Consider the following 45,846-nt stretch of genomic DNA (forward strand, 5'->3'; position numbering starts at 1 on the left):
GAAACCGGGCGCGGGGACGAGCACGAGCCGGTCGCGGGGTGGAAGGGCGCGAGCGAAATCCGCGTAACCGGTGGCCAGTTCGGCGAGCCGGGCGCCGGGCAGCAACCTGCGGCGATCCGGCTGCATCGGAATATCGGCGACGAGCAGCGCGGGCAGCGACAGTTCCTCGTCGGACCTGGTCGGCGCCCGCAGCACGTCGGGGGCGGCCGCCACCGGCCTGCCGTCGCGCACCGGCAGCAGCCAGCGGGCGCGCGGGGTGCGGTACTGCCACCAGGTTCGCTGCTCGCTGCCGGGGCCGTCGACATAGACCTCGTGCATGCCGTCGCCCATGTCCTCGGCACTGCTGACTAGTTCGTCCGCGCCGATGCGGATGCGGTGCAGGGCGGGCAGTTCCAAGAGCAGATCGACGGCGTCGGCGCGCATCGCGGCCAGCAGCGCGTCGGCGTCGACGTCCGCGCGCAGCCGCAGCACGACCTCGGTGTCGAGACCCGCCGCCGGTCGCGCCTCGGTCGGCCAGGCCAACCGCAGCACCGGAGGGGCGAATTCACCCGTGTCCACGGCGGGCGTTCGAATCTCGTTGTGACGCAGAGCTTCGCGGGTCTCCGCACGGGAGAACCGCAGCGATCCGGAGGCCGAACGGAATTCGATGTCATCACTCACCGCGAGCACGGCGGTGAAACCGACGCCGAACCGGCCGACCGTCCCGTCGTCGGATTTCCCCGACGCGCGCAGAGCGGTGAGCGCGTGCACACCGGAGATATCCAGCGGCGCACCGGTATTGCCGATGTGCAGGGCACGGCCGTCGAGGCGGACGACGACGGCACCGGCCACGCCCGCCTTGCGCGCGGCGTCGGCGGCGTTCTGCGCCAACTCGGTCAGCAACCGGTCGCGGTAACCCGCGCGCACCAGGTCGTTCTCGGTGGCGGCGTCCTCCCGCAATCGCGTCGGGGAATCGCGCCATGCGGCGAGCACGGCCGCTCGCAGCGCCGAAGTGCCGAACGGATCGGCGGCCTGGCTCAGCTGCGCGGCGATGACTGGATCTCCGGCTGTGCCTCGGCCTCTGGCACGTCACCGATGCCCGAATCACTGTCCGACTCGGCGACCGGCGCGTCCCCGGTGCTGGGCTCCGGGCCGCGGGGTGCGTCGGCGGACGAAGCGCCGGGCTCGACATTCGACTCGGGCGAATCAGATCCGGTCGTGCTCGCTGGCGCGGATTCGGCTTCCGCGGCGGCCGACTCGCCGGGAACCGACGACCTTTCCGCGGAACCCGGCTGCCGGTCCTCGCTCACCGGGAGAACAGCGTCCTCCGCGCTCGACGCGGCGGTATGCGACTCGGCGGGCTGGGACGCCGACTCGCTCGATCCCGCCGCGGACTCCGTAGCCACTGTCCCGGCCTCGGCCGGATTCGACGGCGTTCCGGGCTCCGCGGCACTCTCGGTGGAGACGCCGGAGTTCTGTGCATCGACCGGTGCGGGCCGCATGGCCTCCACAACGTCCGAACCACCCGCACCAGCAGCGGGGCTGCCTGCCGTATCGCCGGTGCCGAGAGTTGAACCGGTGCCGATTTCGGCCTCGGTCACCTCGGGATCGGTAGTCACCGTGCTGTCGGCGGGCTGGGCGCTCGGGGGCTCGGGGGCAGTGCTTCCCTCCGCTACAGCGGTGTTCTGCTCCGCCGCGTCACCTTCGACAGGCACAAGCCCTTCCGCGACGCCGGGCTCGGCAACGGCGGGGTCCTCGGTCGCGTCCTGCGCGAGAGCAGCGTCTCGGGCGACGACCGCATTCTCGGCGACCGCACCCGAATCACCAACCGCAACACCCTCGGCGGCCGCAGCAGCCTTCGCGACCCCTGCGTCCTCGACAGCCGCGGAACTCGCAGCGACAGGAGCGGTCTCGATTCCCGCGGACTCCTCGGAGACATCCACGTTCTCGACGTCCGCAGCGTCCCCGGCCGGCGCTTCGCCGTCGGCGACTTCCGCGCCCCCGACCACCGCAGCGTCCTCGGCAATCCCCGAGTCCACGCGGGTCTCGGTCGTCTTCGTCGCGTTCTCTGCCTGCCCGGTGACCACACCGCGGCGACCGCCGCCCGCGGACGAGTCCTGCCGGGCGCCGCGAGGTTGCTCTGTTCCGAGCGAGATCAGCTCGATGGCCGCGTCGTCGTACGCCTCGTAGAGCGGGGACCCGCCGCCGGTGGGCATCTCGGTATCCGAATGCGCGCCGCAGCCGTAGGCGACATGGACAACCTGCCCGTCCGCGCCCATGACGTTGCCGCAGACACCGAACGCGGCGCGCAGCGCGCCCGCCAGTGGCAGATAGAAGCCGCAGCTCCCGCAGGTGGCGGACGCGGCCTTGGCCATCTCCGAGTCGGGACCGTGCTCGGCGTACCAGCGCTCGGCGGCCAGTTCGCGCCCTTCCCTGCTCAGCACCTTGGTGCGGCCGAGACCGACCTCGTAGGCCACTTCGTCGACCACCGGATCGCCGGTCGCGACATAGCCGGGCACCAGGCGCGGATCGCCGGCGGGCGGGGCGAGCAGGTCGCCCGGCGCGAGATCCCCCGGACGAACTCGCTGCTCCCAGGGCACGAACTCGGGCGCGACCAAGGCCTCGGGCCCGGGTAGCAGCGCGGACTCGCTGACCGTCGCATGCCCCGCGCCGGGCGGGGCGGCCACCACGACCGCCCACTGCCACCCGCGATAGCCGGGCAGCGTGGCCTCGAAACGGTGGGTCGCCGCGCTCTCGTCCTCGGTGATCACGCCGAGGTGCGCTCCGACAGCCGACGGTTCCAACTCCAGGAGCGCACGGCGGGCCAGGTCTACGGCATCGGCCAGAATCGGCCGCACGCCGGACTCCGAAACAGAAACTGCGCTCACGGCCTACATTTTGCCGTATGAAGCGCAATCGGCGTGCGTTGGCCATCGGTGTGCTGGTCGGTCTGCTGGTCGCGGGTGGATGCGGCCCCGCCGACGAGGCGGCATCCAGGATGAAAATCGAGGTGCTCGGCACCCGGCCACACGATCCGAAAGCGTTCACCCAAGGTCTCGAGGTCGACGGCGACGTCCTCTACGAGGGCACCGGCCTGGCGGGCGCGTCGAGCGTGCGGGCCTCCCGGCTGACGACCGGCGCGGAACTGGCCAGGACCGAGTTGCCCGCCCCCTACTTCGGCGAGGGCATCACCCTCACCGGCACCACACTCTGGCAGCTCACCTGGCATGACGGCGTGGCCATCGCCCGGGACCCGGCCACGCTCGCCGAGCGTGGCCGGGTGCGCTACGACGGCGAAGGCTGGGGCCTGTGCGACCGGCGTGGACGGCTGGTCATGAGCGACGGCACCGACCGGCTCACCTTCCGTGATCCGGTCACCTTCGCCCCGACCGGCTCGGTTGAACTGACCAGCCACAACGGCGCGCGCCTCAACGAGCTCGAGTGCGCGGCGGACGGGTCGGTCTATGCCAACGACTGGCCCACCGACACGATCCTGCGCATCGACCCGGACTCCGGCGCGGTGCTCGGGACCGCCGACGCCACCGGTCTCCTTCCCGCGACCGACCGGACTCGGGCCGACGCCCTCAACGGCATCGCCCAACTGCCCGGCACCGATCGGTTCCTGATCACGGGCAAGAACTGGCCGACCATGTTCGAGGTCCGCTTCACACCCGCCTGAGCGCGTTCCCGCGTCCGCGACGATGATCACTTTCCGCCGCCACCTCGGAGCGCGCGTGAACGCTCAGCACGGGAGTGCGCCAGAATTGGAGTCGTGACTACTCCCCGCGAACCTTCCGGTCCCGACCGTGATCGGTGGGAAGGCGAGGAGTCCCCGCCGTTCGATCGGCATCCCGGTTTCGACCGGTACCCGCCACCCAACCCACCGCGACGGCGCGGGCCACTGCCGCCGCTGCGACGCGGACGCGCCTCCGAGCGGCACGACCAGCAGATTCCACCGCCGAGTCCGCGCCGGGAAGCGCCACGTCCTCCGGAACCGCCGCGTACCAAACCCCTCCCGCTCGGAAGTGACCCCGAGCAAGCGGCCGCCGCCGACCATGAGCGCCGCCGCGTCTTCCCGCACCGGCCGCACACCGAACCGCCGGGCCGGGCCGAACCCGACTATCCCGAGACCGCCGTCCAGGATCAGGTCGAGCCGCCCGAAAGCCCGGCTCCGTCCGGGACGCGACGACTGCCGCGCAAACTCACGGTCACCCGGGTGGCCGCCATGCGCGGCAGAGAACTCACCGAGAAGGGCATCGCGACCTTTCAGCGCGCGGCCAAGGCCGACGGCGCGGATAAGTCGGGCCTCACGGCGCTCACCTACGCGACCATGGCCAACTTCGCCCTCGACGCCGCCATCGCGGTGGCGCTGGCCAACACCTTGTTCTTCGCCAGCGCCACCGCGGAGAGCAAGACGAACGTCGCGCTGTACCTGCTGATCACGATCGCGCCGTTCGCGGTGATCGCCCCGCTCATCGGCCCGATGCTCGATCGGCTCCAGCGCGGTCGCCGCCTGGCGCTGGCGACGTCGTTCGCGGTGCGCACGGTGGTCGCGGTGGTGCTGATCTTCCAGTTCGACAGCTGGGCGCTGTATCCGCTCGCGTTGTGCATGATGATCGGCAGCAAATCGTTCTCCGTGCTCAAGAGCGCGGTGACGCCCCGGGTGTTACCGCCGGACATCGATCTGGTCCGCACCAACTCCCGTCTCACGGTGTTCGGGCTGGTCGGCGGCACCATGGGCGCCGGAGCGCTGGCCGGGCTGGCCGCGGCGATCGCGGGCTCGAACGGCGCCTTGGTCTTCGCCGCGCTGATCGCCTGCGCGGGAACGTATCTGAGCCTGCGCATCCCCTCCTGGGTCGAAGTGACCGAGGGCGAGGTGCCCGCGACGTTGAGCTATCACGGCGCCGACGCGCACACCGAGGTGCTCTCCTCCGGCAAGGAGTCGCCGGTCCCGCCGCGCAAACGCAGGCAGCCGCTCGGTCGCTCCGTGGTGACCGGGCTGTGGGGCAACGGCGCCATCCGCGTGCTGACCGGGTTCCTCACCTTCTACGTCGCGTTCGTCGCCAAGGCAACCGAGCACCGGCCGGTGCAGCAAGCCCTCATGCTCGGCGCGGTCGGCGCGGCCGCGGCCATCGGCAATTTCACGGGCAATGCCACGGGCGCCCGTCTCAAACTCGGCAGACCCGCGCTGATCGTGGTCGGCTGCACGGCGGCGTGCGCGCTGGTGGCGCTGTTCGCGACGTTCACGAACAATCTGCTCGGCGCGGCGGCCGCCGCCTTGGTCGCGTCCGCGACGAGCGCGCTGGCCAAGGTGTCGCTGGACGCCTCCATCCAGGACGATCTGCCGCCGGAGTCGATCGCCTCGGGTTTCGGGCGGTCGGAGACCGTACTGCAGCTGAGCTGGGTCATCGGCGGCGCGGCCGGGGTGCTGCTGCCGACGGAGTACTGGAAGGGCTTCGCGGTGGTCACCGCGGTACTCGTGCTCGGCTTGGTGCAGACTTTTCTCAGCTTCCGCGGCCACTCGTTGTTACCCGGCCTCGGCGGCAACCGTCCCCAGCACGCGGAGCAAGAGGTGCCTGCCTCCCGGCCGCACGGGTACCCGGCGAGCGCACCTCGCGCGCAGGGTCCCGCACCGCGCGGCGGCGACACCACACGCAGTCAACGAGGGCAAGGAGACCCGATCTGGTGAGCAAGGTCAACGCACGCACGATCGCCGCGCTGGTCGCGGCCGCCCTGCTCGTGCTCACCGTCGCCTTCGCGGGCGTTCTGGCGGTGCTGATCCGCGACGCCGACGAACCCGACGTCACCCTCACCGCCTACGCGCACGGCAAGACGGTCACCGTGCGGCCGTTCAGCTACTGCGCGGTGACCATGCAGGACTGCCGCATCCTGCCCGAGGACAACGTGCCCGGTACGGTGTTCACGGCGCTGAACTGCGCCCCCGATACGCCGGACTGCCACCGCGGCCGCACCGCCGAGCTGGAAGTACCCGCCGGTTACCCCTTGCAGCTGTCGCTCCCGAAGAAGGTCGCCGACGCGCCCTGGCTCGCACAGCTGGTCTACCTCTTGCCGAACGGCGAGAAGGTCGACCAGGTGATCAGCCGGAACGACTATCCCGACCGCGCCATGGCCCTGACCATCGACTCCCAACCGGAGCCCGATCTGCGCCTCATCGGCGTCGAGTTCCAGCTGCCGATCCTCGCCCGTGACGAAACGGGCCGGGAGTTCTACGTGCCGCACGCCACTTGGTCCATCAACACGGCGTAGCGGCGACTCCGGGCGCCGGTCTCGATGATCGTCCGCCGCAAACCCGGTAGGCCGCCGCGGACGACGTCGAAGGCTTGCCCATGAGCGCCGGTGCGCGCCGAGCGTGCGACGGCACCGACGCGCTCCGAGGAGTCGGACCCGACTGACGACCTGCTGCCGGTACGCCGCGTATCCGGGAGTCGCTGCGCCGCACCGACGAATCGACGGCCGAGGTCGACGCGTTGAACCGCCGTGGCGGCGCGGCCGAATCGGCCGAGCAGATGAACGTCTCGTCGCCCGGGAACGGCGCGGTAGGTGTCGTCCAGCGCCCGCGTAACTCGCCGCGGGCCGAAAACTACCGGTCCAGCTCGCGAGCCACCGCGCGAACGACTTCCGAGATGCGTTGGGCAGTCTTGCGATCCGGGTACTTGCCCTTGCGCAGATCCGGCTGCACCTTCGCCTCGAGCAAGGTGATCATGTCCTCGACCATGCCGTGCAACTCGTCCGGCGTGTGATTGCGCGCGGCAGGCTCCTTGCGCGAGTTGCGTTCCTGGCCCTGCCGGACCGACGGCGGCGTCTCGAGCAGCTTGAGACTCAGCGCCTGAGGCCCGCGACGGCCTGCGGCCATGCCGAATTCGACACGCTGGCCGGGCTTGAGGCCCTCGACACCTTGGGGCAGCGCGGACGAGCGGACGTAGACGTCCTCACCCTCGTCCTGGGAAAGGAAGCCGAAGCCCTTTTCGACGTCGTACCACTTCACCCTGCCGGTCGGCACTGCGCTCACCCGTTCGTCATCGAGAACTCGGACCCCAACGGCCCGAGCACATTTGTCCACCGGGCCGATCCGCGACCGGCCCTTTCCTGTGCGAAAAGAACGCGCCCAGCACGATTGCAGGACGCGATTGCCATCGAGTCTACCCCGGTGCGAATAACGCAAGCACATCAGTTTTACCGTCGAGCCGTGACGAACTCTTCCGCTCCGACCCCGACTGGCGGCGCCCCTCGACGGCGCGGCGATTGGTTGCTGCAACTCGCGCTCACCCTGTTCGCGCTGGGATTGCTGGCGATCGTCGTCATCTTCGCGATCCCCTTGCTGACCGATGGCGAGCCAGGGCTGTGGCTCTATTTCGGGGCACTGCTCGCGCCGCTGGGCTTCGTGCTCGCGCTCGTCTTCGCGCTGCGCTCCGGGCGCAGGTCCCGGTAGAACCGGAGAACACGCCTCCGATCCGACACAAAACCGGTTACCCGACGCGATCGTTACCCACTCGAGGCTGTGATCCTCGTCACATTACGAGTAGGTCACGGGGCTGTGGCGACGCGCGCCGCAGGGGACCGCGACTTCTCTAGCTGCGCGAAGGCGCCTTACCCATCCGATACCGCGTCGAGACCCGTTGGTACACGCCGGTTACCAAATAGTGATTTTTCCCGCCGTTCGTCGTACCGTCTTATCCAGCCGGGACACCCGGCGACCACCGGCCCGCCGCACCGAGCCTCGCCCCGCGGGTACCGGAACCCCCGACGGAAACGTAGGGGCGAGGGCGGAACGGACGACCTCTCAGTCCGAACCAGAACCGAAGATGTCGCAGGTGCGTCGAGAGGAAGACGAACCCGATATGAGTGGACGCCATCGCAAGCCAAGCTCGACCGGTCGCACGGTAGCCAAGGTTGCCGTCACCGGTGCCATCATCGGCACCGCTGGTGTGGCTCTCGCAGGCAACGCCAGCGCGGCACCCGACTCCGACTGGGATCAACTCGCGCAGTGCGAGGCCGGCGGCAACTGGGGCATCAACACGGGCAACGGTTTCCAGGGCGGGCTGCAGTTCTCGCCCAGCACTTGGCGCGCCCACGGCGGCCAGGAGTACGCCGCCTCGGCAAACCAGGCCAGCCGCGAACAGCAGATCGCGGTCGCCGAAAAGGTCCTCGCCTCGCAGGGCTGGGGCGCTTGGCCCTCCTGCTCCTCCAAGCTCGGCCTGAGCAGCGCGCCCAGCCAGCGCTCCGCGCCCGCCCCCGCCGAGACCCCGCGCTGGAACCCCGCGCCGCAGGCCGCCCAGGCCGCGCCGGCGGACAGCTCGCAGCAGATCTTCTCGGCCGTCGACCGCGCCCTCGAGGTGGTGCAGAGCCAGGGCGTCCAGGTGCCCAAGGAAGCTCTGGACTTCTTCAACGCCGCCAAGTCCAGCGGAGCCACCCTCGACCCCGCGATCGTCAACTTCTACGAGGCGAACAAGGGCCTGTTGCCCTCCTGATCGCCACCCGTCGTGGAGAAGGGCCCCGCATCATCAACGATGCGGGGCCCTTCTTCGTAGCCGAGAACGTTCCGGTCGCGCGCTCAGCGGTTGATCACCGTGTTCGGGTGCATGTAGGGCAACTGCTCAGCGGGTACCGGGAACTCGGTGTCCTCGCCGTAGGGCGAGAGGCCACCGGAGCGGGCCGCAGAGAGCTCGGTGACCGCGTGGTCACCGTCGGCTACCTTCGGCCAGCCGTTGTCGACGTAGGATTTCTTCGATTTGTTCACCACGGACCCATTTTGGCACGAGCCGCTCCGCGCGGATGCGCCGCGGCCCGCACGCCGCGGCCCGCACCGCCTGACCTCGGCGGGCGACCGCCCAGCATCGTAGGCTGGATCGGATGACCGTGACCGACTCCCTTGCCGGATGGCTCGGTGCCCGCAGTGATGCCCAGCTCGTGACGCTGCTGCAGCTTCGGCCCGACCTGGCCGTGCCGCTGCCCTCCTCCATGGCCGTACTCGCCGCCCGCACCGAACAGCGGGCGTCGGTGTTACGCGCCACGGAGGACTTGAACACGCTGGAATTCGCCCTCGTGGAAACCCTTGCGGTGCACGGGGCGACGCATCCCGACCGCGGCCCGCTCCACCGCGCCGAACTGCATGTGCAATTGTGCGAACGGGTACCGGCCGCCGCGATCGACAACGCGCTGGAGCGGCTGACCACTCGCGCGCTGATCTGGCTCGACGCCGAGCAGGGACTTCATCTGATCCCGGCGGCCGCCGAGGCGTTGCCGTGGCCGATCGGCACCGCGACCGAGATCCCCGACGCTCTCACCGAACCCGAGGTGGTCGCGGCGCTCCCCGAACTCGCGCCCGCCGAACGTGCCCTGCTGGACAAGCTGGCCGCGACGGGGCCGCGCGGCCGCACCAAGGACGCCGCGCCGGGCACTCCGGCCGACCGGCCGATCCAGCGGCTGCTGGCGCGCAGGCTGCTGCACTGGGTCGATGACGAGACCGTGGAGCTTCCGGTCACGGTCGGCCAGGTGTTGCGCCGGGAACCGGTCACCCACCCGCATGCGCTGACACCGCCGCACCCGCAGACCGCCAAACTCACACCCGCCGACGTGAACGCGGTCGCGGCGGGCGAGGTCGGCGAGCTGCTGCGGCACTGCGCCGCCGTGCTCGAGGTGCTCGGCCAGGTCCCCGCTCCTGCCTTGCGCGCGGGCGGCCTGGGCGTCCGGGAGCTGCGCCGCATCGCCAAGCAGGCCGGTGTCGACGAGCAACGGGCAGGTTTGCTGGTCGAACTGCTGGCGGCCGCGAAACTGATCGAGAAAGGTTTGCCGGACCCTCCACCCGACTTCGATACGACCGACGACTTCTGGGCGCCGACGCCGCTCGTGGACGCCTGGCTGGAATCGCCGCCCGCGCGGCGCTGGGCCGCGCTCGGACTAACCTGGCTCGATCTGGATCGGATGCCGTGGATGATCGGCATGCGCGATGCCAACGACAAGCCGCTGGCGGCGCTGTCGCTGGAGCTGCGCACCCCGAACGCGCCGCGCGATCGGCGCGCCATTCTCGGCCTCCTCGCGGAATACCCGTCCGGTACGGCGCTGGGCCCGGCGGACATCGGCCGGGTGCTGGCCTGGCAGCAGCCACGCAGGCGCAGGAACTTCCGGCCGGAGGTGGTCGACCAATCCCTGGCCGAGGCGGCGGCGCTCGGGTTCGTCGGCCGCGGCGCGCTCGGCTCAGCGGCGCGGGCGCTGCTGCACGCGGCGCCGACCAGCGTGGCCGACGCCGAGGCGGAGATGGAGGCGGCGCTGCCGGAGCCGGTGGATCACTTCTTGGTGCAGGCGGATCTGACGGTGATCGCGCCCGGCCCGTTGACGGCCGACCTCCAGCGGCGCGTCGCTCTCGTCGCCGACGTCGAATCCGCGGGCGCCGCAACGGTGTACCGGATCGGCGAGTTCTCGGTGCGTCGAGCTCTGGACGCCGGCTCGACGGCGGCCGAACTGCACGCGCTGTTCGCCGCGCATTCCCGCACGCCGATCCCGCAGGCGCTGACCTATCTGATCGATGACGTGGCCCGGCGCCACGGTCAGTTGCGGGCGGGCATGGCGCAGTCGTTCATCCGCAGCGACGACCCGGCGCTGCTGGCCCAGGTGCTCTCCGCACCGGTGGCGCGCACGCTCGCACTGCGATCCATCGCGCCGACCGTCGCCATCGCCCAGGCGCCGCTGGGCGAACTGCTCGAGCAGCTGCGCGCGGCCGGTTTCGCTCCCGCGGGTGAGGACTCGGCCGGTGCGATCGTCGACCTGCGCCCGCGTGGCGCGCGGATCTCGGTGCGGCCGGCCGCGCGGCAGCCGTATCGGCCGACACCGCCCAGCACCGAGCAGCTCGAATCGCTCGTCACCGAACTGCGCGCGGGCGAACGCGCCGCCAGCGCCCGCGCGAGTCACGCGGTGCGCCCGGACGGCACGCGGACCAACACCGCCGCCACCCTCGCCCTGCTCCAGCTGGCGGCGCGGGTGCGGCGGTCGGTGAACATCGGCTACGTCGACGCCCAAGGGGTCGCCACGCAGCGGGTGGTGGAACCGTTGAAGGTGGGCAACGGGCAACTGGACGCGCTGGACCCGGTCACCGGCGCGGTCCGGCACTTCACACTGCACCGGATCGCGTCGGTCGCCCTGCTGGAATGATCGGCTCTAGGGCTTGCCCGTGCAGAAGGTGACCTTGGGGTCGGATTCGATGAGCCGGAAGCTGTCGGCGTCGTCGCCACACAGCAATTCGTCCGCCTTGCCGTCGATCCGCTTCAGCACCTTGAAGGTGGCGTCCGAGGACGCGCAGTCGACGTGCTTGTATCCGGTCGTGCTGCTCTCGCTGTAGCAGCTACCTTCCTTGAAGTTCGGCGCCAGGCACAGGAACGCGGTGGTGCCGCCGCCCAGGGTCTCCTCGTAGGAGGTGTAGTCGGCGGCGCAGTCGGTCTTCTTGTCGTAGGACTGCGCCACTTTGTACACGGCCTTGTCCGACGAGCAGTCGACCGGTTCGGTCTTGGAATCGACGGCCGAGCTCTCGATGACATTGATGCAGTCGCCGACTCCGGCCTTGGCGGTGTCCGACTTGCTCGCGTCACCGATCAACGAACAGCCGGTCACCGTGACCACCACGGCGGCCACCGCGACGAGGGCGAGCACGACCCGTGCCAGCAGCCTCGCTCCTGGAAACTTCACCTGAAAACCTCTCTGACCGAACACGTTCACGGGCTCGTGAACGCGGTGAGAATACCCGCACGACCAGAGCGGCCGCATCAGCTCACCGGGTGACCTCGAGCAGCGCGCTAGTAGCTGTGCGTGCCGTAGAGCCCCATGAGCGCATAACCGAGGATGCTGGGGAGCAGACGGCCGAGCAGCAGGAACGCAGAGTAATTCACTAGCAACGCCTTTCGCGTGTTCGATACAACTGGACCCTTGTCCGGTATGCGGAGTGTGTCGTCGCCCGAGACCGGGTCGTTACGCTTGGGCAGTATGACGGTCGAGGACGTCGCACGCGACCTCTACGGGCTGACGCCCGGAGAGTTCGTCGCGGCGCGCACGGACCGGGCGGCCGCGGCCAAGCAGGCGGGCGACAAGCGGCTCGCGGCCGCCATCGGCAAGCTGCGTAAACCCACCCTGACCGCGTGGGCGGCGAACCTGCTGTCCCGCTCGGCGGCCGACGACGTGGCCGCCCTGCTGCGTCTCGCCGCGGCCTTGGCCGCCGCTCAGCGAAAGCTCTCGGCCGACCAATTGCGTGACCTGACCGTGCAGCGCCGGCAACTGGTCAACGCGCTCGCCGAGAAGGCGGCCGCACTCGCCGCCGGACAAGGGCATCCGGTCGGTGACGATGTCGTCCGTGCGGTAGGCCGGACGTTGACCGCTGCGCTCGCGGACCCCGAGGTGGCCGATCGGCTGCGCACGGGAACGCTCGTCACGGCCGCGAGCTACGAGGGCTTCGGGCCGAGCGGACCCGATCTGGTCGCGGTCCCCGAACCGGCCACGCGACCCCGACGAGCGGCATCGCGGCAGAAGCAGGACGACAGCGCACATCGCGAACTGGCGGACGCCCAGGACGCGCTCGACACCGCCCGCGCCGCGGAGGAATCGGCACGCTCGGCCTTCGACGACGCGACCGGCGAACTGTCCGCGGCCGAGGAACGCGTCGCCGCGTTGCGCGACGAGCTCGAGCGCGCCGAACAGCAGCGGCAGTTCCGCAAGTCGGCCGAGCGGACGGCCGGAGACGAACTCCGTGCTGCGCGACGGCAGCTGGAGCGGGCCGAACGCAGGGTCGCGAAGGCCACGCAACGCGTGCGGGACGACTGACGAGTCAGCTGAGCAGGGCGCCCGGGAACAAATACTCCTGCGGTGGCGGCGCGGTCGTGTTCAGCCACGCGTGGAAGAAGCCGGTCAGGTCCGTGATCGATCGGGACTGTACGAAAGCGCGGAACTCCGGCATCGAGGCATTGCCGTAGGCGTGCGCGGCGAGGAAGTCCCGAATGGCCGGGAAGAACACCTCGTCGCCGATCTGCTTGCGCAGCGCGTGCAGGAACAGCGGGCCGCGGTAGTAGACGGAGGTGAACTCCTTCCCGGCGCCGGGGTTCTCCAGCGGGATGTTCCAGAACCTCTGGTTGTCGTGATACTTCCGGATGGTCTCGCGGTAGTCGTCGTCGACGTTCTTGCCCTCCACCCGCTCCGGCCACAGGTAGTCGGCGGTATAGCTGGCGAAGCATTCGTTCAGGCAGATGTCCGACCACTGACGCACCGACACCCAGTCGCCCCACCACTGGTGTGCGATCTCGTGCACGACGGTCTGCAGATCGGTCTTCGGCGCGTAGAGCGGGCGGGTCTGGGTCTCCAGCGAGAAGGTGATGTCGGCGTCCAGGTAGATGCCTCCCGCCGCCTCGAACGGATAGGGCCCGTAGAGCTTCTCGGAGAAGTCGAGGATCTCCGGCAGGCGCTGCTCGAGTTCACGGTGGCGATCCTTCGTGTTCGGCGCGAACGCGCTGACCAGCGGAGTGCCGTCGGCCCTGCGCTGCTCCAGGTAGTCGAACTTGTCGATCGCGACGGTGGTCAGGTAGCCGAGCACCGGCTTGGCGTTGACCCAGCGAACCGTCCGCTTGTCGCCGTGCACCGCGTTCTCGGTCCGCACACCGTTGGAGACCACCTCCCACTCGGCGGGAACGGTGGCGTTCAGGGTGAACGTGGCCTTGTCCAGCGGGGTGTCGTTGAGCGGATACCAGCTGGTGGCCGAATGCGGCTGCCCCGCGACGAACGCGCCGCCGCTGGGCGCGAAGGTCCACCCTTCGCCTTCGGTGTTCACCGCGGGGCCCGCGTAGTCGACGGTGACGGTGAACGGCAGGCCGGGCAGCAGCGGGAGCAGCGGCGTCACGGTCAACTCGTGCTCGCCATTGCGGTCGAAGCCGGCGGGCTGCCCGTTCACCGACACCATGCGCACCTCCGGCCCCGCGAAATCGAGGTTGAACACGCGCAGGGCCTGCGTGGCGTGCGCGGTGATCGTGGCGGTGCCGGTCAATGCGCGACTCGGTGGGTCGTAATCGATGCCGACGTCGTAGTGATGGGCGTCGTAGCCGCCGTTGCCGTCGAGCGGATAGTACGGATCCCCCAGGCCGGGCGCGCCGACCAGCGGGTCCGGGGGCGGGTCCGCGTGCGCGCGCAGCCAAGGCGCCGCCACGAATACGCACGCTACCGCGACGCACATCCGGCCGGACAACCTCATACGAACGACCACCCCTCTCCACCCCGCCTCTTGCCGGTACCGGCGCACCGACTTCGCTGGATGGTAACGGCTTCAGTCGCCACTTCCGGTCAGCGCCACCGACGCGCCGACACCGAAGATCATCACACCGCCCGCGCCTCCGACCGCCTCCAGCCTGCGCGGCGACCTGGCGAACCAGGACCTCGCCGAGGCGGCCAGCAGCGCCCAGGCACTGTCGGAGACCAGCGCGATGGCCAGGAAGACGGTGCCGAGCAACAGGAACTGCCATGACAGCGAACCCGCCGCCGGATCGGCGAAGTGCGGCAGCACGGCGGAGAAGAAGACGATCGCCTTGGGATTCGTGAGCCCGACGATCGCGCTCTGGCGCAACACGCGCGCATGGGAAGCCGGTTCGATCGTGGCGCCCAGCGCCACGCGCAGCGCCGAGCGCTGCCGAATCGCCTGGACTCCCAGATACATCAGATACAGCGCGCCCGCGAACTTGACCACGGTGAGCGCCAGCGCCGACGCCGTGAGCAAGGTGCCCAGCCCGATAGCGACCAGGACCAGGGCGACGTAGACGCCCACGGCGTGCCCGAGCACCGAGAGCAACGCCGCGCGCCGCCCGAGCGTGAGCGCGCGACCGATGGTGAACAGCACACCGGGCCCGGGCACGACGATGATGACGAAAGCGGCGGCGACGAATGCCAGCAGATCGGACGCTGGAACCATCTTTCGAGTGTAGGCGCCCGCGCACCGGCGAAAGTGGACGTTGTCGCAGCCGGATCAGGAGCCGAGTTCGCCCGGCAGGTGGTGCGGGTCGAGCAGCAGGCGTTTCGCCGCGGAGCGCCGCACCTTCTCGGCGAGCGCGAGATTGTCGGTGAGCAACCGCCACTCGGCCTCGCTGATCGCGGCGCGGGCGCGGGCGATGACGGCATCGTCGGTGGTGCCCCAGGCGATCGGCATGGCGCTCACCGACTGCCAGCGCTCACCCACCTGCCGCGGCGCCCGATCGGTACGCACCGCGACCGACGGCACACGCTCCCCCGCCTTGGCCTCATGGCCCGGGAGGGCATGGACTTTACGGGTCACCAACGCGAAACGCGGCTCACTCGTCTCCGGCGTGGACACGTCGACCAAGGCGAGCAGCACCACACCGGAGGGGCGAGCCTCGGAAATCACCGCGGGGATCAACTCACCGTCGGCGTACAGCTTGTCGATGCTGGAATGCCACGGCGTCCACAGGGCGACCCACAGCGCCGTCACCGCGCCGAGCGCGAAGGCGATCGCGAGCAGATACGCCCAGGGGTGATTCAGCCAGATCAGGAACGCCGTCCCGGTCGCCGCGACGACCGCGGCGGCGATCGCCAGGAAACGCAGGCGGCGGAGGTCGGCGAAGACTTCGTTGACCGCATGGGCATGCCTGCGGTCCACCGCGAATTCGAAGCGTCGCACGCCCTTATTCCTAGCACAGTTTGCGGAGGCAATGCCTCCGCTTATCCGATGGCGGGGCCGAGCAAGTCGTCGGCATCCGTGATGCGGTAGGCATACCCCTGTTCGGCGAGAAAACGCTGCCGATGTGCGGCGTATTCGGCGTCGAGGGTGTCGCGTGCCACGACCGAATAGAAATGCGCCTGGCCTCCGTCGTGTTTCGGGCGCAGCAGCCGGCCGAGACGCTGCGCCTCCTCCTGTCGCGAACCGAAGGTACCCGAAACCTGCACGGCCACGGATGCTTCCGGCAAATCGATGGAGAAGTTCGCCACTTTGCTCACCACGAGCACCGGAATCTCGCCGCGCCGGAACGCGTCGAAGAGCTCCTCACGCTCCTTGGTCTTCGTCGAACCCTGGATCACCGGGGCGTCGAGCGCGGCGCCGAGTTCGTCCAATTGATCCAGATAGGCGCCGATGACCAGGGTCGGCGCGTCCTGATGCCGGGCCAGAATCGATTCGACCACAGAGATTTTGGTGTGCGCGGTGGAGCACAGCTTGTACCGCTCCTCCGGCTCGGCGGTCGCGTAGGACATCCGCTCGGCATCGGTGAGCGTGACCCTGACCTCGACGCAGTCGGCGGGGGCGATCCAGCCTTGGGCCTCGATGTCCTTCCACGGCGCGTCGTAACGCTTCGGGCCGATCAGCGAGAACACGTCGCCCTCCCGGCCGTCCTCGCGCACCAGCGTCGCGGTCAGGCCCAAGCGGCGGCGGGACTGGAGATCGGCGGTCATTCGGAAGACCGGCGCGGGCAGTAGGTGTACCTCGTCGTAGATGACCAGGCCCCAATCGCGACTGTCGAACAGTTCCAGGTGCTTGTACTCGCCTTTGGTGCGGCGCGTGATCACCTGATAGGTGGCGATGGTGACCGGGCGGATCTCCTTGCGTTCACCGGAGTACTCGCCGATCTCCTCCTCGGTGAGCGAGGTGCGCGCGAGCAGTTCGCGCCGCCACTGCCTGCCCGCCACCGTATTGGTCACCAGGATCAGCGTGGTCGCCTGAGCCTTCGCCATCGCCGCGGCGCCCACCATCGTCTTGCCCGCGCCGCAGGGCAGCACCACCACCCCGGAGCCGCCCGCCCAGAACGAGTCGGTGGCCATCTGCTGGTAGTCGCGCAGATGCCAGCCGTCGGTCGCGTAGTCGAGTTCGATCGGGTGCGCCTCGCCGTCGACGTAGCCCGCGAGGTCCTCGGCGGGCCAGCCGATCTTCAGCAGCATCTGCTTGATGCGGCCGCGCTCCGACGGGTGCACCACCACGGTGTCGTCGTCGATGCGCGCGCCGAGCATCGGCGCGATCTTCTTGTGCCGGAGTACCTCCTCCAGCACCGCGCGATCCAGGCTGACCAGCGTCAACCCGTGCGCGGGATGCTTGACCAGCTGCAACCTGCCGTAGCGGGCCATGGTGTCCACCACGTCCACCAGCAACGGCTGCGGCACCGCGTACCGGGAGAAACTGACCAGCGCGTCCACCACCTGCTCGGCATCGTGCCCGGCCGCCCGCGCGTTCCACAGTGCCAGCGGCGTCACCCGATAGGTGTGCACATGCTCCGGCGCCCGTTCCAACTCGGCGAACGGCGCGATCGCCTGCCGTGCCGCATCGGCCGACTCGTGGTCTACCTCCAGCAGCAGCGTTTTGTCACTCTGCACGATCAGCGGACCGTCGTTCACAGTCCCTCCTCAGCTAGATTCCCCGCCATTCTCCCCGACCCCTCCGACAACCTCGCAGGTTACCGGCCCTTCCCGCGAGACGCGGTGTGGCAGCGACCGGGTGTAACGCCGGAGGGGCGCGATGTCTTCCCGTGCACCGCCCGGGCGGCTCACCCGGCAGCGAGCGCGCGTTCGGCGAGCGCGCCGATCACCGGCGCGAGCGTAGTGGCGTAACCGCTGGTGAGGTGATTGTCGTCACGGTAGACGAGAGTGTTGCCGACGATGACGGGACAGCGCGCCGCGGTGCAGAACAGCGAGGTCAGGTCGGCGTACCGGCCACCGCCCGCGGTGACGGCGGCGTGCTCGGCCGCGATGCCCGCGTCGTCGACCGCGACCCGCCGGGTAGGGGCGCATGCCGTGGCGTCATCGATGTGCTCGGCGACGCACGCGGGCACAGTGGCATGCGGATCGGGAACTCCACCCAGGACGAGGACGGCCGATCCGGTGGCTCGCAGCTGGCTGACCAGGCGGTTCAGGCTGTCGATCCACGCCTGGTCGTAGGACACGAAGCCGAAGTCGCCACCGTAGCGCCGGGACATGCTCACCACGATCAGCCGCGGGCGCTCGTCCCGCAGCCGGGCCATGATCTGCCCGCGCCACTGCTCGCACTCGGTGTACACGCGGCCCAGATAGGGGCTGGTGATCGGCAGGTCGAGCAGCGGGCAGGTGACCTTGGCCATGGTTTCCAGCCGCCAGTGGCGCGCGACGGCGATCCGCTCGAACGCCGGATGCCACATCGCCGCGTGGGAATCGCCGACCAGGGCCACGGTGGCGGCCGCGTCCGTCGCACCGGACGCGCATTCGCCCTGGCCCACGTCGTGCCAGGACCGGAAGCAACCATTGTCGAACACCTCCGCCCGGTCGCCGCGCGCGCTCGCCAGGGAGGGAGTGAGGTTGGACGGAACATCACGCATGTCGGCCGAGGCGGCGACCGCCGACTGGGTCTGTGCCGTCAACTGCCCGACCGCCTCCATATATGGGTCGGTGGCAGTGGCCGGCGGGACCGGCGTGGTCAGTGTGAGACTCCGCGCCGCCATGCCACGGCCGACCGGGGTAGGCACGATCGTGAGCAACGCCAGCGCTACACAGATGGCCATCGCGGTGCTCGCGCCGCCGCACGCGAGACTGAGCGTGGCCGAGCGCTTCAACCGGTCGGCGAAGCGCACCGGATCCTCGATCAGCCGCTGAGTGAGTATGGCGAGTCCACCGGCCATGGCGACCGCGCCCAGTGCGCCGACCAGCCCGAGCGGGCGGCCGAGCACCTGCGGCGCGAGCACCAGCACCGGCCAGTGCCAGAGGTACCAGGAGTAGGACACTTTGCCGATCGCCCGCAGCTGCGGCACGGCCAGGACTCGGCCCACACCGAATCGTTCTTCGGCGCAGCCGGATACGAGCACCAGGACTGCGCCCAGCACGGGCAGCAGCGCCGCGATCCCGGGATACGGCGCCTTCTCGGTCAGCTGAACGCAAGCCGCCACGATCAACCCCAGACCGGCCCATCCCACAGTCACGGCCGCCCATCGCGGCAACCGGGACCACACGACGACCGACAGCGCCACCATGCCGCCCGCGGCCAGTTCCCACGCTCGTGCGGGCAGTGCGAAGAACGCCCACGGTGGCAGCGTCCGAGTCCAGGTCAGCGAGACCGCGAAAGAGAGCGCGGCGACCACCCCCAGGACGATCACGTACGGCAGCGGCGCGGCCGGGCCGTTTCGCCCACGCCGGACGAGCCAGGCCGTCGCGATCACCAGCGCGGGCCACACCAGGTAGAACTGCTCCTCCACGCCGAGTGACCAGAAATGCTGGAACGGCGAGGGCGGCGCGTCGCCCGCCAGGTAATCGGTGCCGTGCGCGGCCAATCGATAGTTCCCGGCATACAGCGCGCTCGCGATCCCGTCACCGAGAGCTTCGCGAGCCTGCAACGGCGGCAACAGCACGGCCGCGGCGATGGCCGTGGCGACGAGCACGAGACCCGCGGCGGGCAGCAGCCTGCGCGCACGCGCACCGTAGAACCGGACCAACTCGACCGTGCCCGTCTCGGCCGCTTCCCGGCAGAGCATTCCGGTGATGAGAAATCCGGAAATGACGAAAAAGACGTCTACCCCGACGAATCCACCGCCGATCCCCGGCACACCCGCATGAAACAACACGACGGCCAGCACCGCGACCGCACGCATTCCCTCGATATCGACCCGAAATCCCACTCTCGGCAACGCGCCTTCGAACCGGTCCACCCGCCGATTTCCCAACCCGCTGACCGTGGCCGCCATGGGCAGCATTGTCATCGGTTATCCCGACCGTGTCCCGCCGACTCGCCGCCGACATACGCCCTGGTCAGGAACTTCGAAGAACTGAGGTGGGAGCGGGCCGCCGAGTTCTCGCCGCAAACCGACGAGCCGGCAACCTATGCCGTCACGCCCGTCTCGTTTCATACTCACAGTCTCGCGGCAAGCAAGATCTCCAATCCGGAAGGCCCGAGCGAATATCGCCGTATCGGCATCGGGCGTCGATAATCTCGCCTACTGAAACGAACGGGCATCTAGAACTTTCGGAACCGACTGGCCGAGCCCCATCAGCCATCGCGAAATCCGTTGTAGTCGGCGGAATTACACACCAGTTCGAACACAGGGCGCCGACGGCGTATCAGAGCGGAACCGGCACCGGGGGCAGGTATTATGAATCAAGCGACCGGATTGCCGGACTATTGCTGGCCGAACCTTCCGACGACTGTCGGTAGCGATGGGCCGGCCCAGGTGTTCTACGTCTTCCTCGACGGCGACGAGCCACTGCAGTCGATCCGCTCCGATACGAGCAGGGAGTACTTCCACCGCTTCCGCAGTGGCGATGTGCTACGTCCGGATACGCGCCTCGAGCCGGTGCCGCCACAGTCGCCGGGAAGCACCGGATATTTCCAACCGGCTCCTTGAGTCCGCCCCGCTCATTCCCCGTCCAGCGGCTGTGAAGTGGACCGCGACAGGGCGCGGTGGGGCGGGTGAGGATCGGGGCATGATCGAGATGGCGGCGGTGGTGGGGGTTGCGGTTGCGGCGTTGGGGATGGTGCTCACGCCGGGGCCGAACATGATGTATCTGGTGTCGCGGACGGTTTCGCAGGGGCGGCGGGCAGGGTTGGTGTCGTTGGCGGGGGTGGCGGCGGGGTTCGGCGTGTATTTGGCGGCGGCGACCGCGGGGATCACCGCTGTGTTCGCGGTGGTCCCGGGCCTGTATCTGGCGGTGAAGCTGGCCGGGGCCGCGTATCTGGGGTGGCTGGCCTGGCAGGCGGTGCGGCCGGGAGGCGTCTCGGTTTTCGCACCCACAGCGCTGTCGGCAGACCCCGCCGGACGGCTGTTCACGATGGGGCTGGTCACCAACCTGCTGAATCCGAAGATCGCGATCATGTACATGGCGCTGATTCCGCAGTTCGTCACGCCGGAGCACGGCGGGGTGTGGTTGCAGAGCCTGTGCCTGGGGGCGGTGCAGATCGCGGTGGCGCTCACCGTGAACGGCCTGATCGTGCTTGGCGCGGGTGGTCTCGCTACGTTCCTCACCGGGCGCCCCAGGTGGCTGCGCATCCAGCGTTACGTCACCGGCACCATGCTCGGCACGATCGCCGCTCTCCTCGCCACCGACCGCACCCGCCCGATTCCGGCCTGAGCCCGGTCCAGGGACCAGAAGACCGGAGACCCGAGACCGGAGACCCAGGACCCGGAGGCCAGGGACCGGAGACCCAGGACCCGGAGGTCGCGTCCGGGGGCCGGGATCGGAGGCGAGGGCGGGGCGCGGAACATCCTCGACCCAGGTCGGTGAAAGTTCCTCGTCGAATCAGCGCTGATCAGTCGCGTTCGTCAAGCGATAGCGCAGTTCGGCGAATTGCCCCGCCTGCTCGACGCCGGTGAGCCGCATCCGGGAGGACAGGAGGCGCCGCGGCAGCAGCGGGGCGCCATCGCCCAAGCTCACCGGAGCCACGCTCAGCATGATTTCGTCGAGCAGGCCGGCGTCGGCGAATTGCCCGGCCAGGTCGCCGCCGCCGACGACCCAGATATTGCGATCACCGGCCGCCTCGGTCATCTCTCGGTGCACCGACTCGACCGCCCCTGAGACGAACCGGAGATTCGCGCCGGGTATCGCGGGAAGTTCCCGATGGGTGAAGACCCAGCACGGCAGGTCACCGTAGTACTCACGCCAGTTCTCCGGCGACTCGTTGGCCACCATCCACTCGTAGGTGGTCGCGCCCATGCACATGGCGCCGACCTGTGCGAGGAAGCCCGCGATGCCCGCCTGCGCCTCGTCCGCTCCGTCCACTTCGAAAAGCCAGGTGAGCGAGTTGTCCGTATCGGCGAGGTATCCGTCGAGGCTGGTCGCCGTGTAGTACTGGGTTGTCATGCCACGCACGATGCCAGCAAAACCTGACAGATCACGGCAGGGTTCGGCGAATCAGCCGCGGTGCAACCGGCGGACTCCCTCGTCCAGGGTTTCGTCGCGCTTGCAGAAGGTGAAACGCACCAGGTGATTCCAGGCGGCGACGTCGTCGGCGAACACGCTGACCGGCACCGCCGCCACGCCGACACGCTTCGGCAGTTCACGGCAGAACGCCACACCATCGGCGATGCCGAGCGGGGTGATATCGGCAACGACGAAGTAACCGCCTGCGCTCGTGTACACCCGCATCCCCATGTCGGCGAGCGCGGCGGAGAGACGAAGACGTTTCTCCGACAAAGCCTCCCGCAGCTTCCCGACCCAGCCCAGTTCATGGTTGATCGCGTGCGCCACAGCGGGCTGGAACGGCCCGCCCGCTACGAAGGTCAGGAACTGTTTGGCCGTGAGTACCCCGTCGATCAGCTCGGCAGGCCCGCATGCCCACCCGGTCTTCCATCCGGTGACGCTGAAAGTCTTCGCCGCGCTGGACACCACGATCGTCCGCTCGGCCATACCCGGCAGGGTCGCCAGGCTGATGTGCTCGGCGCCATCGTAGGTCAGGTGCTCGTAAACTTCGTCGGTCAACACCAGAATGTCCTGTTCGCAGGCAATTTCGGCGATGGCCTGCAGGTCCGCGCGCCCGAGCACGGTGCCGGTCGGATTATGCGGCGAGTTGACGATCAGCATCCGGGTGGCGGGAGTGATCGCGGCACGCAGGCTGTCCAGGTCCAGGACGAACCGGTCCCCGTCGGCCACCAAGCGTGCCGTGCGCCGCCGGGCGCCTGCCAGTGCCACGGCCGCCGCGTACGAGTCGTAGTACGGCTCGATCAGCACGACCTCTTCGCCCGGCTCGACCAAACCGAGCACAGCGGCGCTGATCGCCTCCGTCGCGCCCACGGTGACCAGGACTTGCGAGTCGGGGTCGTAGTCGGTCCCGTAGCGCCGGGCTCGGTCGTCGGCCACCGCTCGGCGCAACACCGGCATGCCGCGGCCCGGCGGGTATTGATTGAGTCCGTCGGCGATGGCGCGACGCGCCACTTCCAGCATGCTCGCGGGCCCGTCGCTGTCGGGGAATCCCTGGCCCAGGTTGACCGCGTCGTGCCGGACGGCGAGCTCGGTCATCTCGGCGAAGATGGTCGATGCGAAGGGGCGCAGGCGGGCAACGGTCTGGTGTCGCGAGGGCATAACCGGAGACTAGCCTCCTACCTCGACCTCATCGCGAACCCGGCCACGCGGGAAACCGCCGGGCCTGCGTGGGGTTGCCCGCGCCGGGCTCAACCCAGCCGGACCCCACCCAGCTTGGCTGGATTCGCCAGGTCATAGGTACCCCAGACCACTCCGTCATGCACCGTGAAGCCGACCACCCGCGCGGGGTAACCGCGCCGGCCCTCGGACGCCGAACGCGCCGCGACCCGCAGACCCAACTGCCCGTTCACCGAGACGAATTCGTAGACCGGCGACGCGTCGTCCAGCCCGTACTTGCGCACCAGGCCCAAGTAGAAACGGGCGATGCGATCCGCGCCGTGCAAGACGTTGATCGCGGTGGCGGTGGTGCCGTTGGCATCGCCGATCAGCACCGCGTCCGGATGCAGGGCCGCCGCGACGGCGGCCACGTCACCGGAGCTCAGCGCGATGAGAAAGCGCTGCACGGCGGCCTCGTGCTCGGCATCGGGGACCGGCTGCGGCGTCTGCGTCACCGCTTTGCGGGCACGAACCGCCAGTTGCCGCGCGGCGTCGGCGGAGATGCCGAGAATGTCGGCGATCTCATCGAACGGCACCGACAACCCGTCGTGCAGCACGAAGGCCACGCGCTGCGGCGGCGTCAAGGTGTCGAGCACGATCAGCGCGGCGAACCGGCACTCCTGCTTGCGCACCACGGTTTCCAGCGGGTCGGGCGCGCTCGACGGCGTGCGAGCGGTCACCACCGGTTCCGGCAGCCACTGGCCCACGTAACTCTCTCGCCGCACCGCCGCGCTACGCAAACGGTCCAGGCAGATACGACTCACCACGGTGGTCAGCCAAGCCCGCAGGTCATCGATCTCGGACTGGTGCGCGCCCGCCAAGCGCAACCAGCTCTCCTGGACCGCGTCCTCGGCGTCGCCGACGCTGCCCGTCAGCCGATAGGCGACCGAGAGCAGATGCGCCCGATGTGACTCGAACAGGTCGGAAAGCAGCGCGGCAACCATCGAGGTAGCAGTCTACGGTCCGGTTCGAAACGTTCCCGCGCGGCATCGGCGGCGGGGGTGAACCGGATGAGCCACCGAACCTTCCGTGACAGCATGGCGCGATGGACCACCACGTGCTGTCGAACGGAACGATCTGGCTGTCGGCCCCGACGACGGACGATATCGACACCATCACCGCGTGCTGCCAGGATCCGGCCATCGCGGAGTGGGTGACCATCCCAGTGCCGTACGTCCGGGACAGCGCCGTGACCTTCATCGAGGAGATGGTCGTTCCGGGTTGGGCGGCGCGCAGCCCGATCTGGGCGGTGCGGCCGCGTGCCGATGGACCGGTGATCGGCACGATCGGTCTCCGCGAAGTCGACGGGAGCGCGGCGGAGATCGGTTTCTGGCTCGCTGCGGCGCAGCGGTCACGCGGCCTGATGACGCGGGCGGTCGAGCTGGTGTGCGAGTTCGGTTTCCGCGCCGACGGCCTGGCACTGGAACGGATCGCCTGGCGCGCGTTCGTGGGCAACTACGCCTCGGCCGCGGTCGTCCGGCGCGCCGGATTCCGGTACGAGGGCATGTCCCGGCTGGGCAGCATCCAACGCGGACGACGCCGCGACCACTGGATCGCCGCTCGGTTGCGCACCGATCCGCCCGGTCCGGCGGACGACTGGCCCGCGGAGTTCGCCCGTGGCGTGACGCCGATCGCCCAGGCACCCCGGCCCGGCTCGCCCCGATGACCGCCGATTCGCGATTCGCGTGGATCGTGCGAACCATGGCCGTGCGGCCCGCCGACAGTGTGCTGGAAATCGGTCCCGGCTCCAGCGATTCGATCGCCTACCTCGCCGGGAAGGCGACCGACGGCACGGTCGTCGGCGTGGAACGCTCCGCCACCGCCATCTCCCGCGCAGGCAAGCGGCATGCCGCGGGGCCGGCGTCGGGCCGGGTCCGGTTGGTGCACGCCGATCTCGCGAGCCTGGACCCGGACCGGCTGCTGCGCGAGACCGGGGTCGGCGCGGCGGGTTTCGACAAAATCCTGGCGGTGAACGTCAACCTGTTCTGGACCAAGCGCCCCACCGCGGAACTCGCCCTGATCCGCCGACTGCTAGCACCCGGCGCGACGCTTGGCCTGTTCTACGGCTACGGCACGCCCGACGCCGCGACTGCGACCAGTCCGAAGCCGTCGCTCGCCGGGTTGACCGAACACTTGACCGGGGCAGGCTTCGGTGTCCGAACCCTCTCTTCCGGCGATCTGTTGGGCGTGCTCTGCGTCTGACGATGCTCGACCGACGGCGTGTGCGCGTCTCGCATGAACTTTCGCCGCGTGCCACTTCACCGCCGGCCGACGTCATGCTGTGCCCCGTCGGCTCGAGCGGAACCTCGGACAGGTCAGCCCTCGCGGCGCTGCCGCACCGCCTCGGCCAAGCGGTCCAGCTGGCTCGCGGTGGTCTCCCAGTCCAAGCAGGCGTCGGTGATCGACTGCCCGTAGGTGAGCTCCTCGGCGTGGCCGAGGGTGAGGTCCTGGCGTCCTGCGACCAGGAAGCTCTCCAGCATGACGCCGACGACCGCGGTCTCGCCCGCAGCCAGCCGCCGCGCGATATCGGTGACCACGTCGACCTGCTTGTTGTGGTCCTTGTTGCTGTTGCCGTGGCTGGCGTCCACCACGATCCGCTCCGGCAGTGCCGCCTTCTCCAGCCGCAGGCACGCCTCGGCGACCGAGGCCGCGTCGTAGTTCGGGCCGTTGCTGCCGCCGCGCAGGATCACGTGGCAGTCCGGGTTGCCGGTGGTGCGGATGAGCGCGGCACGACCGTCGAGGTCGGTGCCGGGGAACACGTGGCTGGCCGCCGCGGCGCGCACACCGTCCACCGCCACCTGGACGTCACCGTCGGTGCCGTTCTTGATCCCGACCGGCATCGACAGTGCGCTGCTGAGCTGGCGGTGCACCTGGCTGGCCGCGGTGCGCGCGCCGATCGCGCCGTAGGAGACGAGGTCGGCGATGTACTGGGGAGTGATCGGGTCGAGGAATTCACAGGCCACCGGAAGACCGAGGGCGGTGATGTCGACCAGCAGCTTGCGGCCGAAGCCGAGTCCGGTGTTGACGTCGAACGAGCCGTCCAGATGCGGGTCGTTGATCAGGCCCTTCCAGCCCAGGCTGGTGCGTGGCTTCTCGAAGTAGACCCGCATCACCACGTGCAGCCGGTCACCGAGTTCGGCGGCCTTCGCCGCGAGACGGCGCGCGTAGTCCAGCGCGGCGGCTGGGTCGTGCACCGAGCACGGGCCGACGATCACCATCAAACGATCGTCCGCGCCGTTCAGCACATCGACGGTGGCCTTGCGTCCCGCACGGACGGTGTCGGCGAGGGCATCGGTGATCGGATGTACGCGACGCACCTCCGCAGGCGAACGCAGGGGGCTGACGTTGAGGGTGCGTTGATCGTCCAGATCGGAATGCCGTGCGTCGACGTCGGCTGCGGTTGTCATGTCGTGGGTTCCTTTTTCTCGGGACCGACCCACGGACGAGAATCCCGTCGAGCCGGTCCATCGTCCGGCTCGGGGTGGAAGTTCGTCAGCGCACGTGGTAGCCGCAGACCAGCCCACCCAGGGCCGGCTTGCTAAACCAGAAATACACGCGCTGCACGTCCGGCACAGTACCAGCCCACGACCGGTCGGTGAACGAGGTTGTTAGATACGCCACGGTGTCGGTGGTCGACACGTCTTCCGGTCCGCGGTGTCCATGAGCGCCGTCCGCGTTCCCCGCCGACGGGGCCGCGAACGGCGCGGTCGATACCGGACGACGCGGGTTCACCCCCACTGGCCCGGGACGTAACTTCCCGCCGGAGTGCGCGCGATGACGTTCATCCGGTTCCAGGCGTTGATCATCGCGATGGCGGCGATGAGGGCGGCGATCTGGTCGTCGTCGTAGTGCTTGCGCACTTCCTGCCACACTCCGTCGCTGACCGCGCGGCCGTCGCCGATCCGGGTGGCCTCCTCGGTGAGCGCCAGTGCGGCGCGCTCGGCCTCGGTGAAGACGGTGGCCTCGTGCCACGCGGCGATCAGGTTGAGCCGCACCGAGGTCTCGCCCGCGTGCGCGGCGTCCTTGGTGTGCATGTCGGTGCAGTAGCCGCAGCCGTTGATCTGGCTGGCCCGGATCTTCACCAATTCATAGGTGGCGGCATCGAGAGTGGAGTCGTTGATCACTTTGGAGGCCATGGTGAGCCGCTTGATGAAGCTGCCGCCGACCGAGTTGGAGAAGAGTTCGAAGCGCTGTTCCATGATGTCCGTCCTTTGCCGTTCCTTGCGGGTTCATCAAGAGGACGACGCGGTGCGCGGGAGTGTGACAACGGACGGTGAGACCCGGCTCACAGCATCCGGAAGGCCAGGTGGCGCTTATCCGGTGAAGTCGTAGGTGACTCCGGTCAGTTTCTCGGACAGCTGCCACAAATCGGCCGCGACCTTCTCGTTCCGGGATGCTTTCGACGATCCGGACGGCCCGGGATATCCGCGCATGCCGCCGAAGCCGATCGGTCCGTAGTAGCCGCCGGGCTCGACGTCGGTGGTCGCGGCATACAGCGTCGGCAGTGCGCCCATCGCGGCGCTCTGCGCGAACACTTGGTTGCCCACCCACATCACCCGGTCGAGGAAAGACTCGGTGTGTGACTGCAACTCGGTGGACGCGTAGCCGGGATGCGCGGCGACCGAGACTTTCGGCGAGCCCGCCGCGGTCAACTTGCGCTGCAACTCACGAGCGAACATCAGGTTGGCCAGCTTGGCCTGCCCGTAGGCGGCCCACCGCTGATACTTGCGCCGCTCCCAGTTGAGATCGTCCAAGTCGATCTTGCCGACCTGATGCGCACCGCTGGAGACCGTGACGATCCGGTCCGAGATCCTGCCCAGTAGCAGTCCGGTGAGCGCGAAGTGACCGAGATGATTTGTGCCGATCTGTTTTTCGAACCCGTCGGTGGTGCGACCCTCAGGTACGGCCATCACGCCCGCGTTGTTGATCAGCACATCGGCCCCGTCGACCCCTTCGGCGAACGCCCGGACCGAAGCGAGATCGGCCAGATCCAGCTCGCGCACCTGCGCCCGGTCACCGAGCCCGGCGGCCACGCGCTCCCCTTTGGCCACATTCCGGCAGGCGAGCACCACTTCCCCGCCCGCCGCGGCCAACGCACGCACCGTCTCGGCTCCCAGGCCACTGTTGGCCCCTGTCACGATGAACTTCCGGCCGCTCTGATCGGGGATGTTCGAGGTGTCCCACCTGGTCATGCCGGAAAGTCTATGTGCGATAGCACCGGGCGGCAGGGTTGAACACGCCCGGGCCGGTCCGCGCGGCGGCATTCCAAGTAGGGTTGCCTAACCTATATAAGGGATCCTTGGCTTGAACTTTGTGAGGCACACCGTGACTTCCATACCGACCGAGTCCGCGCATCGCGACGGCTACGTACCTTTTCCCGCGGACAAGGCCGCGCAGTACCGCGCCGCCGGCTACTGGGCCGGGCGTCCGCTCGGGGACCTCCTGCGCGCGACCGCACACCGGCATCCACAGCGTCCCGCGCTGCTCGACGCGGAGGGCACACGCAGCTATGCCGACATCGACGCCGCCGCGGACCGGATGGCCCACGGGCTGCTTGCGCTCGGCATCGTTCCCGGCGATCGCGTGGTCGTCCAGCTACCGAACGTGCCCGAGTTCCTGACCGTGCTGTTCGGCCTGCTGCGCGCCGGGATCATTCCCGTGTTGAGTCTGCCCGCGCATCGACGGGCCGAAATCGAGCACCTCACACGGCTTTCCGACGCGGTCGGCTACATCGTCGCCGACCGGGTGGGCGACTTCGACTACCGGGAACTGGCGTCGACCGTGCGGGATGCGGCGCCGTCGCTGCGCCACGTCCTGGTACTCGGCGATCCCGGGCTGTTCACCGACTTGGCCTCGATACCGCGCGACGGCGGCGAACTGCCCGAGATCGATCCGGGTGACATCGCCTTGATGCTGGTCTCCGGCGGCACCACCGGCCTGCCGAAGCTCATCGCGCGCACGCACGACGACTATTTCTACAACGCCACCGCCAGCGCCGAACTGTGCGAACTCAGCGAGCGGGACGTGTACCTCGCGACACTGCCCGCGGCCCACAACTTCCCCCTGGCCTGCCCCGGGATTCTCGGCACCGTCGGGGTCGGCGGTGCGGTCGCCTTCGTCAGCGATCCGAGCCCGGAGAACGCGTTCGCCGCGATCGAGCGACACCGGGTCACGGTCACCGCCGTCGTGCCGCCGCTGGCACAGCTCTGGTGCGCGGCCACCGAATGGGAAGAAGCCGACCTGAGTTCGCTGCGTCTGCTCCAAGTGGGCGGCGCGCGACTGGCCGAGGTCAACGCCAAGGAAGTGACCCCGGCGCTGGGCGCGACGTTGCAGCAAGTGTTCGGCATGGCCGAGGGCCTGCTGAACTACACCCGGCTCGACGATTCCGCCGAACTACTGCACACCAGCCAGGGCCGTCCGCTCTCGCCCGCCGACGAGATCCGCGTGGTGGACGGCGACGGCAACGACGTGGCGCCCGGCGCGGAGGGCGAACTGCTGACCAGGGGGCCGTACACGATCCGCGGCTACTACCGCGCACCCGAGCACAACGCACGCGCGTTCACCCCGGACGGCTTCTACCGCAGCGGAGATCTGGTCCGCCGCCTGCCCAGCGGGCATCTCGTGGTATCCGGCCGGATCAAGGACGTGATCAACCGCGGCGGCGAGAACGTCTCCTGCGACGAACTCGAGGAACATCTGCTCGCCTATCCCGCCGTCCGGCACGCCGCCGCCGTCGGGCTGCCCGACGCGGCGCTGGGCGAGAAGGTCTGCGCTGTCCTGGTCGTCGACGGCGTGATGCCGACGCTGGCCGAGATCAAAACCTTCCTCACCGCACGCGGACTGGCCACCTACAAACTGCCGGATGTGCTGCGCCGCAGCGACGAACTGCCGATCACCGCGGTAGGCAAGATCGATAAGAAGGCACTGCGCGCCGAACTGTAGCGCTGCCGGAAGATCGGCGGACAGCGCATCATCGGTGCGCTGCCCGTCCGCCTTCCGCTATGCCTTGACGACGTAGGGCGCGATGCTGCCCAGCTTCTCGCAGGTCTCCTCGAACTCACGCTCCGGCCGTGACTGGCCGACGATGCCCGCGCCGGCACGCAGCCAGGCGCCCTCGGCGTTCTGGTACACCGCACGCAACACCAGCGTCGCCTCCATCGCGCCGGTCGGCGAAACCGTCACCACCGCACCGGAGTACAGCCCGCGCGGGTCGTGATCGAGCCGGAACACCGAGTCGACGCCCGCACGCTTGGGAATTCCCGAGGCGGTCACCGACGGAAACAGCACCTCCAGCGCGTCCCAGCTGGACCGGTCGGCGGCCAGCCGCCCACGCACCGTGGACGCCAGATGCTGCACACTGCCCCGCTCACGCACGGCCATGAAATCCGACACCGCGGGCGTGCCGGGATCCGCGACGGCCGTGATCTCCGCGAACGAGGTCTGCACCGAGATCGCGTGCTCGACGATCTCTTTCGGGTCGGTCACCAGATCCGCCCTGGCGGCGAGATCGGCCGCGGACCCCCGCCCGAAGGCCCGGGTACCGGCCAACGGCTCGGTGGTCACCACCCGGTCGTCGTCCACCGACACGACCAGTTCGGGGCTGAAACCCGCCGCTTCCAAACCACCGAGCCGCAGCAGGAACGAGCGCGCGGGTGTGTTGTGCGCGCGCCCGAGGCGATAGGTGGCCGGAACATCTACGGTGAACGGCAGATCGACCTTCCTGGACAGGATGACCTTCTGGTACCGCCCGTCCTGGATCTCGCCGACCGCCTCGGCCACCCGGTCCCGGTAGCCGGTCGGATCTATGCGGATGTCGGCCGGATGCGCCTGCGGCAACTCCGCGTTCTGCGACTGCGCGATCAGGTCGTGGATGTCTCCGGTCTCCGTCGGCGTCGCACCCGAGATCCGCACGCCGGATTCGCCCACCCGCACCTCGATTCGAGGAACCATCAGGTGCGCGAGCGCGGTGCGCGGGTCCAAGTGCTCGGTGGCGTCGAGCGCCCACGCGCAGAATTCGAATCCGATCCAGCCATAGGCATTCCGCCCGTCGAGTGCAAGCGCGCCGAGCGCGCGATCGATCACGCCCGCCGGATTTCCTTCCCACCGGCTGGTCGTGGTCTGCCCCTCCCAGGTGACGCGCAACTCTCGCACGTCCAGTTCGACACTGCCGATCGGATCGGCGGCGAACACCCACTCCCCCGGACGCTCGTACATCACGTACTCGCCGAACCGATCCGCCCCCGCCAGCCGGGACATCGCTGCCGCCGGATCGGTCACATACTCAACCCGCAGGCGTTCCGTGGTCGACAACGATCCTCCAAAGGTAACCCTGGCCTAACTTGTGCAGGTAAGGTTAGCATTACCTCCTTCAGTGTGCGGATGTGCTGGCGGCCACAGCGCGGACGCCGAGCGATCATTTCGGAACGGAGGTCCCCGCACGGCAAGTACTTTCGCCGCGCTCGCCCCGCATCCCGCGCGGCGATCACGCCAACCCTTGCCCGCCGAACCGAACTCACCGCGCCGACTGCCTGCGGGGAATACCCCCGCCGGGATTGAATAGTGGAGAGCGTCACCTGCGGAGGGAAGAACATCGATGATCGATCACCGCGGCGATTCACCCGCGACAGCCCGGCCCGGGACCGCACCACAGTCGGTGGTGGCCCTGATCGACGCCACCTCGGGGGTGGAACGCGAACTCGTCGGCAAGTGGCTCGCCGACGGCGGGATCAGCGCGGAGTTCGGTACCGAAGCGCCGGTCACGCAGTTGGACCTGGACGCGGGCGCCGTGGCCGCCCGGCTGGTCGGCAGACGCGACGATCCGCTGGTGGTGCCGATCCGCGTGCTGTGGCTACCGCCGGAACGCGACGGCGTGCGCCGCGTCACCTTCGCCGATCTCGCCCTGCTGACCAACCCGCGCAAGCCCAATCGGCTGGCGCAGCGCAAACTGCTGGCGAAGTCGCCGGACCGGCACGTCGTGCTGACCGGCGCGCCGGCCCGGCTCAGCGAGTTGCGCGCGAACAACCCGGAGGCTTCGGCGCTGTTGGGCAAGGGCACCGCCGAGCCGTTGGCCCGCGCGGTCGTGCGCGCCGCGGTGGTGGCGCTCGAACGCGCCGAACGCACCATCATCGGCGACCGGTACAAAGTGCCAAAGCTGGTCGCCGAGGAGATCCTCGACTCCCCCGACTTCTCGCGCAGGCTGGAGCTGATCGCCGACCAGATCGGGGCGAGCCCGCACGAGGTGTACCGCCGCGCGGAGAAGGGGCTCAACGAACTGGTGGCCGCCCAGAGCAGGCTGGTCTCCGATCTGTTCACCCAGGCCATGCGGCCGGTGCACGCCTCGACCTGGAAGGTGGATCCCGACGAGTCGGGCCTGACCGGGTTGCGCGACCTCAACCGCCGCTATCCGCTGGTGTTCCTGCCCTCGCACCGTTCGTACGTCGACGCGTTCGTGCTCGGAGACGTGCTGGCCCGCAACGATTTCCCGCCCAACCACGTGATCGGCGGCGCGAATCTCGGCTTCTGGCCGATGGGCCCGATCGCCCGGCGCACCGGAACGGTGTTCATCCGGCGCAGTTTCGGCGACGACGAGGTCTACAAGGCCGTCGTCGAGGAGTATTTCGCCTACCTGCTGGCCAAGCGCTTCAACCTGGAGTGGTACTTCGAAGGCGGCCGCACCCGCACCGGCAAGCTGCGGCCACCGCGCTACGGCTTGCTGAACTACCTCGCCGCGGCGGTTCGTTCCAACCGCATCGATGACGTCATGCTGGTGCCCGTCTCGATCACCTACGAGCGGCTCAACGAACTCGGCGCGATCGCCACCGAACAAGAAGGCGGCAAGAAGAAGCCCGAGGGGCTGACCTGGCTGGCGCGCTACATCCGCAGCCAGCAGCACTCCGCCGGGCACGTGTACGTCCGCTTCGGCGAGCCGCTGTCGGCGCGCGACCGGCTTTCCGCGCACGGCGATCCGCTCACCACCCCGCCGCTGACCATCCCGCTGCACCACATCGAGCCGGTTCCGCCGCCGCGCACCGATGCGGGCATCGTCGACAGCGACCCGCCGGAAGTCGCCGAGCTGGAACGAAAGGCCGTGCAACGGCTGGCTTTCGAAGTCGCGGTCGGCATCAACGCGGTCACGCCGATCACGGTCAACGCGCTGGTCACCCTGGCATTGCTGGGAGTGGACGGGCGCGCCCTCACCCTCGGCGAGGTGCGTACGGTGCTCAACTCGGTGCTCGGCTACATCGACAAGCGCGAGCTGCCGCGCGGCGAACTCGACGCGCTCCGCGACGAACAGGGCCTGGCCGTGGTGCTGGAACAGCTCTCGCTGGCCAAGGTGGTCACGGTGTATCGCGGCGGGATCGAGCCGGTGTACTCGATCGAGTCGGGTGCGCATCTGGAGGCCGCCTTCTACCGCAACAGCGCCGTGCACTGGTTCGTCAACCGCGCCATCCTCGAGCTGTCCATCCTGGCCGCGGTCGACAACGACGAGGCCGACGCCCTGAACACCGGCTGGGACGAGGCGTTCCGCCTGCGCGATCTGCTGAAGTTCGAGTTCTTCTTTCCCGAGCGCGGCGAGTTCGCCGATCAGATGGTGGCGGAGATGCTGCTGGTGGATCCGGACTGGTACAGCCACACCCGCCGGGACACCTTCGGCGCGGACATTCTGGCGAAGCTCACCGCCTCCGGCTTCACCATGGCCCACCGCGTGCTGCGCTCCTTCGTCGACGCGCAGCTGGTGGTGGCCGAACGGCTCGCCGCCCGGGACGCGGGCGACGAGATCGACCGCAAGGAGTTCATCACCGAATGCGTGGCGGTCGGCAAGCAGATGAAGCTGCAGCAACGGCTGCACAGCCCGGAGTCGGTCTCCACCGAGTTGTTCACCAGTGCCCTGAAGCTCGCCGACAACTACGGCCTGCTGGAGACGGTGGCCGACGACGAACCGGAGGATCGCCGCGCGGAGTTGCTCCGGCGCAGAACCGAATTCGCCGAACGTCTGCGCAGTATCGGCACCCGCATCGCGCAGGCCGCCGCGCTCGACCCGTCCAACCGGGAGGCGCGGTGAGCGATCGACGCCCGAGCATCGCGGTATTCGGGAGGTTCGATGACCGACGCGCGCGCTGATCTCGACGCCGCGCTCGCTGCCATACGTTCCGGTCCGCAAGGCCGCGCGGTCGCCGCGGTCTTCGAATTCGGGGGCGCTGTCGTCGACGGCCCCGGATCGCGGCACCGGCTGCGCCGCAAGCCGGCCGACGTGCTGCTCGGCGGCATTCGCAAGCACATGACCGACGGTGAATACGGCCGGTTCCTCCGCGAACTGTCCGAGGCGCTGGCCGGGCGCTCCGAACAGGAACTCGACGAACTGGGCAGGCATCTGTTCCAGCACACCGTCTACGGGTACCTCTACCCCGAAACGTGGCAGCTGATCCGGACCCATCGAGCGGCCGGGCACACCATCGTGCTGGTCAGCTCGCTGACTCGGTTCCAGGTCGCGCCTGCCGCCGCGCAGCTGGGCATCGAGCACGTGCTCTACACGCCCATGGCCACCGACGAAGGTGGCCTGACCGGGCATCCCGATGGCAAGCCGCTGTGGCGCAACGGCAAAGTCGAGGCGGTTGCCGAGTTCGCCGCCACGCACGAGGTGGATCTCGAGCGCAGCTACGCCTACGCCGACGCGATCGCCGACCTGCCCATGCTGTCGCTGGTGGGGCATCCCGTGGCGGTGAACCCCGATGACGCCCTGGACGCCATCGCCGACCGGCAGCGCTGGAGCAGGCTGACCTTCCGGCCGCGTCCCCGGCCGCGTGCGAGCGACTACGCACGTACCGCCGCGGGGTTCGCCGGGCTGCTGGGAGGCGCACTGTTCGGAGTCGCGTCGAAAGCGGCTACGAAGGACCGGCAACAGATGGCCGACGCGTTGATGGCGCACGCGGCGCGCAATACGCTGCGAATCGCGGGAGTGCAGGTGCGGGTCACCGGCGCCGAGAACGCGAAGTCGCCGCGGCCCGCGGTCTTCCTGTTCAACCATCAGAGCCAGTTCGACATCATCATCGTGCCCGAGGTGCTCGGCGGCGGCGTGACCGCGATCGGCAAGAAGGAGCTGACCAAGAATCCGGTCTTCGGGCCGCTCATGCGCTTCGTCGGCGTGACGTTCATCGATCGGGCGGACACCGTGCAGGCCAGGGCGGCGTTGCGGCCGGTGGTGGAGACGCTGCGCGGCGGCTTGTCGGTCGCGGTGGCTCCGGAAGGAACTCGCTCCTACACTCCCGAGGTCGGGCCGTTCAAGAAAGGCGCGTTCCACATCGCGATGCAGGCGGGGGTGCCGGTGATCCCGATCGTCATCCGGAACGCGGGCGAGATCTGCCGCCGCAACGCGATGGTCGCCCGGCCGGGAACGGTCGACGTGGCGATTCTCGACCCGATCGACGTCAGCGCATGGGATCCGGGCGATTTGGACGACAAAGTGGCGGAGGTACGCCAGTTGTTCGTCGATACGCTGCTGAACTGGCCATGCTGATCAGCCGAGAGCACGCCGCACTGCTCTGCTGCTTGTGGGCCGGGGGCGTACTCACGGGCTTTCGGGTGCTCGGCGGCGGCGCGGCCTGACGACCATCGCCGCGGACGTCCTGTGCACCCCTCGTCCCGTCGGCTATTCACCAGGTACTCGTGACCGGGTCGGAGGCAAGGAGCAACCGGCTCGTCGGCCGCTGACCGGAACAGCCGGGCTCCGTGCCCTCGGGACGCGGGGCCCGGCGGCAGATGCTCAGACCGCGCGGCCGAACAGCAGCTTCCACGGCATGAGCGCCGACTCGAGCTGCACTCTGAGGCTCATCTTGGACGCGCCGAGCGTGCGCTCCTCGAACCGGATCGGCACCTCGGCGATCGCGAACCCCTTCTTGATGGTGCGGTAGTTCATCTCGACCTGGAACGAGTATCCGTTGCTGCGGATCGAGCCCACGTCGATGGCACGCAGGGTGTCGGCCTTCCACGCCTTGAAGCCCGCGGTGGCGTCTTTGACGCCCAGCCGCAGGATCAAGTTCACATAGAAGTTGGCCCAGGCCGACAGCGCTTTGCGGTACCACTTCCATTCCGCGGCGGTCGAGCCGCCCGGGACGTAGCGGGAACCGAGCACCACGCCCGCCTCGGTGGTGGTCAGCTTCTCCAGCATCGCCGGGATGACCTCGGCGGGATGCGACAGGTCGGCGTCCATCTGGATCACCACGTCCGCACCTTCGTCCAGCGCGCGCGTGATACCCGCCACGTATGCCCGCCCGAGCCCGTCCTTCTCGGTCCGGTGCAGCACACCGACCACGTTCGGCAGTTCTGCGGCCAGCTTGTCGGCCACCTCGCCGGTGCCGTCCGGCGAGCTGTCGTCCACCACGAGTACGTGCAGGTCGGGCACCGGCAGCGCGGTCAGCCGCTCCACCGCAACCGGCAAATTCTCCCGCTCGTTGTAGGTCGGCACAACAACGGTAACCCTCAAGGGTCGCCCTCCCTGCTGATCCTGGTTTCCGCTCGCAGCCCACGCCAGGACTCCCGAGCATTCGTCGAGTTCTGGAGAACCGTACTCGATACACCTGATCGCGAACTGAGCGGCCGCACCCGGTGCGGCACCGCCCGAGCCTCCGACCTGCGGCTCAAGATCAACTTATCGTGCCCGGGAAGGCTTTCCGCCGGCCATGCCCCGCGCCGTCTCAGTCCCCGTCCCGCCAGGCCCGATCCCGGGCGTCTTCCCGCGCGTTGCGCGCCTGCGCGATCTCGAGCGCCCGTTCCGCCGTCGCCTTGTCCGGGTACGGCCCCATCCGGTCACGGAACCAGCACTGCCGCCCTTGCTCGGCTCGATTGTGCTTCAAGCAGTAATACCAGCGCTCAGCCATACCTCCAGCATCCCACCGAACAGCGCGCCTCAACCGCATTTGCGCCATCCATCGGCGGACTCCGGCGACCGCAATTCACCACCAGAGGCTTCGGTAATGGACGAGCGCGTCGCACAGGAGAACCACACCGAAGATCGCGAAGAGCACGCGCACCGAAATCGGGCCGTATGTGGTGATTATGCGAACAACTTTTCGATACATCCGCCGCGCCCCGGTCGTCCGCCGCATTGCGAGGCCGAGTATCACCAACGGCGGCAGCAATGCCAGCGCGCAATAGGCGACGACGATCAGTGGCCACAACGCCGGTAGCGGATGCCGTGCGGAGATCATCGCGAGTCCGGCGAGATAAGGGACCGCGGTCGGCGCCTGCGCGATCCCGATAGCCACGCCGAGGCCGGCGAGTATCCACGGTCGGCGGTGCAATGCCGTCGCCCGGCGCGGGGCCGCCGTGCCGGTCATCCGAATACTCGCGAGAACGATCAACAACACACCGGCGCCGAGTTCACCCCAGTACCGAATCGCCGGGGTGATCCGGAAGTCGATCAAATCGGTCAGAAAGCCGATCCCCAGGATGGTGCAGATCCCGAAGGCGGTGGTGACGGCGAAGACGCCCGCCAGCAAGCTCAGACCGCCCACCAGCGGTGAGCGACGGCTCAACCTGCTGTCGTAGACCACAGCCGTGGTGACGCCGATCAGCAACAGGTCGAGCGAGTCGAGGAAGGCGAACCCCGCGAGGGCGAGGAGAAGGGTCGACATGGCCGCGCCAGCCTACCCGCGCCGGGCAAGCCACTCCCCGATCCCGAACACAGATGCGGCGCTGTGTGATTCGCCACACCCCCCGATCGCACTCAACCCACGCCCCGCCCACGACGACGCTCGCTTACCCGACCATGTCGGTGAAGAGATTTCGTCGAGCCGGATCAAGCCAGCCGTCTCCCGTCACCGAGCGGGAGATCAACGCGACCAACACCGCGCGACGCCGGGAGACCGACCAGAACGGACTGGCCGAAGGACGGGGGAACGAACCCCCGAACGCAACCACCATCAATGGGTCCGGGGACGAAGCCCGCCGGGCGGGGCGTGGGGGTTGCACCCCCACAGGAATAACGAAACGAGCCCAGTTCACGCTCTCCGTGAACTGGGCTCGCCTACGAGTGGAGTGGCCAGGGCCGGGATCGAACCGGCGACCTTCCGCTTTTCAGGCGGACGCTCGTACCAACTGAGCTACCTGGCCGCAGGCACCCGAAGTGAATGCCATACGCGAAACGCCGGATATCTCCGGCGCTTACTTGCGACCCTGACGGGACTCGAACCCGCGACCTCCGCCGTGACAGGGCGGCGCGCTAACCAACTGCGCCACAGGGCCATGCTCTGCTTCCAACGATCCGAAGATCGTACCCCCTACGGGATTCGAACCCGCGCTACCGCCTTGAAAGGGCGGCGTCCTAGGCCGCTAGACGAAGGGGGCTCGTCCCGGATTTCTCCGGACCGGCTTTCAACGGCTGTCCGTTGGGAGCTGGGATAGCTTATGACAGACCCGACTCGAATCCCAAACCGGCTGGTCAGAGGCTCAAACCGAGCTCCTCCAAGCGGGCCTGGGTACGCCAGCCGTCGCTGCGGAACTTCTCCAGCCATTCCAGGGTGGCCATCGCCTCGATCACGACCTCGAGCGCTTCCTCGAACCGTGCCCGCAGATCGACCTGTCCGCCGAGCAGGTCCACCATGTATCGCTGGCCGGCCAGCGCGGCGGCGAGCGTGCGGGTGAACCGGTCGGGGTCGGCGTCCGCGCGCAGCTGCCCGTGGTCGATGGCGCGGACGGTGAGCACCCTGGTGGTGCGGCCCAGGATGCGGCCGCCGCCGGCCTGCACGTCACGGTAGAAGTCCGGCTCGATGATCAGGCGATACTCGGCCTGCACGATGATGTCGTGCTCGAGCCGTAGCGCGATCTCGTCGACCACCCCGTGCAGGATGTCCAGCGGGCTGAGATCCGTTCGGGCCAGCCAGCGCTCGGCGGAGGCGCGGTAGCGCTCCACGGCGGTCTCCAGCACCGCGCGTGCCAGATCTTCTTTCGAATCGAAATGGAAGTACATGGCGCCCTTGGTGGCACGCGACCCTTCCAATATGCGGTTGAGCGATGCAGCGGCATAGCCGCTCTTCCCGAACTCAACGGCGGCGGACCTGATAATCGCCGCCCGTGTCCGGCGCGCCCGCTCTTGCTGCCGTGCCATGCTCGAAACGCCTCCGAAGCCTACTCGCCGCCAATCAGCCACCCCCGAAGGAACGGACCCTCGGCGCGAATTCATGAGTTTTATCAATACGTCGAACCCGATTTTCGACCGATTTCAAACCTTCGGTACGAAAACTCGCGGAAAACCTGTAACACACCAGCTGGTATAGTTTGCCTGCCCGGGTGCGCCGCAGGGGGTGCGCATCCGGGCATTTCTACGTCTAGAACGTGCCTCCTCCTGCGGCATCGAGCTCCGTCGAGCCGTGGCCGGCCGGACCGACCGCGGCGCCTTCGGACACAGCAACGACAATCCGAATTCCGCGACATCGATCGAGTCGATGATTCTTTCGGAATTCACCAAGGCGCCACCGTACCCGGAATCCCGATCCGACACGCGGCAAACCGGAGAGTCAGGTAACCATCCGATTCCACTTTCTGTTACGGCAAATATTCGGCAACCCAATCGGCGCTGCCGGTGGGTGCACGAATTCGCCAGCAGCCCAGAATGGTTCACGCGAGCCGACCGGCAAGCCGGACAACCGGCCGCCGCCCACGTCTCGCCCGCCAACCCGCCCCACGAGCCTCGCCCGGCCAGAGCCGTTCACCCCCTGCAAATCCAAAGACATTGCCAGCCAACATGATTGAATGATATCCAGATCCAGCGAAGATGAACAAAGCTGGGTGCCATAGGTTTACCGCCTGCATCGCCCCCGCGCACGCCGTGTTACCCCCGTCGCGCCGCCACGCGACGCACTTGCCACGCCACGCCGACCCCACCCATCCACCCCGCCCGTCGACACGAACTCCCCCGATTGGGGCATCCGCCCCCGATCGCACTACACTGTTCCTCCGCGCCCCTATAGCTCAGTTGGTAGAGCTACGGACTTTTAATCCACAGGTTGTGGCGCTTCTACCAGCGGAAACGCTAGAATCGTGGGGCAAACGTGGGGCTCGCAGCCCCCCACGCCCCGCCGTCGCGATGGTGCCCCCTGTAGGACTCGAACCTACGACCTAGTGATTAAAAGTCACCAGCTCTACCAACTGAGCTAAAGGGGCTCGGCTGGACAGCATAGCTGACAGCGGCTGTGGGGCACGAACCGATTGAAGGGTGGATCAGTCGATGGCGTGGGCGGAGAAGCTCCCCAGCGGCAAGTACAGGGGCGTCTACAGGGACGCGAACGGGAAGAAGCGGAGTGCCGGCACCTTCGCCCGGAAGGCGGAGGCAGAGCGGCAGGCCGGGACCAAGGAGGTCGCCGAACGTCGGTCCCCCACTCCCGACGGAGCCGACAAGATGACGTGGGGCGAGTGGGAGCCGACGTGGACGGCCGCACGGATTGTGAGGAAGAGCACAAATCGGTCCGATGTAGCTCGCCTGCGTGATCACGTCCGCCCACGGTGGCAGAAGGAACTACTCCGAGCGATCACGACCGACGAGGTTCAGAAGTGGGTGTCCGACCTCACCAACAGCGGTATGGCACCTCGACGGTCGCCAAGTGTTACTACCTCCTAAGCTCCTCGATGAAGGCTGCGCACCTCGCGCGTCGGATCGATGTAAACCCGTGCAGCGGTATTACCCTCCCAAAACCGGGCCCGATGCCCGAGCGCTACCTCGATGATGAAGAGATAGCAGCCATCGAGGCATCACTCTTCCGTTCGACCTCGTTGTCGTGGAGCTCCTGCTTGGTACTGGCGTTCGCCTCGGTGAGGCGATGGGCTTGCATTGGGAGAGCGTGAACCTCAAGCGCCGCGAGATTGTCGTGGAGTGGGCGTACGACCCAGTGGAGCACGAGATGAATCCACCCAAGGATTACGAACGTCGGACTATCCCGATTGGCGACAAGCTGACGAAGTTGTTGAAGTCTCGCCTGGATCGTGTGGGCATGGGCAAGCCTGCCGCGGCGCCTGTGAAATATCCGCGGAACGCGCGTGTCCACTCTGGCCTCGTCCTTGCGCACACCCAAGGACGACCGTTCGATTCAAGCAACCTCCGCGACCGATTCGAGGCTTCCGTCCGAATCGCCTACGTGGGCAAGAGCAGGAATCGCCATCAGATCGGCGCGTGCGGCTGCACGACCTCCGCCACACTTACGCCAGCCGCCTCCTAGAACGAGGTATACCGATCGAAGACGTCTCACGACTGCTCGGACACGCGTCGGTCACCACGACGATGAGATATGCGCACCGTGCAAAGTCTCGCTGGGACTCTGTGCGTGCGGCATTGGACTAGTCAGCAACGGTGCCTACCACCTCCTCTTCGTCATCTCCACATCTCGTAGAGGTCAGGGCATTCCCACCACTCGCGCATGTAGCGGATGCCGACTTCAGCTCTTTCTCCTTCACGTATCGCCGCAAATTCTCAAGCAGAGGCCATGTCTGCCAGTGCGACTGAGACAGTTGACGCGTGCTCAAAAGAGTCTTCAGGATACTCTCAGCTTCATCATGTTCGTCTAAGAGCGCGTGTTTTGCCAGCACAAATCGCATGCTGGCAGCCGACACATCCCAGTTGGAGATATCGGATCGAATAGACTCCAACTTGCCGGTCTCTTTGAGCGCTATCCAGCGGTTCACCTTCAAGATCAACGCAGTATCCGCTGCTTTTGCGCAGCCTTGAACACAATCCGCCAGGTCGATAACAGCTCCGTACCTTTTGGCCAGAAGTAATTCATACGAGACCTCGGTGAGCAAACCATCTTGTATTACTGCAGACGACTCATCGGCGGAGCCCAACTTATCGAAAACGCGCACGACAAGTGCCGTCCCTGCAGCTTGAAGCCAGTCAATCACCGAAAGCACGTATTGCTGATCGACCACGATCTTGAAATCGTCATTACGTGCGACTTTACGGGGGGTTTTCGATAGGTAAATGTCGTTTACCACCCCGCCATTATGGACTATTAGATTTCTGCGCAGAAATGCTTCTACAATTTCATCTCCATACCCACTGACATCAGATATATTGACACCGAATTTTTTATTAGTCCAATCGAACCATGAAGATACGTCTTTGCGCATAACCGATTCCACTCGGTCCTCGATGCTTGCATTTTTGAACGCCTCAAGGTTGCAAAACTTCGCCACATCTGCATACGAGTACTGCTTTTCAGATGACTCCACAGCTTGAGGTATCGCCCGCAAATGGCAACGAATCGCATCGCCAACCTGGATTTCGAACGCGCTGGCAGCACTGACAAGCAAAGAGGAGAAAAGGGCTTCCTTACGCGACTTGCGATCAATAGTCTTACGCCAAGCAATATCCCAATTCCAAGGACCGGCATCGCACTGACTCAACTCCTCAACGAGGGACGCCAAGATCGGCTGAACCATTGCCATCGGACCGCTCGGAATATTCTCCAAGTCGCCCTGTTCAACTCTTGCCAGAAGTTCTTCCGCTTCTTGCGCAACCCGGCGTATAAGCTGGGAGTATATTTCGTCAATAATTTCTTCCGAATCATCTGTATTCCATTTTCGGACAGCTTCTCGGAATACAGCTTTTCTAGGAATGTTCACCCCCTCGCTGGTATGGGAATGTAAAGCTAGATCCCGAATCGCTTCAACAGATTCGGTGAATTGCAAGTAGCTATAATAAAGATGACGAAGAGCCCGGACTCGCGGGCTTTCTTTCACAACTTTCGAATCATCCGGATCATCACTCATAAAGATACCCTATCCCTTGGCGCTGCGCGACCTCGCGGGCGTCGAAAACAACCAAAACTATACCCTCCATTTGACAGCGATATAGGCGAATGCCGATTTTTCCAATTAGCTTCGGATTCGACGCTACGTAGCGACACTGAGCCCCCTACAATCGACGTCCGCGCTGTTCGTTCTGCAGTCCGAATTGGCGGCTGCGATCCAACCCCCGAACATCTCGCGGCTCACCAGCCGAGCAGGCCTTGTAGTTGCTTTGGCCGCGGTAGACCACCACGACTCCTGCCTGGCGCACCTGTACTCCTCTGGGCGGCCTGCCTCCCGGCGAGGGGGGGTGCTTGGGCAGAGCCCAGCCTCGTAGCCGACACGAATTTCGTTAGATTTTCCGGCGATTGCTACCGGAACCCCGCCTAGGCGGCACCAGCTGGGCGCGCATCCGCGGCGGCTCCCGGCCATCGGCGTACCGGATCAAGTCGGGCCGGGTTGGTCAGGATGCTTGCGCTGCTTGCAACCCGAGGAACCGAGCCGCTTGCGCAAGATGGAGCTTGCCCACCTCCGTGGCGTCTTCGACGCTGTAGGGGATGTAGGGGATGCCCCTGCTCTCCAACTCTCGAGCCTTGGGCGGCAACAGCGGCAGCTCGACGGCCCTGCAGGCTGCGTCGTCAGCCGGTGTCGCCATGCCGCTGCGGTAGAGGATGATCGGCGGATCGGCGGCTGCGAGTTCGTCGCGGCCTGCGGCCAGCAGGCGCCTACCGAGTCTGTCGCCCGGTCGGGTGGTGTACACGCTGCGAACAACCGCGATGTCGGATTCCCCTCCTATTTCGTGAGCGGTGGCTATTGCGACTACGCGGGCGTCGACCAGGTCAACGGCGACCCACCCCCACTTCCAGCGCTTTCTGGGCGGCAGGTCGCCCCAACCGTCGTGAACACTACAAATGGAGATGGGATCGGCGTTGGTGGTCATGTATCAATATGACGCCCTGCAGAACCTCACAGTCCAGGCACACAAGCACCAGACAGTGCAGGTATGGCGGCGCGTGCACCATCGCGCGCAGTCACCCTTCGAGATCCAGAGCGACGACATGGATGTTCAGTCGACGCCACGCGGGCGTAGTGCGTAGGCAGGCGAGTTGGTCGCGCATCCGCAGCGGCTTCCGGCCATCCGCGTGCCGGAGGGTGTAGGTTACTTGGCCGAGTTAATTGCCGTCCACGGTCGGGATCTAGTGCGTCAGGGTGCCGGCGGTTTCACCACGGATCTCCAACCCGGCGCCGTTCACGTGCCGAGGCATCTCCGGATCGCGAAGTAGCAGCGCGTCCAGACGCACCCAGACCGGCCGCGGCAGGTACGTGTCCGGCCGGTAGTGAACGGACATCTGTTTGTCACCATGTCAAGGTGGTTCTCCAATGCCTCTTCGAGCACCACCGGCTGTAGGGTGTATTACACCCTCCTTCTTAGCGGTCCAGCGCTCCGTAGCTTGACTTAGGAACGCGCCGCCAGGTTGTGCGGGAAATACGGATCGCCGAAGAGGCGGCCCTACAAAGACAGAGCGCCCGGATCCTGACGGCCCCAGGCGCTCCGGATCACTGACGCGGCCGCGGGCGCCAACCTTCAACCGCGCGCAGTGACACAGCCGACAGCTTGGCCATCAGTGCCAAGCTGTCGCTTTGTGTGTAGGACAACCACACCGAGACGGCGTCGAGTCCCCACGCGATAGCTCTGCACCAACGTCGAGCTGCCTCCACCCGGTCCGGAGGCGGACCTCCATCCCTGGTGGATGCTGGGTTCGGGATATCGGGCGGATCCATTCAACCTCCTACTGCGACCACCGACCTTCGGCGGCCGCGTCCGAGTCCCTCTCCGTGGTTGTCGAGAGGGGAAGTGCAGCAGGAGGTTCGGCAAGATCGAGATCACGCACGAAGCCGAACAAGGCGACAGTCTAGAGGCAACCAAACGACATGTACGTCACCATCGGGCGCGGCTGAGGCAGAGGGCATCTCGGACCTGGGAGGTTGGTCGTCTGCATACGCTGAACAGTACGCAGCAACTGCGTACTTGCGCCCCCGTGCGGCACTGAAATTTTACTGAAACTATCGGCGTGTCGCGCCAAAGTTCTCGGTGTGTCGAAGATAGACGTCGTGCGCACTGAGTGCCTTGAAATCGGCCATGTCGCAAAGTATGTGACGACTAGAACGCGCATGGACTGCGCATTTGGTGCGCATCAGGTGCGCCTTAGGTGCGCATTAGGCAGAAACCTGTGTCGGCGGAACGTGAAAACTCGTTCCGTTGACAACCTGCTGATAGCTCTTATCGGTGCTGACAAGTTGCTATCAGGTTGACTACCTCAGTCGGTTCGGCAACTGGTCCGTCTGCATGGGAGCCGCGGTAGACCTACACAACTCTCGCGTGTTCACCCACCCCTCTCTGTGCAGGCCTGGCCTCGCCGAGAGCGGGGGTCCGGCGGGCAGAGCCCCCGCGCGCAGCCCCAGGCTGCGGATCTCCTGGAGTGGAGCACGAGCCTGTCGTGGTGGGGTTCCTCTCCGCTTGGCCTGGGGCGTTTCGATCACACGGGCTCCGGTCGTCAAGGGTGGCGCTTGCGCCATCGGCTTGCCGACGCCGTAGGCGCCCTTGACGGCCGGTGACCGTGTGATAGGCCCCGTTCATGCCGAGCGGTGAGGTGCCCCACCACGACAAGCCGAGCGAAACGAAAGCGCGAGCGCAGCTCGCGGTTCCACCCCGGATCGCGCCACGCGCTGCACCACCATGCAGCTGCACGAGCCAGCGCACCACGCACCCACCGTCACACGCGCCACGCCAGCCGGAAGCCGGCCAGCCGCGTGCAGTAGACCGCAGCCGATGCAGACGACGCCACCACCGTCACCGTCTCCCAACGCAACCCACTCGCGAACTTTCCGATGTCCACCCAACGCAACCACTTCTTTTCTCTCAACCACCACCCCAACCCCCTCCCTCTTTTGATCTTTTGATTTCTGATTGCTCCCCCACCCCCTCCCCGTCCGACATCTCGTGCACACGAAGTGGGTATGAGATGTCGC

General features: G+C 67.6%; 40 protein-coding genes, 4 tRNA genes and 1 pseudogene (1 of these 45 only partly in view). 16 read left to right on the forward strand and 29 right to left on the reverse strand.

Going from position 1 to position 45,846, the window contains the following annotated elements:
* A protein-coding gene (locus tag ACFU5M_RS09850) for a sacsin N-terminal ATP-binding-like domain-containing protein (RefSeq protein ID WP_379046678.1) crosses the window boundary here: on the reverse strand, positions 1-972 show its start. The gene continues 2,064 nt to the left of window position 1, outside the view; 972 of the gene's 3,036 nt are visible here — the first part of the coding sequence; it begins with the start codon at positions 970-972; the stop codon falls past the left edge of the window.
* Between the two features lie 1,165 nt (positions 973-2,137).
* Positions 2,138-2,837: pseudogene (locus ACFU5M_RS09855) on the reverse strand (DUF3027 domain-containing protein); the annotation flags it as partial.
* Between the two features lie 47 nt (positions 2,838-2,884).
* Between ACFU5M_RS09855 and ACFU5M_RS09860 the strand changes: the two are divergent.
* From ACFU5M_RS09860 to ACFU5M_RS09870, 3 genes are all read left to right on the forward strand, one after another.
* Positions 2,885-3,658: a glutaminyl-peptide cyclotransferase gene (locus ACFU5M_RS09860; RefSeq protein WP_379046681.1), complete on the forward strand. Its 774-nt coding sequence runs from the start codon at positions 2,885-2,887 to the stop codon at positions 3,656-3,658.
* A gap of 93 nt (positions 3,659-3,751) precedes the next feature.
* Positions 3,752-5,668: an MFS transporter gene (locus ACFU5M_RS09865; protein ID WP_379046684.1), complete on the forward strand. Its 1,917-nt coding sequence runs from the start codon at positions 3,752-3,754 to the stop codon at positions 5,666-5,668.
* Positions 5,665-6,246: a DUF2771 domain-containing protein gene (locus ACFU5M_RS09870; RefSeq protein WP_379046687.1), complete on the forward strand. Its 582-nt coding sequence runs from the start codon at positions 5,665-5,667 to the stop codon at positions 6,244-6,246. The genes ACFU5M_RS09865 and ACFU5M_RS09870 overlap by 4 nt, the downstream gene beginning before the upstream one ends.
* 334 nt (positions 6,247-6,580) lie before the next feature.
* Here ACFU5M_RS09870 and ACFU5M_RS09875 read toward each other — a convergent pair whose 3' ends face one another.
* Complete coding sequence (locus tag ACFU5M_RS09875) at positions 6,581-7,000, reverse strand: cold-shock protein (protein ID WP_379046796.1); 420 nt, start codon at positions 6,998-7,000, stop codon at positions 6,581-6,583.
* 186 nt (positions 7,001-7,186) lie between these two features.
* Here ACFU5M_RS09875 and ACFU5M_RS09880 point away from each other — a divergent pair, with 186 nt between their 5' ends.
* Together ACFU5M_RS09880 and ACFU5M_RS09885 are read left to right on the forward strand one after the other, a co-directional pair.
* Positions 7,187-7,429: a hypothetical protein gene (locus tag ACFU5M_RS09880; RefSeq protein WP_379046690.1), complete on the forward strand. Its 243-nt coding sequence runs from the start codon at positions 7,187-7,189 to the stop codon at positions 7,427-7,429.
* A gap of 409 nt (positions 7,430-7,838) precedes the next feature.
* Entirely contained in the window at positions 7,839-8,468 is a 630-nt protein-coding gene (locus tag ACFU5M_RS09885) for a resuscitation-promoting factor Rpf1 domain-containing protein (RefSeq protein WP_379046693.1), read from the forward strand.
* Between the two features lie 83 nt (positions 8,469-8,551).
* On the opposite strand, the gene ACFU5M_RS09890 is transcribed toward ACFU5M_RS09885, so the two are convergent.
* On the reverse strand, positions 8,552-8,740 hold the full coding sequence (locus ACFU5M_RS09890; protein ID WP_379046696.1) for a hypothetical protein: 189 nt from the start codon (positions 8,738-8,740) through the stop codon (positions 8,552-8,554).
* Between the two features lie 110 nt (positions 8,741-8,850).
* On the opposite strand from ACFU5M_RS09890, the gene ACFU5M_RS09895 reads away from it, so the two are divergent.
* A complete protein-coding gene (locus ACFU5M_RS09895) occupies positions 8,851-11,145 on the forward strand; it encodes a helicase-associated domain-containing protein (protein WP_379046699.1) in 2,295 nt (764 codons plus the stop codon).
* Positions 11,146-11,151: 6 nt separating this feature from the next.
* On the opposite strand, the gene ACFU5M_RS09900 is transcribed toward ACFU5M_RS09895, so the two are convergent.
* Positions 11,152-11,676, reverse strand: coding sequence for a hypothetical protein (locus ACFU5M_RS09900; RefSeq protein WP_379046702.1), 525 nt, complete (start codon positions 11,674-11,676; stop codon positions 11,152-11,154).
* Positions 11,677-11,970: 294 nt separating this feature from the next.
* Between ACFU5M_RS09900 and ACFU5M_RS09905 the strand changes: the two genes are divergently transcribed.
* Positions 11,971-12,801, forward strand: coding sequence for a hypothetical protein (locus ACFU5M_RS09905; protein ID WP_379046705.1), 831 nt, complete (start codon positions 11,971-11,973; stop codon positions 12,799-12,801).
* A 4-nt stretch (positions 12,802-12,805) separates the two neighbouring features.
* On the opposite strand, the gene ACFU5M_RS09910 is transcribed toward ACFU5M_RS09905, so the two are convergent.
* From ACFU5M_RS09910 to ACFU5M_RS09930, 5 genes are all read right to left on the reverse strand, one after another.
* Positions 12,806-14,170: a M1 family metallopeptidase gene (locus tag ACFU5M_RS09910; protein ID WP_379046708.1), complete on the reverse strand. Its 1,365-nt coding sequence runs from the start codon at positions 14,168-14,170 to the stop codon at positions 12,806-12,808.
* Between the two features lie 117 nt (positions 14,171-14,287).
* Positions 14,288-14,926, reverse strand: a complete 639-nt coding sequence (locus ACFU5M_RS09915; RefSeq protein ID WP_379046711.1) for a LysE family translocator — start codon at positions 14,924-14,926, stop codon at positions 14,288-14,290.
* A gap of 54 nt (positions 14,927-14,980) precedes the next feature.
* Positions 14,981-15,649 (reverse strand): DUF3239 domain-containing protein, encoded by a 669-nt coding sequence (locus tag ACFU5M_RS09920; RefSeq protein WP_379046714.1) that lies wholly within the window; start codon positions 15,647-15,649, stop codon positions 14,981-14,983.
* Between the two features lie 41 nt (positions 15,650-15,690).
* Positions 15,691-17,349 (reverse strand): DNA repair helicase XPB, encoded by a 1,659-nt coding sequence (locus tag ACFU5M_RS09925; RefSeq protein WP_379046717.1) that lies wholly within the window; start codon positions 17,347-17,349, stop codon positions 15,691-15,693.
* 149 nt (positions 17,350-17,498) lie between these two features.
* A complete protein-coding gene (locus ACFU5M_RS09930; protein ID WP_379046799.1) occupies positions 17,499-19,658 on the reverse strand; it encodes an acyltransferase family protein in 2,160 nt (719 codons plus the stop codon).
* Between the two features lie 736 nt (positions 19,659-20,394).
* Here ACFU5M_RS09930 and ACFU5M_RS09935 point away from each other — a divergent pair.
* A complete protein-coding gene (locus tag ACFU5M_RS09935; protein ID WP_379046720.1) occupies positions 20,395-21,039 on the forward strand; it encodes a LysE family translocator in 645 nt (214 codons plus the stop codon).
* Between the two features lie 168 nt (positions 21,040-21,207).
* Here ACFU5M_RS09935 and ACFU5M_RS09940 read toward each other — a convergent pair whose 3' ends face one another.
* From ACFU5M_RS09940 to ACFU5M_RS09950, 3 genes are all read right to left on the reverse strand, one after another.
* Entirely contained in the window at positions 21,208-21,768 is a 561-nt protein-coding gene (locus tag ACFU5M_RS09940) for a dihydrofolate reductase family protein (RefSeq protein WP_379046723.1), read from the reverse strand.
* Positions 21,769-21,819: 51 nt separating this feature from the next.
* Positions 21,820-22,986, reverse strand: coding sequence for a pyridoxal phosphate-dependent aminotransferase (locus ACFU5M_RS09945; protein ID WP_379046726.1), 1,167 nt, complete (start codon positions 22,984-22,986; stop codon positions 21,820-21,822).
* A gap of 89 nt (positions 22,987-23,075) precedes the next feature.
* Complete coding sequence (locus ACFU5M_RS09950; RefSeq protein ID WP_379046729.1) at positions 23,076-23,987, reverse strand: sigma-70 family RNA polymerase sigma factor; 912 nt, start codon at positions 23,985-23,987, stop codon at positions 23,076-23,078.
* 101 nt (positions 23,988-24,088) lie between these two features.
* Between ACFU5M_RS09950 and ACFU5M_RS09955 the strand changes: the two genes are divergently transcribed.
* Positions 24,089-24,709 (forward strand): GNAT family N-acetyltransferase, encoded by a 621-nt coding sequence (locus ACFU5M_RS09955; RefSeq protein ID WP_379046732.1) that lies wholly within the window; start codon positions 24,089-24,091, stop codon positions 24,707-24,709.
* A gap of 35 nt (positions 24,710-24,744) precedes the next feature.
* Complete coding sequence (locus ACFU5M_RS09960; RefSeq protein ID WP_379046735.1) at positions 24,745-25,245, forward strand: class I SAM-dependent methyltransferase; 501 nt, start codon at positions 24,745-24,747, stop codon at positions 25,243-25,245.
* A 113-nt stretch (positions 25,246-25,358) separates the two neighbouring features.
* Here ACFU5M_RS09960 and ACFU5M_RS09965 read toward each other — a convergent pair whose 3' ends face one another.
* The 3 genes from ACFU5M_RS09965 to ACFU5M_RS09975 form a co-directional block, all read right to left on the reverse strand.
* Positions 25,359-26,450: a 3-deoxy-7-phosphoheptulonate synthase gene (locus ACFU5M_RS09965; RefSeq protein ID WP_379046738.1), complete on the reverse strand. Its 1,092-nt coding sequence runs from the start codon at positions 26,448-26,450 to the stop codon at positions 25,359-25,361.
* A gap of 321 nt (positions 26,451-26,771) precedes the next feature.
* On the reverse strand, positions 26,772-27,242 hold the full coding sequence (locus ACFU5M_RS09970) for a carboxymuconolactone decarboxylase family protein (RefSeq protein WP_063053924.1): 471 nt from the start codon (positions 27,240-27,242) through the stop codon (positions 26,772-26,774).
* A gap of 114 nt (positions 27,243-27,356) precedes the next feature.
* The gene (locus tag ACFU5M_RS09975) at positions 27,357-28,235 is read right to left on the reverse strand and encodes an oxidoreductase (RefSeq protein ID WP_379046742.1); all 879 of its coding nucleotides are present in this window, start codon (positions 28,233-28,235) and stop codon (positions 27,357-27,359) included.
* A 133-nt stretch (positions 28,236-28,368) separates the two neighbouring features.
* On the opposite strand from ACFU5M_RS09975, the gene ACFU5M_RS09980 reads away from it, so the two are divergent.
* On the forward strand, positions 28,369-29,985 hold the full coding sequence (locus tag ACFU5M_RS09980) for a (2,3-dihydroxybenzoyl)adenylate synthase (protein WP_379046745.1): 1,617 nt from the start codon (positions 28,369-28,371) through the stop codon (positions 29,983-29,985).
* A gap of 57 nt (positions 29,986-30,042) precedes the next feature.
* On the opposite strand, the gene nbtS is transcribed toward ACFU5M_RS09980, so the two are convergent.
* Entirely contained in the window at positions 30,043-31,353 is a 1,311-nt protein-coding gene (gene nbtS, locus ACFU5M_RS09985) for a nocobactin biosynthesis salicylate synthase NbtS (RefSeq protein ID WP_379046749.1), read from the reverse strand.
* A 283-nt stretch (positions 31,354-31,636) separates the two neighbouring features.
* Here nbtS and ACFU5M_RS09990 point away from each other — a divergent pair, with 283 nt between their 5' ends.
* Entirely contained in the window at positions 31,637-34,105 is a 2,469-nt protein-coding gene (locus ACFU5M_RS09990) for a glycerol-3-phosphate 1-O-acyltransferase (RefSeq protein ID WP_379046752.1), read from the forward strand.
* Positions 34,106-34,144: 39 nt separating this feature from the next.
* Complete coding sequence (locus ACFU5M_RS09995; protein ID WP_379046755.1) at positions 34,145-35,557, forward strand: HAD-IB family hydrolase; 1,413 nt, start codon at positions 34,145-34,147, stop codon at positions 35,555-35,557.
* Positions 35,558-35,803: 246 nt separating this feature from the next.
* Here the strand turns inward: ACFU5M_RS09995 and ACFU5M_RS10000 are convergent, their stop codons facing one another.
* The 8 genes from ACFU5M_RS10000 to ACFU5M_RS10035 all read right to left on the reverse strand — a co-directional run bounded on the left by ACFU5M_RS10000 (position 35,804) and on the right by ACFU5M_RS10035 (position 40,200).
* Positions 35,804-36,523, reverse strand: a complete 720-nt coding sequence (locus tag ACFU5M_RS10000; RefSeq protein WP_379046758.1) for a polyprenol monophosphomannose synthase — start codon at positions 36,521-36,523, stop codon at positions 35,804-35,806.
* A gap of 211 nt (positions 36,524-36,734) precedes the next feature.
* Positions 36,735-36,917 carry a hypothetical protein gene (locus ACFU5M_RS10005; RefSeq protein ID WP_379046761.1) on the reverse strand — a complete coding sequence of 61 codons (183 nt, stop codon included), beginning with the start codon at positions 36,915-36,917 and terminating at the stop codon, positions 36,735-36,737.
* A gap of 75 nt (positions 36,918-36,992) precedes the next feature.
* Positions 36,993-37,673 (reverse strand): GAP family protein, encoded by a 681-nt coding sequence (locus ACFU5M_RS10010; protein WP_379046764.1) that lies wholly within the window; start codon positions 37,671-37,673, stop codon positions 36,993-36,995.
* A gap of 404 nt (positions 37,674-38,077) precedes the next feature.
* A tRNA-Phe gene (locus ACFU5M_RS10015) sits at positions 38,078-38,151 on the reverse strand.
* Positions 38,152-38,209: 58 nt separating this feature from the next.
* Positions 38,210-38,283 (reverse strand) — tRNA-Asp (locus tag ACFU5M_RS10020).
* 29 nt (positions 38,284-38,312) lie between these two features.
* A tRNA-Glu gene (locus ACFU5M_RS10025) sits at positions 38,313-38,385 on the reverse strand.
* Between the two features lie 94 nt (positions 38,386-38,479).
* The gene (locus tag ACFU5M_RS10030) at positions 38,480-39,145 is read right to left on the reverse strand and encodes a TetR family transcriptional regulator (RefSeq protein WP_379046767.1); all 666 of its coding nucleotides are present in this window, start codon (positions 39,143-39,145) and stop codon (positions 38,480-38,482) included.
* Positions 39,146-40,124: 979 nt separating this feature from the next.
* Positions 40,125-40,200: transfer RNA gene (locus ACFU5M_RS10035), tRNA-Lys, on the reverse strand.
* A 64-nt stretch (positions 40,201-40,264) separates the two neighbouring features.
* Here ACFU5M_RS10035 and ACFU5M_RS10040 point away from each other — a divergent pair.
* From ACFU5M_RS10040 to ACFU5M_RS10050, 3 genes are all read left to right on the forward strand, one after another.
* Positions 40,265-40,654: a hypothetical protein gene (locus ACFU5M_RS10040; RefSeq protein ID WP_379046770.1), complete on the forward strand. Its 390-nt coding sequence runs from the start codon at positions 40,265-40,267 to the stop codon at positions 40,652-40,654.
* Positions 40,655-40,811: 157 nt separating this feature from the next.
* Positions 40,812-41,249 carry a tyrosine-type recombinase/integrase gene (locus ACFU5M_RS10045; RefSeq protein WP_379046773.1) on the forward strand — a complete coding sequence of 146 codons (438 nt, stop codon included), beginning with the start codon at positions 40,812-40,814 and terminating at the stop codon, positions 41,247-41,249.
* Entirely contained in the window at positions 41,141-41,371 is a 231-nt protein-coding gene (locus ACFU5M_RS10050) for a tyrosine-type recombinase/integrase (protein WP_379046802.1), read from the forward strand. Before ACFU5M_RS10045 ends, ACFU5M_RS10050 begins: the two co-directional genes overlap by 109 nt.
* Here the strand turns inward: ACFU5M_RS10050 and ACFU5M_RS10055 are convergent.
* The 4 genes from ACFU5M_RS10055 to ACFU5M_RS10070 all read right to left on the reverse strand — a co-directional run bounded on the left by ACFU5M_RS10055 (position 41,368) and on the right by ACFU5M_RS10070 (position 45,740).
* Positions 41,368-42,798, reverse strand: coding sequence for a hypothetical protein (locus tag ACFU5M_RS10055; RefSeq protein WP_379046776.1), 1,431 nt, complete (start codon positions 42,796-42,798; stop codon positions 41,368-41,370). The genes ACFU5M_RS10050 and ACFU5M_RS10055 overlap by 4 nt on opposite strands.
* A 481-nt stretch (positions 42,799-43,279) precedes the next feature.
* Positions 43,280-43,756, reverse strand: coding sequence for a hypothetical protein (locus tag ACFU5M_RS10060; RefSeq protein ID WP_379046779.1), 477 nt, complete (start codon positions 43,754-43,756; stop codon positions 43,280-43,282).
* Between the two features lie 256 nt (positions 43,757-44,012).
* Positions 44,013-44,165: a hypothetical protein gene (locus ACFU5M_RS10065; RefSeq protein WP_379046782.1), complete on the reverse strand. Its 153-nt coding sequence runs from the start codon at positions 44,163-44,165 to the stop codon at positions 44,013-44,015.
* A gap of 1,425 nt (positions 44,166-45,590) precedes the next feature.
* Positions 45,591-45,740 (reverse strand): hypothetical protein, encoded by a 150-nt coding sequence (locus tag ACFU5M_RS10070; protein WP_379046785.1) that lies wholly within the window; start codon positions 45,738-45,740, stop codon positions 45,591-45,593.
* Positions 45,741-45,846: the final 106 nt, after the last annotated feature.

This window comes from Nocardia sp. NPDC057455 (genome assembly GCF_042802775.1).
Lineage (GTDB): Bacteria > Actinomycetota > Actinomycetes > Mycobacteriales > Mycobacteriaceae > Nocardia.

Excerpts from the sequence above, each read along its gene's own strand:
- ACFU5M_RS09860 (WP_379046681.1), top strand. The coding sequence starts at position 2,885 with ATGAAGCGCAATCGGCGTGCGTTGGCCATCGGTGTGCTGGTCGGTCTG.
- ACFU5M_RS09885 (WP_379046693.1), top strand. The coding sequence starts at position 7,839 with ATGAGTGGACGCCATCGCAAGCCAAGCTCGACCGGTCGCACGGTAGCC.
- ACFU5M_RS09895 (WP_379046699.1), top strand. The coding sequence starts at position 8,851 with ATGACCGTGACCGACTCCCTTGCCGGATGGCTCGGTGCCCGCAGTGAT.
- ACFU5M_RS09905 (WP_379046705.1), top strand. The coding sequence starts at position 11,971 with ATGACGGTCGAGGACGTCGCACGCGACCTCTACGGGCTGACGCCCGGA.
- ACFU5M_RS09915 (WP_379046711.1), bottom strand. The coding sequence starts at position 14,926 with ATGGTTCCAGCGTCCGATCTGCTGGCATTCGTCGCCGCCGCTTTCGTC.
- ACFU5M_RS09930 (WP_379046799.1), bottom strand. The coding sequence starts at position 19,658 with ATGGCGGCCACGGTCAGCGGGTTGGGAAATCGGCGGGTGGACCGGTTC.
- ACFU5M_RS09935 (WP_379046720.1), top strand. The coding sequence starts at position 20,395 with ATGATCGAGATGGCGGCGGTGGTGGGGGTTGCGGTTGCGGCGTTGGGG.
- ACFU5M_RS09940 (WP_379046723.1), bottom strand. The coding sequence starts at position 21,768 with ATGACAACCCAGTACTACACGGCGACCAGCCTCGACGGATACCTCGCC.
- ACFU5M_RS09945 (WP_379046726.1), bottom strand. The coding sequence starts at position 22,986 with ATGCCCTCGCGACACCAGACCGTTGCCCGCCTGCGCCCCTTCGCATCG.
- ACFU5M_RS09950 (WP_379046729.1), bottom strand. The coding sequence starts at position 23,987 with ATGGTTGCCGCGCTGCTTTCCGACCTGTTCGAGTCACATCGGGCGCAT.
- ACFU5M_RS09955 (WP_379046732.1), top strand. The coding sequence starts at position 24,089 with ATGGACCACCACGTGCTGTCGAACGGAACGATCTGGCTGTCGGCCCCG.
- ACFU5M_RS09960 (WP_379046735.1), top strand. The coding sequence starts at position 24,745 with ATGGCCGTGCGGCCCGCCGACAGTGTGCTGGAAATCGGTCCCGGCTCC.
- ACFU5M_RS09965 (WP_379046738.1), bottom strand. The coding sequence starts at position 26,450 with ATGACAACCGCAGCCGACGTCGACGCACGGCATTCCGATCTGGACGAT.
- ACFU5M_RS09970 (WP_063053924.1), bottom strand. The coding sequence starts at position 27,242 with ATGGAACAGCGCTTCGAACTCTTCTCCAACTCGGTCGGCGGCAGCTTC.
- ACFU5M_RS09975 (WP_379046742.1), bottom strand. The coding sequence starts at position 28,235 with ATGACCAGGTGGGACACCTCGAACATCCCCGATCAGAGCGGCCGGAAG.
- ACFU5M_RS09990 (WP_379046752.1), top strand. The coding sequence starts at position 31,637 with ATGATCGATCACCGCGGCGATTCACCCGCGACAGCCCGGCCCGGGACC.
- ACFU5M_RS09995 (WP_379046755.1), top strand. The coding sequence starts at position 34,145 with ATGACCGACGCGCGCGCTGATCTCGACGCCGCGCTCGCTGCCATACGT.
- ACFU5M_RS10005 (WP_379046761.1), bottom strand. The coding sequence starts at position 36,917 with ATGGCTGAGCGCTGGTATTACTGCTTGAAGCACAATCGAGCCGAGCAA.
- ACFU5M_RS10010 (WP_379046764.1), bottom strand. The coding sequence starts at position 37,673 with ATGTCGACCCTTCTCCTCGCCCTCGCGGGGTTCGCCTTCCTCGACTCG.
- ACFU5M_RS10030 (WP_379046767.1), bottom strand. The coding sequence starts at position 39,145 with ATGGCACGGCAGCAAGAGCGGGCGCGCCGGACACGGGCGGCGATTATC.
- ACFU5M_RS10040 (WP_379046770.1), top strand. The coding sequence starts at position 40,265 with ATGGCGTGGGCGGAGAAGCTCCCCAGCGGCAAGTACAGGGGCGTCTAC.
- ACFU5M_RS10055 (WP_379046776.1), bottom strand. The coding sequence starts at position 42,798 with ATGAGTGATGATCCGGATGATTCGAAAGTTGTGAAAGAAAGCCCGCGA.
- ACFU5M_RS10060 (WP_379046779.1), bottom strand. The coding sequence starts at position 43,756 with ATGACCACCAACGCCGATCCCATCTCCATTTGTAGTGTTCACGACGGT.
- ACFU5M_RS10065 (WP_379046782.1), bottom strand. The coding sequence starts at position 44,165 with ATGTCCGTTCACTACCGGCCGGACACGTACCTGCCGCGGCCGGTCTGG.